The organism is Pseudomonas sp. B3(2017) (genome assembly GCF_002113595.1).
Lineage (GTDB): Bacteria > Pseudomonadota > Gammaproteobacteria > Pseudomonadales > Pseudomonadaceae > Aquipseudomonas > Aquipseudomonas ekonensis.
This window is the reverse complement of sequence record NZ_NEIU01000020.1, coordinates 56520-107613: the sequence shown is the minus strand read 5'-3', so window position 1 is coordinate 107613 and position 51094 is coordinate 56520. Positions and strand designations below refer to the sequence as shown.

52 protein-coding genes, 1 pseudogene and 1 riboswitch (1 of these 54 running past the window's edge) are annotated in these 51094 nt (G+C 67.1%); of the genes and pseudogenes, 24 read left to right on the top strand and 29 right to left on the bottom strand.

Features of this window, described 5'->3' with window-relative positions:
• From CAG33_RS28590 to CAG33_RS23985, 6 genes are all read right to left on the bottom strand, one after another.
• The coding region (locus CAG33_RS28590) for a hypothetical protein (protein WP_170930069.1) at nucleotides 1-123 on the bottom strand (123 nt) is incomplete at its 3' end.
• Between the two features lie 186 nt (nucleotides 124-309).
• Nucleotides 310-1074 (bottom strand): ABC transporter ATP-binding protein, encoded by a 765-nt coding sequence (locus CAG33_RS24005; RefSeq protein WP_085583625.1) that lies wholly within the window; start codon nucleotides 1072-1074, stop codon nucleotides 310-312.
• Between the two features lie 15 nt (nucleotides 1075-1089).
• Nucleotides 1090-1800, bottom strand: a complete 711-nt coding sequence (locus CAG33_RS24000; RefSeq protein WP_085583627.1) for an ABC transporter permease — start codon at nucleotides 1798-1800, stop codon at nucleotides 1090-1092.
• Nucleotides 1797-2525: an ABC transporter permease gene (locus CAG33_RS23995; protein ID WP_085633518.1), complete on the bottom strand. Its 729-nt coding sequence runs from the start codon at nucleotides 2523-2525 to the stop codon at nucleotides 1797-1799. The genes CAG33_RS24000 and CAG33_RS23995 overlap by 4 nt, the downstream gene beginning before the upstream one ends.
• A gap of 356 nt (nucleotides 2526-2881) precedes the next feature.
• Entirely contained in the window at nucleotides 2882-3655 is a 774-nt protein-coding gene (locus tag CAG33_RS23990; RefSeq protein ID WP_085583631.1) for an ABC transporter substrate-binding protein, read from the bottom strand.
• A 101-nt stretch (nucleotides 3656-3756) separates the two neighbouring features.
• Nucleotides 3757-4950, bottom strand: a complete 1194-nt coding sequence (locus CAG33_RS23985) for a M20 aminoacylase family protein (protein WP_085583633.1) — start codon at nucleotides 4948-4950, stop codon at nucleotides 3757-3759.
• A 143-nt stretch (nucleotides 4951-5093) separates the two neighbouring features.
• Between CAG33_RS23985 and CAG33_RS23980 the strand changes: the two genes are divergently transcribed.
• Nucleotides 5094-5987 carry a LysR substrate-binding domain-containing protein gene (locus CAG33_RS23980; protein WP_085633514.1) on the top strand — a complete coding sequence of 298 codons (894 nt, stop codon included), beginning with the start codon at nucleotides 5094-5096 and terminating at the stop codon, nucleotides 5985-5987.
• A 13-nt stretch (nucleotides 5988-6000) separates the two neighbouring features.
• Here CAG33_RS23980 and CAG33_RS23975 read toward each other — a convergent pair whose 3' ends face one another.
• Entirely contained in the window at nucleotides 6001-6657 is a 657-nt protein-coding gene (locus CAG33_RS23975; RefSeq protein ID WP_085640788.1) for an O-methyltransferase, read from the bottom strand.
• Nucleotides 6658-6795: 138 nt separating this feature from the next.
• On the opposite strand from CAG33_RS23975, the gene CAG33_RS23970 reads away from it, so the two are divergent.
• From CAG33_RS23970 to CAG33_RS23955, 4 genes are all read left to right on the top strand, one after another.
• Nucleotides 6796-7431: a TetR family transcriptional regulator gene (locus tag CAG33_RS23970; protein WP_085583639.1), complete on the top strand. Its 636-nt coding sequence runs from the start codon at nucleotides 6796-6798 to the stop codon at nucleotides 7429-7431.
• A 458-nt stretch (nucleotides 7432-7889) separates the two neighbouring features.
• A complete protein-coding gene (locus CAG33_RS23965; RefSeq protein WP_085583641.1) occupies nucleotides 7890-9356 on the top strand; it encodes a tyrosinase family protein in 1467 nt (488 codons plus the stop codon).
• 11 nt (nucleotides 9357-9367) lie between these two features.
• Complete coding sequence (locus CAG33_RS23960) at nucleotides 9368-10144, top strand: DUF2182 domain-containing protein (protein ID WP_085583644.1); 777 nt, start codon at nucleotides 9368-9370, stop codon at nucleotides 10142-10144.
• A complete protein-coding gene (locus CAG33_RS23955) occupies nucleotides 10137-12113 on the top strand; it encodes a caspase family protein (RefSeq protein ID WP_085633507.1) in 1977 nt (658 codons plus the stop codon). Before CAG33_RS23960 ends, CAG33_RS23955 begins: the two co-directional genes overlap by 8 nt.
• 14 nt (nucleotides 12114-12127) lie before the next feature.
• Here CAG33_RS23955 and CAG33_RS23950 read toward each other — a convergent pair whose 3' ends face one another.
• From CAG33_RS23950 to CAG33_RS23940, 3 genes are all read right to left on the bottom strand, one after another.
• The gene (locus CAG33_RS23950) at nucleotides 12128-13378 is read right to left on the bottom strand and encodes a voltage-gated chloride channel family protein (protein WP_085640785.1); all 1251 of its coding nucleotides are present in this window, start codon (nucleotides 13376-13378) and stop codon (nucleotides 12128-12130) included.
• 80 nt (nucleotides 13379-13458) lie between these two features.
• Nucleotides 13459-13527: riboswitch (Fluoride riboswitch) on the bottom strand.
• Nucleotides 13528-13578: 51 nt separating this feature from the next.
• Nucleotides 13579-14607: an AbrB family transcriptional regulator gene (locus CAG33_RS23945; RefSeq protein WP_085583650.1), complete on the bottom strand. Its 1029-nt coding sequence runs from the start codon at nucleotides 14605-14607 to the stop codon at nucleotides 13579-13581.
• Nucleotides 14607-15794 carry an MFS transporter gene (locus CAG33_RS23940; RefSeq protein WP_085640794.1) on the bottom strand — a complete coding sequence of 396 codons (1188 nt, stop codon included), beginning with the start codon at nucleotides 15792-15794 and terminating at the stop codon, nucleotides 14607-14609. Before CAG33_RS23940 ends, CAG33_RS23945 begins: the two co-directional genes overlap by 1 nt.
• A 93-nt stretch (nucleotides 15795-15887) precedes the next feature.
• Between CAG33_RS23940 and CAG33_RS23935 the strand changes: the two genes are divergently transcribed.
• On the top strand, nucleotides 15888-16775 hold the full coding sequence (locus tag CAG33_RS23935) for a LysR family transcriptional regulator (RefSeq protein ID WP_085633503.1): 888 nt from the start codon (nucleotides 15888-15890) through the stop codon (nucleotides 16773-16775).
• Here the strand turns inward: CAG33_RS23935 and CAG33_RS23930 are convergent, their stop codons facing one another.
• Together CAG33_RS23930 and CAG33_RS23925 are read right to left on the bottom strand one after the other, a co-directional pair.
• Entirely contained in the window at nucleotides 16776-17381 is a 606-nt protein-coding gene (locus tag CAG33_RS23930; protein WP_085633501.1) for a glutathione S-transferase, read from the bottom strand.
• 12 nt (nucleotides 17382-17393) lie between these two features.
• The gene (locus tag CAG33_RS23925) at nucleotides 17394-17663 is read right to left on the bottom strand and encodes a hypothetical protein (protein WP_085583656.1); all 270 of its coding nucleotides are present in this window, start codon (nucleotides 17661-17663) and stop codon (nucleotides 17394-17396) included.
• Nucleotides 17664-17769: 106 nt separating this feature from the next.
• On the opposite strand from CAG33_RS23925, the gene CAG33_RS23920 reads away from it, so the two are divergent.
• From CAG33_RS23920 to CAG33_RS23910, 3 genes are all read left to right on the top strand, one after another.
• Nucleotides 17770-18690, top strand: a complete 921-nt coding sequence (locus CAG33_RS23920) for a LysR substrate-binding domain-containing protein (protein WP_085640783.1) — start codon at nucleotides 17770-17772, stop codon at nucleotides 18688-18690.
• A 104-nt stretch (nucleotides 18691-18794) separates the two neighbouring features.
• Complete coding sequence (locus tag CAG33_RS23915; protein WP_085583660.1) at nucleotides 18795-19568, top strand: SDR family oxidoreductase; 774 nt, start codon at nucleotides 18795-18797, stop codon at nucleotides 19566-19568.
• Between the two features lie 93 nt (nucleotides 19569-19661).
• Entirely contained in the window at nucleotides 19662-20597 is a 936-nt protein-coding gene (locus CAG33_RS23910) for a LysR family transcriptional regulator (RefSeq protein WP_085640781.1), read from the top strand.
• Nucleotides 20598-20618: 21 nt separating this feature from the next.
• On the opposite strand, the gene CAG33_RS23905 is transcribed toward CAG33_RS23910, so the two are convergent.
• Entirely contained in the window at nucleotides 20619-21197 is a 579-nt protein-coding gene (locus CAG33_RS23905; RefSeq protein WP_085640779.1) for a GNAT family N-acetyltransferase, read from the bottom strand.
• Nucleotides 21194-21724 (bottom strand): RNA polymerase sigma factor, encoded by a 531-nt coding sequence (locus tag CAG33_RS23900; protein ID WP_225927243.1) that lies wholly within the window; start codon nucleotides 21722-21724, stop codon nucleotides 21194-21196. The genes CAG33_RS23905 and CAG33_RS23900 overlap by 4 nt, the downstream gene beginning before the upstream one ends.
• 293 nt (nucleotides 21725-22017) lie before the next feature.
• On the opposite strand from CAG33_RS23900, the gene sctW reads away from it, so the two are divergent.
• From sctW to CAG33_RS23835, 13 genes are all read left to right on the top strand, one after another.
• Complete coding sequence (sctW, locus tag CAG33_RS23895; protein ID WP_085640777.1) at nucleotides 22018-23118, top strand: type III secretion system gatekeeper subunit SctW; 1101 nt, start codon at nucleotides 22018-22020, stop codon at nucleotides 23116-23118.
• Nucleotides 23115-25208, top strand: a complete 2094-nt coding sequence (gene sctV / locus CAG33_RS23890) for a type III secretion system export apparatus subunit SctV (protein ID WP_085633497.1) — start codon at nucleotides 23115-23117, stop codon at nucleotides 25206-25208. The genes sctW and sctV overlap by 4 nt, the downstream gene beginning before the upstream one ends.
• Nucleotides 25209-25220: 12 nt before the next feature.
• On the top strand, nucleotides 25221-26150 hold the full coding sequence (locus tag CAG33_RS23885) for an FHA domain-containing protein (protein ID WP_170930068.1): 930 nt from the start codon (nucleotides 25221-25223) through the stop codon (nucleotides 26148-26150).
• The gene (locus CAG33_RS23880; RefSeq protein ID WP_170930067.1) at nucleotides 26150-27505 is read left to right on the top strand and encodes a FliI/YscN family ATPase; all 1356 of its coding nucleotides are present in this window, start codon (nucleotides 26150-26152) and stop codon (nucleotides 27503-27505) included. Before CAG33_RS23885 ends, CAG33_RS23880 begins: the two co-directional genes overlap by 1 nt.
• Complete coding sequence (locus CAG33_RS23875) at nucleotides 27492-27944, top strand: type III secretion protein (RefSeq protein WP_085640775.1); 453 nt, start codon at nucleotides 27492-27494, stop codon at nucleotides 27942-27944. Before CAG33_RS23880 ends, CAG33_RS23875 begins: the two co-directional genes overlap by 14 nt.
• Nucleotides 27941-28504 (top strand): type III secretion system HrpP C-terminal domain-containing protein, encoded by a 564-nt coding sequence (locus CAG33_RS23870; protein ID WP_085640773.1) that lies wholly within the window; start codon nucleotides 27941-27943, stop codon nucleotides 28502-28504. The genes CAG33_RS23875 and CAG33_RS23870 overlap by 4 nt, the downstream gene beginning before the upstream one ends.
• Nucleotide 28505: 1 nt before the next feature.
• Complete coding sequence (locus CAG33_RS23865) at nucleotides 28506-29540, top strand: FliM/FliN family flagellar motor switch protein (protein ID WP_085640771.1); 1035 nt, start codon at nucleotides 28506-28508, stop codon at nucleotides 29538-29540.
• Nucleotides 29537-30190, top strand: a complete 654-nt coding sequence (gene sctR, locus CAG33_RS23860) for a type III secretion system export apparatus subunit SctR (protein ID WP_085640769.1) — start codon at nucleotides 29537-29539, stop codon at nucleotides 30188-30190. The genes CAG33_RS23865 and sctR overlap by 4 nt, the downstream gene beginning before the upstream one ends.
• A gap of 7 nt (nucleotides 30191-30197) precedes the next feature.
• Nucleotides 30198-30458, top strand: a complete 261-nt coding sequence (gene sctS, locus CAG33_RS23855) for a type III secretion system export apparatus subunit SctS (protein WP_085583685.1) — start codon at nucleotides 30198-30200, stop codon at nucleotides 30456-30458.
• A 1-nt stretch (nucleotide 30459) separates the two neighbouring features.
• On the top strand, nucleotides 30460-31260 hold the full coding sequence (gene sctT, locus CAG33_RS23850) for a type III secretion system export apparatus subunit SctT (protein ID WP_085640767.1): 801 nt from the start codon (nucleotides 30460-30462) through the stop codon (nucleotides 31258-31260).
• 47 nt (nucleotides 31261-31307) lie between these two features.
• Nucleotides 31308-32399: a type III secretion system export apparatus subunit SctU gene (sctU, locus tag CAG33_RS23845; protein ID WP_085640765.1), complete on the top strand. Its 1092-nt coding sequence runs from the start codon at nucleotides 31308-31310 to the stop codon at nucleotides 32397-32399.
• A gap of 117 nt (nucleotides 32400-32516) precedes the next feature.
• A complete protein-coding gene (locus CAG33_RS23840; RefSeq protein ID WP_085640763.1) occupies nucleotides 32517-37550 on the top strand; it encodes an AvrE-family type 3 secretion system effector in 5034 nt (1677 codons plus the stop codon).
• A gap of 59 nt (nucleotides 37551-37609) precedes the next feature.
• Nucleotides 37610-38221, top strand: coding sequence for an aspartyl/asparaginyl beta-hydroxylase domain-containing protein (locus CAG33_RS23835; RefSeq protein WP_085640761.1), 612 nt, complete (start codon nucleotides 37610-37612; stop codon nucleotides 38219-38221).
• A 71-nt stretch (nucleotides 38222-38292) separates the two neighbouring features.
• On the opposite strand, the gene CAG33_RS23830 is transcribed toward CAG33_RS23835, so the two are convergent.
• From CAG33_RS23830 to CAG33_RS23775, 14 genes and pseudogenes are all read right to left on the bottom strand, one after another.
• The gene (locus CAG33_RS23830) at nucleotides 38293-38691 is read right to left on the bottom strand and encodes a type III secretion system chaperone (protein WP_085583696.1); all 399 of its coding nucleotides are present in this window, start codon (nucleotides 38689-38691) and stop codon (nucleotides 38293-38295) included.
• Nucleotides 38692-38792: 101 nt separating this feature from the next.
• A complete protein-coding gene (locus CAG33_RS23825; protein WP_085583698.1) occupies nucleotides 38793-39143 on the bottom strand; it encodes a negative regulator of hrp expression HrpV in 351 nt (116 codons plus the stop codon).
• 291 nt (nucleotides 39144-39434) lie between these two features.
• A complete protein-coding gene (gene sctC / locus CAG33_RS23820) occupies nucleotides 39435-41456 on the bottom strand; it encodes a type III secretion system outer membrane ring subunit SctC (RefSeq protein ID WP_085583700.1) in 2022 nt (673 codons plus the stop codon).
• Complete coding sequence (locus tag CAG33_RS23815) at nucleotides 41449-41871, bottom strand: type III secretion system chaperone (RefSeq protein WP_085583702.1); 423 nt, start codon at nucleotides 41869-41871, stop codon at nucleotides 41449-41451. The genes sctC and CAG33_RS23815 overlap by 8 nt, the downstream gene beginning before the upstream one ends.
• The gene (locus tag CAG33_RS23810; protein ID WP_085583704.1) at nucleotides 41858-42079 is read right to left on the bottom strand and encodes a serine kinase; all 222 of its coding nucleotides are present in this window, start codon (nucleotides 42077-42079) and stop codon (nucleotides 41858-41860) included. The genes CAG33_RS23815 and CAG33_RS23810 overlap by 14 nt, the downstream gene beginning before the upstream one ends.
• Before the next feature lie 85 nt (nucleotides 42080-42164).
• Nucleotides 42165-42761: a type III secretion system stator protein SctL gene (sctL, locus tag CAG33_RS23805; RefSeq protein ID WP_085583706.1), complete on the bottom strand. Its 597-nt coding sequence runs from the start codon at nucleotides 42759-42761 to the stop codon at nucleotides 42165-42167.
• Complete coding sequence (locus CAG33_RS28380; protein WP_139833041.1) at nucleotides 42712-43293, bottom strand: hypothetical protein; 582 nt, start codon at nucleotides 43291-43293, stop codon at nucleotides 42712-42714. The genes sctL and CAG33_RS28380 overlap by 50 nt, the downstream gene beginning before the upstream one ends.
• A complete protein-coding gene (gene sctJ / locus CAG33_RS23800; protein WP_085633479.1) occupies nucleotides 43290-44084 on the bottom strand; it encodes a type III secretion system inner membrane ring lipoprotein SctJ in 795 nt (264 codons plus the stop codon). The genes CAG33_RS28380 and sctJ overlap by 4 nt, the downstream gene beginning before the upstream one ends.
• A 9-nt stretch (nucleotides 44085-44093) precedes the next feature.
• Nucleotides 44094-44450, bottom strand: a complete 357-nt coding sequence (sctI, locus tag CAG33_RS23795; protein WP_085633477.1) for a type III secretion system inner rod subunit SctI — start codon at nucleotides 44448-44450, stop codon at nucleotides 44094-44096.
• Nucleotides 44451-44482: 32 nt separating this feature from the next.
• A complete protein-coding gene (locus CAG33_RS23790) occupies nucleotides 44483-45466 on the bottom strand; it encodes a DNA-binding protein (protein ID WP_085583715.1) in 984 nt (327 codons plus the stop codon).
• 69 nt (nucleotides 45467-45535) lie between these two features.
• Nucleotides 45536-45796, bottom strand: a pseudogene (locus tag CAG33_RS23785) (hypothetical protein); the annotation flags it as partial.
• Nucleotides 45797-45886: 90 nt separating this feature from the next.
• The gene (locus tag CAG33_RS23780; RefSeq protein ID WP_085583719.1) at nucleotides 45887-46828 is read right to left on the bottom strand and encodes a sigma 54-interacting transcriptional regulator; all 942 of its coding nucleotides are present in this window, start codon (nucleotides 46826-46828) and stop codon (nucleotides 45887-45889) included.
• Nucleotides 46782-47042 (bottom strand): hypothetical protein, encoded by a 261-nt coding sequence (locus CAG33_RS28375; RefSeq protein ID WP_139831397.1) that lies wholly within the window; start codon nucleotides 47040-47042, stop codon nucleotides 46782-46784. Before CAG33_RS28375 ends, CAG33_RS23780 begins: the two co-directional genes overlap by 47 nt.
• Before the next feature lie 130 nt (nucleotides 47043-47172).
• A complete protein-coding gene (locus tag CAG33_RS23775) occupies nucleotides 47173-48096 on the bottom strand; it encodes a LysR family transcriptional regulator (RefSeq protein WP_085583721.1) in 924 nt (307 codons plus the stop codon).
• A 122-nt stretch (nucleotides 48097-48218) separates the two neighbouring features.
• Between CAG33_RS23775 and lysA the strand changes: the two genes are divergently transcribed.
• Entirely contained in the window at nucleotides 48219-49457 is a 1239-nt protein-coding gene (gene lysA, locus CAG33_RS23770; RefSeq protein ID WP_085583723.1) for a diaminopimelate decarboxylase, read from the top strand.
• A gap of 3 nt (nucleotides 49458-49460) precedes the next feature.
• Here the strand turns inward: lysA and CAG33_RS23765 are convergent, their stop codons facing one another.
• Nucleotides 49461-50351 (bottom strand): LysR family transcriptional regulator, encoded by an 891-nt coding sequence (locus CAG33_RS23765; protein ID WP_085583725.1) that lies wholly within the window; start codon nucleotides 50349-50351, stop codon nucleotides 49461-49463.
• Nucleotides 50352-50487: 136 nt separating this feature from the next.
• On the opposite strand from CAG33_RS23765, the gene CAG33_RS23760 reads away from it, so the two are divergent.
• Nucleotides 50488-51094, top strand: partial view of a zinc-dependent alcohol dehydrogenase family protein gene (locus CAG33_RS23760; protein ID WP_085633473.1) — the 5' portion only. Its footprint extends 383 nt past the window's final position; only the first 607 of its 990 coding nucleotides appear in the window; it begins with the start codon at nucleotides 50488-50490; the stop codon falls past the right edge of the window.

The following is a 51094-nucleotide window of genomic DNA, read 5'->3' as shown; positions in this document are numbered from 1 at the left end:
TTGCGGGTCGAGGTTGTTCATCAGCATGCGCAGCGGCGCTTCGGTCAGCCAGCTCTTGGCGGTCAGCTGGTTGCCGCGGGGGGCGCGGATTTCGACGTCACGAAAACGGGTTGGCTTGCTCACCGTGAATCCTCTTGAATCGGCAGTCGTGCCGTTTTGTTGTTGTGGATTGGAGTAAATACAAACATGTATATACAGGCTCAATCAAGCGAAATTTGACGACCTGTGCGTTACTTGTCGCTTAGGGTGAAAGGAATAGGCTAACGATGGAAAACGAGCGGCCGGACGGCCGCTCAAAAGGCTGGAACGTTACTTCAGGTTGCCGCTGAGGAACTGCTGCAGGCGCTCGCTCTTGGGGTTGCCCAGCACATCCTCGGGCGCGCCCTGCTCTTCCACCCGCCCTTGATGCAGGAACAGCACCTGGTTCGATACCTTGCGGGCGAAGCTCATTTCGTGGGTGACCATGATCATGGTGCGCCCCTCCTCGGCCAACCCCTGGATTACCTTGAGCACCTCGCCCACCAGTTCCGGGTCCAGCGCTGAGGTCGGCTCATCGAACAGCATGATCTCCGGTTCCATGCTCAGGGCCCGGGCGATGGCGACCCGCTGCTGCTGGCCGCCCGAGAGAAACGCCGGGTACTGATCCGCGACCCGCGCCGGCAGGCCGACCTTGTCCAGGTAGCGCCGGGCCCGCTCCTCGGCGTCCTTCTTGCTGACGCCCAGCACCCGGCGCGGGGCCAGGGTGATGTTCTCCAGCACCGTCATGTGGCTCCACAGGTTGAAGTGCTGGAACACCATCGCCAAACGCGTGCGCAGGCGTTGCAGTTCGTCGGCGTCGGCCACGCGCATGCCGTGCCGGTCGTGGACCATGCGGATCGGCTGGTTGTCCAGGCTCATGGCGCCGTCGTTGGGCGTTTCCAGGAAGTTGATGCAGCGCAGGAACGTGCTCTTGCCCGAGCCGCTGGCGCCGATCAGGCTGATCACGTCGCCGGTCTTGGCGCTCAGCGAAACGCCCTTCAGGACTTCGTGGTTGCCGTAGCTTTTGTGCAGGTTTTCAACGGTCAGTTTGTACATGGCAAACCTCCTGAATTAATGGGCCGGGCCAAGGAAGGACAACCAGCGCCGTTCCGCCAGGCGGAACAGGCTGACCAGCGAGAACGTGACGGCCAGGTAGATCGCGGCCGCGATGCCGAAGGACTGGAAGGTCAGGAACGTCGCCGAGTTGGCGTCCCGCGCGACCTTGAGGATGTCCGGCACGGTGGCGGTGAACGCCACGGTGGTCGAGTGCAGCATCAGGATCACTTCATTGCTGTAGTACGGCAGCGAGCGGCGCAGGGCCGACGGAATGATCAGGTAGACATACAGCTTCCAGCCGCGCAGGCCGTAGGCCTTGGCGGCCTCGACTTCGCCGTGGTTCATGCTGCGGATCGCCCCGGCGAAGATCTCCGTGGTGTAGGCGCAGGTGTTCAGGGCGAAAGCCAGGATGGTGCAGTTCATCGCGTCGCGAAAGAACGCGTCAAGCATCGGCTGGGCGCGTACCGCCGCGATGCTGTAGATCCCCGTGTAGCAGATCAACAACTGTATATACAGCGGCGTGCCGCGGAACAGGTAGGTGTAGAACTGCACCGGCCAACGCACCAGGGCATTGGACGAGACCCGGGCGATGGACAGCGGCACCGACAGCACGAAACCGATGAAGATCGAGGCGCTGAGCAGCCACAGGGTCATGGCCAGGCCGGTGATGTGGTAGCCGTCGTGGAACAGGAACGGTTTCCAGTATTCCTGAAGGAGCTCGATCATCGTACGGCCTCCCGGGTGCCGGCGGCGTAGAAGATCTCCAGCCGGCGCAAGACATAGTTGGAGACGGTGGTGACCAGCAGGTAGATCAGGGCCGCCAGCAGCAGGAAGAAGAACAGCTGATACGAACTCTTGCCCGCGTCCTGGGCCACCTTGACCAGGTCGGCCAGGCCGATGATCGACACCAGCGCCGTGGCCTTGAGGATGACCATCCAGTTGTTGCCGATGCCCGGCAGAGCGAAACGCATCATCTGCGGGAACACCACCAGGCGAAAGCGCTGCATGCGGGTCAGGCCATAGGCGGTGGCGGCTTCCATCTGCCCGCGGGGCACAGCGAGGATGGCGCCGCGGAAGGTTTCGGTGAAGTACGCCCCGTAGATGAAGCCCAGGGTGATCACACCGGCGCTGAACGGGTCGATCTCGATGTACTCCCAGCCCATCGCTTCGGTCAGGTTGGTCAGCCAGGTCTGCAGGCTGTAGAAGATCAGCAGCATCAGCACAAGGTCCGGCACGCCGCGGATCAGCGTGGTGTAGGCCTGCGCCGGCATGCGCAGCAGGGCCGTGCGCGACAGCTTGGCGCTGGCGCCGATCAGGCCCAGCAGCACGCTCACCAGCAGGCACAGAAAGGACAGTTTGACCGTCATCCAGGCGCCTTCCAGCAGCAACGGGCCGAAGCCTTTCAGGCTGAAGCCCGACAGCCCCAGCAGCTGCAGCAGTTCATCGAACATCGCGCACCTCCAGGGCAGAGGCGCCAGGCACGCAGGGGGCTTGAGGGCAGCGTTGCGGGAAAGGCAGTGGAGCAAGGATCAGAAATGTTTTTTTCATTGTTATTTCCTGAAGACCGACAAGGGCGCTTGCGGCGCACGGGTACTGTTCATGGAACGCAGATGAGGCGATGACACGCAGACACCCCGACCCGGGTCTCGAACCGATCCGTGTGTCGAGGTGTGCGGCCGACTCTAATGCACCTATATTTACTTGTACAGACAGGCTTAAGCATTTGGTCGGTTTGTTCGTCATCCTGTCGGGAACCGTGCAAGGCACCCTCCCCGACAGGCCCGATCGCGACCCGTCTGCCGTCGGATCAGCCGTTGTCGATATCGAAGTCGAAGTACTTCGCCCGGATCTTCTCGTAGGTGCCGTTGCGGCGGATCTCGGCCAGGGCGGCGTTGATGGCCTGCTTCAGCTCGGTGTCATCCTTGCGCAGGCCGATGGACGCGCCGACGCCCAGGGTCTGGGTGTCGTGCACCGCCTCGCCGGCGAAGCCGAAGTCATGGCCTCGATCGGTTTTGAGGAACCCCATGTCCGACTGCACCGTGTCTTGCAGCGCGGCATCCAGTCGCCCCGAGAGCAGGTCCTGATACACCAGGTCCTGATTCTGGTAGGACAACACGTCGACACCGTTCGGCGCCCAGTGGGCCTTGGCGTAGGCCTCCTGGGTCGAGCCCATCTCCACGCCGATGTGCTTGCCTTTGAGCGACTCGATCGCAGGCTTGATGTCCGAGCCTTTGCGGGCCACCAGGCTGGACGGGGTGTGGTAGATCTTGTCCGAGAAGTCGATCTGCTGAAGGCGCTTCTCGGTCACGCTCATCGACGACAGGATGCCGTCGAACTTTTTTGCCTTGAGCCCCGGGATCACGCTGTCCCAAGGGCTTTCGACCCACACGCACTTGGCCTTGAGCTGCTCGCAGATGGCGTTGCCGATGTCGATGTCGAAGCCCACCAGCGTGCCGTCGGGCGCCTTCGATTCGAACGGCGCATAGCTGGGATCGACGCCGAAGCGGATGACGGTCCAGTCTTTGGCGTGGACGCCGCCGGCAGCCAGGAACAGGACGAGCGAGAGGATGATTTTGTTCATGTCGGTCTCCGAGGACACATTCGTTCAAAGCGGGGCTTTGAGGTAAGGCCAGCCTGGGTAGTTGGACTCATTGTCAGAGGCTGGTCGGGGGAAGCATCAGGTCAGGGCTGCGCCAGAAACCGCTCGACCAGGCGCGCCCAATAGGCGGCCCCGACCGGCAGGTTGCTGTCGTTGAAGTCGTAACCGGGGTTGTGCACCATGCAGCCGTCCGCGCCGACGCCGTTGCCCAGGCGCAGGAAGCAGCCAGGACGGGCCTGGAGCATGTAGGCGAAGTCTTCGCTGCCCATCAGCAGGTCGGTGTGCGGCACGACCCGGTCGGTGCCGAGCAGCTCTTGCGCCACCTCAATCGCGAAGTCGGTTTCGCGGTCGCTGTTGATCACCACCGGATAGCCCATGCGGTAGTCGATCTCGACTTCGGCGCCGTAGCTGGCGGCCTGCTGCTGCACCAGTTCGGTGATGCGCGACTTGAGCAAGGCACGCACCTGGGCGCTGAACGAACGCACGCTCAACTCAAGCCGGGCGGTGCCGGGGATGACGTTGTTGGCGGTGCCGGCCTGCAATACGCCGACCGTCACCACCGCAGGTTGGGTGGGCTCGACGTTGCGCGCCACGACGGTCTGCAACGCCATCACGATGCTGGAGGCCACCACCACCGGATCCACCGTCAGATGGGGCCGCGCCGCATGGCCGCCGTTGCCCTTGACGGTGATGTAGACGTTGTCGCCCGCCGCCTGCAGCGGCCCGCGACGGAAAAGCATGGTGCCGGCCGGCGCGCCCGGATGGTTGTGCAGGCCGAACACCGCATCGCAGGGAAAACGCTCGAACAGGCCGTCCTTGATCATGCTCAGCGCGCCGCTGTCGATGCCGTGTTCCTCGGCCGGCTGGAAGTACAGGTGCACGGTGCCGGAGAAGTTGCGCGTCTGCGCCAGGTGACGGGCGGCGCCCAACAGCATGGTGGTGTGGCCGTCATGGCCGCAGGCGTGCATCTTGCCGTGATGCCGGCTGGCGTAGGGCAAGCCGGTCTGCTCCAGGATCGGCAAGGCGTCCATGTCGGCGCGGATGCCGATGCTGCGCGGGCCGTCGCCGACCTTCAGCGTACCGACCACGCCGGTTCTCCCGACGCCGGTGGTCACGGCGTAGCCCCACGCCTCCAGCTTCTTGGCCACCAGCCCGGCCGTCTCCAATTCCTCGTAGGCCAGCTCGGGGTGCTGATGCAGGTGATGGCGTATCGCACGCAGATCGTCGGTCGATTCGGCAAGGTCGGCGACCTCGCAATAACGTCGGGTAGTGTCCATATCGCTTGGCTTCTCTTTGTGATTCCCCCGTCTGACGGGGGTGTGAAGCCACAGTAGAGATTGCCGGGTGCGCTGAGAAGATGTAATTTTTTTGCCGATGATCAGCTTTATTTATCACCAGAAACCCGTGGAAGGCAGTGCCCGTGAAGATCAACCAACTCCAGGTGTTCGTGACCGTCGCCGAAGAAAAGAGCCTGCGCGCCGCCGCCCGCTGCCTGAACCTGACGCAGCCCGCCGTCACCCGCAGCGTGCAGGAACTGGAAAGCGACCTGGGCGTGGTCCTGATGACCCGCAACGTGCAGGGCATCACGCTGACCGAATGCGGCAAGGCGTTGCAGATCCGCGCGCACCAGATCCTTGAGGATGTGCGGCGGGCTCGGGAAGAGCTCGACCAGATCACCCACAACATGCGCGGCAAGGTCACGGTCAGCGCCACCTCCACCATCGCGCTGAGCCTGCTGCCCAAGGCCCTGGAGCAATTCCAGAAGACGGCCCCCGATGCCGAAATGACGTTCATGGAGGTCAAGTTCCCGCTCGCGGCCCAGCACCTGCGCGACGGCTCGCTGGATTTCGTGGTCTCCCACGAACTGCCCGACATGCTCGGGGACGACCTGATCAGCCTGCCGCTGTTCTCGACCGACTTCGTCGTGATGGCGCGGGCCGGGCACCCGTTGGCGAACGCGCGCCACCTGCGCGAACTGACCGACGCGCAATGGCTGAGCACGGTGCCGTCCGGCGGTTTCCAGCACAGCGTGATGGAGACCATGTTCGGCCACGCCGGGCTGCCCCTGCCCCGGCGCATCGTCCATTGCTCATCGTTCGCCATCGCGCTGGGCCTGGTCACCGGCACGGATTCCCTGGTGCTGTTCTCGCGGCTGCTGGCCGACAGCATCGCCAGCTTCGGGCTGCAGCGGATTCCGCTGGAGCAGAAACTGCCGGCGCTGGAGATGAGCATCATCCTGCGCAAGGGCACCCTGCTCACACCGGTGGCCCAGCGCTTCATGGAGTGTTTACGGGCGGTCGTCAAACACCGTTGAGGGCGGCCCCTCTTCAGGCCAAGCGCATCGACACCTCGATGTCATCGGCAAACGGCACCGAAACGTAACCGTTCTGCGGCGAACGCACGTGGGCCACGAACTCGGGGCAGTAATCGGTGTTGTCCGCCACCACCAGCGCGCCCGGCCGCAGGTGTTTCTCCACCAGGCCCAGCACGTCGCCGTACAGCGCCTTGGCGCCGTCGAGCAGCAGCAGGTCGACGGATCCGGGCAGCTTGCTCGCCAGCGTGACCAACGCATCGCCTTCGCGGATCTCCACCAGGTCGCTCACGCCGCCTTCCTCGAAGTGATGCCGCGCCAAAGCGATCTTCGACGGCTCGAATTCGCTGCCGATCAGCACACCGCCGCCGTTGTCCCGCAGGGCCGCCGCCAGGTGCAGGGTGGACAGCCCGAACGAGGTGCCGAACTCGACGATGGCTTTGGCCTTCGTGCTGCGGGCGAGCATGTACAGCAGCTTGCCGGTGTCGCGGGACACCGGCAGCCACAGGTCCTTGAGCATGGCGTAGAGCTGGCGGTACTCGGTCTTGCTGTGCATCAGGCGCTCGCGCTCATCGCGCGACACCGTCTCCAGCACCGGGCTGGTGGCGGTGCTGGCCTGGGTGTAGAGGCGTTCGATCAGGGGCGCCAATGGCGCAGAGGTCAGGGTCGTCATGATTGCTTTCCGTCGGTTGCTTTGTGTGGGTTCGGCGCTAGAGTTGCGAACCAAACGCGAGTGATTCGTCGCATTCAAATGATGCGAGCGATTCGCGCCCGCCGCTATTCGCGTTCTCCACCCACCGTTGGAGCTCTCATGACTAACCGCCAGACCGCCCGTATTTCCTCACGCAAACAGCCGCAGCAGGTGCGCTCCACTGAGCTTGTGGGCGCCATCCTGGAGGCGGCTGTTCAGGTTTTGGCCAAGGAAGGCGCCGCCCGCTTCACCACCGCACGGGTGGCGGAAAAGGCCGGCGTGAGCATCGGCTCGCTGTACCAGTACTTTCCCAACAAGGCGGCGATCCTGTTCCGCCTGCAGAGCGACGAGTGGCAGCAGACCACTCAGATGCTGCAGCGGATCCTGGAAAGCCAGGCGCAGCCGCCGCTGGAGCGCCTGCGCGCCTTGGTGCATGCGTTCATCCGTTCGGAATGCGAGGAAGCGCAGATGCGCGGCGCCCTGAACGACGCCGCCCCGCTCTACCGCGACGCCCCCGAGGCTCAGGAAGTGCGCGCGGCCGGCAAACGGATCTTCGACGCCTTCATGCTGGAGCTGCTGCCCGACGCCGCAGAGGACGTCCGCGCCCAGGCCTGCGACCTGATGCTCAGGACGTTGAGTTCGGTGGGCAAGGACTTTTCCGGCACCCCGCGCAGCGAGGCGGACATCAGCGTGTGCGCCGACGGCATGGCGGACATGTTTTGCGCTTATGTCGGGCTGCTCAGGGCGCCGGCCTGAGCGGCAGGGAGCCGAACACTGCCATTTCGGCATAGCCCTTGTAGCCATCGGTTATCGACCATCGCGCCGGCCATTAGAAACCAGACCGCCGGTGCGAACTGGCCGCCCAATCACCTTGCGCGCAAGGCCGCGGCGACTATGCTCCCCAATGCTGCGCTAATGGCCATTGGCCTTGAAGCGCATGGCCTCCGGTTCCGCTGTCCGGGCACCGCAACGCTGATTGGCAGAGAGCCCTACGCCTGACGACGCAAGCGCGTCCGTGCGGGCGTTCCCCAAGGAGGGAGTCATGCCCGCACCCGGACAGTACCTGTCTGCAGTGCCTGCCTACGAACCCCTCGGCGACCCTCCCCTTGAAGGCTCGCTCTGTCTCCCCTTTATCGCTGAAAACAGAGCAACCCCGCCGGCCGGCGCGCACCCGCGTCCGGCCGGCATCACCCACAGGAACGGAGGGAAACACCATGGCCGCCGTACGCCAGGATGTCGCAAAACTCGGCTCTGGATGGAACAAGGACTTGCTGAACTACGCCCTTGCGATGCAAGCGATGGACGAACTGCCCATCCAGGATCGCAACAGCTGGAAGTTCCTGGGCGCCATGCATGGCTTTCATCCCCAGTTATGGAGAAACGAGCACCTCATCAAAGCGAACGCCCCGATCCCGACGGATCTGACCAACAACACCTTCGGCAACCAGTGCCAGCACGGCAGCTGGTATTTCCTGTCCTGGCACCGGGCCTACCTGTACGCGTTCGAGTCCATCGTCGCCGCCAAAGTGAAACAGCTGACCGGCGACGACTGGGCGCTTCCCTACTGGAACTACCTCGACAGCAGCAACCCGAAAGCGCTGAACCTGCCGGACGCCTTCGTGGCCAAGACGCTGCCCAACGGCAAGCCCAACCCGCTGAGGAAGTACCCGCGCCGCAACGGGATCACGGCGATCCAGGCCAGCCCCTGGCTGAGCCTTGCCGCGATGGAGGAGAACGATTTCCTGGTGGGCAACGACGGATCCCTGGGGTTCGGCGGCGGGATCTCCGATGATTTCGTGCAGTTCGAGGCCATGACCGGCGACCTGGAAAGCAACCCGCACAACACCGTCCACGGTCTGGTCGGCGGCTACATGGGCAACGCCCTGCTGGCCGGGCTCGACCCGATATTCTGGCTGCACCACTGCAACATCGACCGACTCTGGGAAGCGTGGATGAACACGCCGGGCAAGACGATGGTGCGTGACCCACGCTGGCTCAACGGCCCGGCGAACCGCCGGTTCATCATGCCGGTGCCCGGCGATAACGCGCCGGGTGTGACGTTCAGCGGCAAAGACACCCTCAAGGGTGGCAAATATCACCGGACCTACGATGATCTGAGCATCGGCACAGGCGTGAAGCCAGGAGTCCAGGCAGTGGCACGGGTCAACATGGGTTCGCCCACAACACAGAAGGTCCAGCCGATCGGCGCCAACGCCGACGTCGTCAAGGTCGGCGGTGCGCCGGTGCAGACCCGCATCGACCTGGAACCGACCGCCACCGCCAAAGGCATGGCCACCATGGGCGCAACGGCCACAGGCCAGGAAGTGACCCGGCTCTACCTGGCGCTGGATTCCGTGCGCGGTTCGGCGCCGTCTCCGCTCCTGCATGTCTACGTCAACCTGCCGCCGGACGCCGACCCGGCGCAGCACCCCGAACGGCAGGCCGGCAGCCTGACGCTGTTCGGGCTCAACGTTGCCTCGCAGGACGACGGCCCCCATGCGGGTGGCGGCCTGGGCTACACGATCGACATCACGGACCTGGCCCAGCGGCTGACCGACGCCGGCGACTTCGACCCCCAACACCTGCGTGTGACGCTGGTCCCGGGAGAACAGGTCTCCGACGACGAGCCGATCACGGTCGAGCGCATCAGCGTCCTGAAGCGTAGCGGTGTCGTGACTTGAGGATCGGTCCCATGCGGGTCGGCTCGGTTCTGCGCAGTTTCACCTATGCCCCCTGGCCGCTGCTGCTGGCCACGTCGGGGCTCGGCCTGGCCCTTTGCGTCTACAGCGAGGCGACCCGCGAGGGCCCGGCGTTCTGCGCGGCCGTCAACGGGGTGTCGGTGCTCACGCGCTGGCCCGCGGCATTGCAGGCGGAGCTGGCGTTGAACCCGCTCCCGCGGGTTCTGCAGGAATGGTTCCTGATGCTGCTGGCCATGATGCCGCCCCTGCTGGCGATGCCGCTCATGCACGTGTGGCGCTCCAGCCTGCCGCGCAGACGGGTACGGGCGACGGTCGTTTTTCTGCTCGGCTACGGCGCGCTGTGGATGGCGGCAGGCCCTGTGCTGCTGGCCCTGGCGCTGTTGCTGCAGATCGCCGCGCTCAAGGGGGCATTGATCGTGTCGCTGCTGATCGCGTTGCTGTGGAGCATGAGCCCGTGGCACCGGGCGGCGCTCAACCGCAGCCACCGCCGACGGCGCATCGGCCTGTTCGGCTGGGCGGCCGACCGGGACTGCCTGGCCTTCGGCGTGACGCATGGCGCCGGGTGCATCGCGTCGTGCTGGGCGTGGATGCTGGTGCCGCTGGTCAGCGGCGCCTGGCACCTGCCAGTGATGCTGGCCGCTGGCGTCGTCCTGCTGGCCGAACGCCTGTCCCCGCCCGGCCCTGCGCGTTGGCGCTGGAACCCCGGTGCTTCATCCATCCACCTTTTCTCGCTTCTCATCAAGCGCAACACGGAGCGTTCCCATGGATAGGCGTGCGTGTCTGGCAATCGGCGTGAGCACCGTGGTGCCCGTCGACAATCTGGCCCTGAATTTCGCGTACCTGGACGGCGCCGTCTTCGCGGCCCGCTCCCTGGGCGAGTGGGCCCTGAGCGCGGGCTTCGGCGCCGCGAACGTCCGGGTCGTCGACGACGAACCGGTTGACGCAACCCCCAACCCGGTCACCCGCGAGCGGGTACAAAAAGCTGTCGACGAGCTGTTTCCCCCAGGCGCCGCAGTGGTGGACCAGCTGATCCTGGCCTATTGCGGCCATGGGCTGACCGACGCGAACTTCGACTCGGTGTCATGGCTGTTCAGCGATTCGCTGCGCCAGAAGTACCGGGTGGTGGCCAATGCTTTCTATGCCGAACTGCTGCTGCACGGCGTCCGGCGCATCACGCTCATCAGCGATGCCTGCCGCGAGGCGCCCCAGGGCCTGGACCTGATGCGCCTCGACGGCGTGCGCGGAATCGTCGTGCAGGGGACGCAGGTCGACAGCCCGAAATTCGACCGTCTGACGTCCTGCCAGGACGGGCAGCTCGGTTACATGGTCTTCGACCCTGCGGCAGCGGCGCCGGGCAAATGCGTGTTCTCCGGCGTCATAACGGACGCGCTGTGGGGGCTGGAGCCGACGGCCATCGAGAAAGGCGTGATCACCACGACCACGTTGGGCAAGTGCGTGCGCTCCAGAACCACCGAGCGCGCCAGCCAATACCACCTCAGGCTCAATCCGCAATGCCAGGTCGACGTCGAATCGGCGGTGCTCTACGACACCGCCGAACCGCTGCAGGTGCCCGGCGACCTTCAGCCCTGGCCCGCCGGAACCAATGCCGCGGCCCTGGGTGCCTCACCGGCCGCCGAAGCGCCGCAGTCCGCCGACCACATTCTGGAGCGCGTGCACACCGACCCGGCGTTCAGGGACCAAGTGCTCGGCGCGGATTTCGGCCTCAAGCGCTTCAACCTGACCGTCCCCGACAGCCAGGCCATGACCATTCCCGATGACAGCAAGGACTTGCTCCGCGACCTGGTGGAACTGCGCCAACCCGCCACCTGGGTGCTCGGCAAGAAGCAACAGGTCCGGGCACTGGTCGAGCGGATCGAGACCGAGGCGGCCGCCGGAGAGCTGCGCCAGCGCCTCGGGCAGATCGGGGATCCCGGCGGCGCCAACCTATACGCTTGGGGTAACCGAGTGAAGCTGTGGTACGCCCACCCGATCGAGTCCCAGGCCGCCGCTGCGCCGTTCAACAGTTTTCGCATCGACGGCGATGACCGGGGCCTGCCGGTGCTGGTGGAGGTGACGCCGGGGCAGTTCTCGCCGGTCGTTCCCTACCAGGGGCTGTTTGCCGTCATCGCCCCCAACGCCGAAGGCGACATTTTCCAGGCCTACGGAGAACAAGGCTTCGCCGAGCGTTACCAGGAAGCCCTCAAGGCCATCGACGACTTCGCCGCCGGACGGCTCAGGCCGGACAGCCTCGACCGGCTGGCCGCCGACCTGCGCCGGGACAAGCACGCCGATCCGATGCTCGGCGTCATCTGCGCCTACCTCTACCGCGCGACCGCCGACTTCGACAACATCCGGCGCATGGCGTGCTTCTACGCCAAACGAGGCCAGGCGGTGCCCTACGACATCGCGCTGCTGGGCGCCATGCCGGTGACGAAGGCGGCGGACGGCGCCCTCATCGTGCAGGTGCCTGCGGTCAAGGCGCGCCAGTCCCCGGACGGCGGACCCGCCCTCCCCAACTATGCCGCCCAGGCCACGGACGCCGTCACCGCCCGGATCGGCGGGCGATGCCCATGGCTCGGGCTCGGCTGGGACTATGTCCAGGATCCCCGTCCGGAATGGGCCGCGCTCGTCGAGGGCCTGGCCGAGCATGCCGCCGAAGTCCGCCGCAGCGGTTCGACCCTGCTGCCCAAGGCCTCCGCCGATAAGCTCGCGCAGACCTGGGGGCTGACGCCGCGCTGACCGACGAGGAAGGCTCAGCGCAACGCGGCATCCGCCGCCTGCCGGTGATGCTTGGCGCTCACCCGCTGCGCCCGGTAGATGCCGGCATGCCCGGAAAACAGGTACGCCGTCACGCAGCCGACCGCCGCCAACGGCCCGATGCCGGCGCCGAACAGTTCCATCGCCATCAGCGTCGTGGCGATGGGCGTGTTGGCGGCGCCGGCGAACACCGCCACGAAGCCGATGCCCGCCATCAGGGCGAACGGCATGCCCAGCAGCGGCCCCAGCACGTTGCCGAGGGTTGCGCCGATGTAGAACAGCGGCGTCACTTCGCCGCCCTTGAAGCCGCTGCCCAGCGAGGCGACGGTGAAGGCCAGCTTGCCCGCGAAATCGTAGGCCGACATCGGTTCCTGGAACGAGCGGACGATGCCGTCGAGGCCCAGGCCGATGTAGGGCTGAGCGTTCAGGCCCCACACCGCCAGCGCGATGACGGTGCCGCCCAGCAGCGGACGCAGCGGCGCGTAGGCGATCCGCCGTTTCATCAGCGCACCGAGCCGATGGGTGGCGCCGGCGAACAGCATGCCGACCAGACCGAACACCACGCCCGCGATCACGACGGCCATGACGCTGCCGACGCTGACCGGCACCAGGTCGCCGATGGCGTAAGGCGTGTGGTGCACGCCCCAGGCCAGGCAGACCCGGTCCGCCACCAGGCTGGCGGCGATGCAGGGAAACAGCGCGTCGTAGCGCAGGCGCCCGATGGCCAGCACCTCCAGGCCGAACACCGCCCCGGCCAGCGGCGTGCCGAACACCGACGAGAACCCGGCGGCGATGCCGGCCATCAGCAGCACGCGCCGGTCGACGCGATCCAGCTTGAACAGGTGCGTGAGCTGATCGGCCAGCGCCCCGCCCATCTGCACCGCCGTGCCTTCACGGCCCACCGAGGCGCCGAACAGGTGCGAAACCACCGTGCCGCCCAGCACCAGCGGCACCATGCGCAGGGGGATCATGCGTTGGGGATCGTGAATCTCGTCGATGATCAGGTTGTTGCCGGCGTCGACGGCCTTGCCGAACCGGTGATAGATCAGGCCCACCGCGAAACCCGCCAGCGGCAGCAGCCAGATGATCCAGGGATGGCCCTCGCGCCAAGCCGTGGCCTGATCAAGCGAAAGCAGGAAAAACGCCGACACGCTGCCGGCCAGCACCGCCACGGCAGAGGCGATGGCCAGCCACTTGGCCAGGTAAGGCAGCATCCGGAACGGTTCGAAACGATTGAGGATTGGCATGGGTCATGAGCTCGAAAGGATTCGGGCTGACCGACGGAGGGGAACGTGACGCGAACGCCTACAGCCCCGACGTTGGTCAGGTCTCTGTAGGCGTCATCAGCCGCGTGCGATGCGGCGGTTCAAGGAGGAACACCATCTCCTGCGGGCGATGCTAACCGGACCCAGGGGATGAGGCCACGGCTTTTTTGCGCCAGGGCGCCTCAGGTCTGCGGCCGTTCCTGCCACAAGCGCTTGGGCAGCACCGCCGGCGACGCATGGATGATCGACATCCGCACCACGTGGTTGAGCATCACGAAGGCCGGATCGAGCTTGAGCAGCAAGGCCGCCGCCGTCATCACCTCGACCCCGCCGGGCACCCAGGACATGAACAGCGCCAGGAACGGCCGCCCCGTCACCTGGCTGAACGCAGCGGCCACCAGCAGCGTGGCGCAGAACGTCAGGGTGGTGACCGCAAGGCCGGCGCGCACGTAACGCAGCACGTCCTTGAGGGTGATGTCCTTGAGGCGGATGCCGATCAGCCCGCCGAGCAGCACCAGAGCGACCACGGCCAGCGGATCCGGTACATGCAGCGCCGCCTGGGGGAACTCGACGTTGAACGCGGCGGTGTACAGCAGGCCGGTCAGCATGTACGGCGCCGGCATGTCCAGGCGTTCCAGCAGGTAGCCGGTGACGACGGCCGCGGATGCCGGCGCCAGCACCAAGAGGTAATCGTGCAGCGACCCGACCGTGGGCGCCGCGCCGCCGGGGTGCCCGCCGGCGATGAGCGTGACCACCAGCAGCAACGCCAGCAGACGGACGATGTGCACGAACGCAATGCGCCCGGAATCGGTTCCCTGCCCGCCCGTCACCGTCATGACCGCCGCCATGGCGCCGGGCACGGAGCCGAGCAGGCTTTCGACATGCCCCCATTTTTCCGCGCGCCGCAGCCAGTGGTAGCCGACCAGAATCTGCACGCTCATGCAGATGAGCAGACCGCCCAGGATGCTGACGTCGCCCAGTTCGCCGATCATCGAGACCGTGACGATGGAACCGACGCTGATCCCCAGCAGCAATTGCACGACGGCCACGAACGGATGCGGCATGCGCAGCGGCACGCCCAGCTTGCTCACGGCCGTGACGGTGCAGATCGCACCGATCAGCTCGCCGAGGGGCAGCCCGGTCAGGTGGCCGATCCAGGCCCCCAGCGCCGCCACCGGGATGGGCAACAGGCATTCGAACAGTGTTTTCATCAAGACTCCGGCGTATCGGTGGGCAAACGGGATTGAAGAGTGGCGTTGCCGGGCTTCCAGGACCGCTGGGCGATCAGCAGCGGCAACACTTGGAACAGCACGATCACGGCGGCGCATCCGGGCCAGCCCCAGCGCTCCCAGGCCGCGCCCGGCACAAAGGCTCCCAGGCTGCCGCCCAGGTAATAGCAGGTCAGGTACAGCCCCACGGCAGCGGCCTTGTTGTGCCGAGCATTGGCGGTGATGAAGGCATTGGCGGCGGCCTGGGCGAGGAACACCGCGGTGGAGCTCAACGCCAGGCCCGCCACGATCCAGCCCAACGACGGCGACAGGGTCAGGGCCGTGCCCGCCACCCCCAGGCACGCGGCCACTTTCACCAGATCGACCTGGGGCCGGCCCTTGCCCAACCGTCCCGCCAGCGGCACCACCACCAGCGCCAGCAGGAACACCGCATAGATCGATCCGAGCGCTGCGCTGCCCAGCGAAAACGGCGTCCTTCCCAGGTGCAGGCCGATGTAGGTGAACATCGCCGCTTGGGCGAACAGCACACAGAACCCCACCGCGCAGGCGCCCAGCAGCGGTGCGGAAAACAGGCTTGACCGGGCGGCCTGGACCGGCCGCTCCGGGGCTTTCGGGTTGGCGGGCAATAACAAGGCAATCGCCAGCCCGGTCAACAGGCTCAGGCCCGCCAACGAGGCCAGCCCCAGGCGCCAGTCGCCGACTTCCGTCAGCAGCCCGGTCAGGAAACGCCCGAGAAAGCCGCCCAGCACCGTGCCGGCGATGTACACGCTGGTGACCTCGGTGACGGCGCCGCCGCTCCAGCGCCCGCCGATGTAGGCGACGCTGGTGGCGAACACGAACGGAATCAGCAGCCCCTCGACCGAACGCCAGAACAGGAAAGCACCGAAACCGCCGGCCCACGCCGACATCGCCGCCGGCAGCGCCAGCAGCAGCGCGGCCACGACGATCACCTGCCGTTGCGGCCAACGGGCCGTCATCCGCCCTACAAAAGGGGCGCACACCGCCACGGCCAGGGTGGTGGCCGTGATGCTCCAGCTGGCCTGCCGGGCAGAGATCCGGAAAGCGGCCGACAGCTGATCGAGCAGCCCCTGGGTGGCGTACAGGTTGAGGAACGCCGCGCAACCGCAGAGGAACAAGGCGATTTTCGGGCAATGCAGGCGTGGCTTCATGGGAATGTTCGTCAGCGGACCGAACATTTTTATAAGATGGGCCGCCTTCAGGATCCAATACCGATTTCCGACCGATCGATACCAAGGACGAACATGCTCGACCTGCGCCGCCTGCGTTGCTTTCTGGTTGTCAGCGAAGAATTGCACTTCGGCCGCGCCGCGGCGCGCCTGCACCTGTCTCAGCCGCCATTGACCCGGCAGATCTCGGCGCTGGAAGCGGAACTGGGCTTTCGCCTGTTCGACCGCAGCTCGCGCAACGTCACGCTCACCGCCGAAGGCCGGCACTTTCTGCCCTACGCACGGGCGTTGCTGGAACAGGTCGAGCGCACGGCCACCATCGGCCACAAGCTGGCCGCCGGCAGCGTCGGCCATCTGGCCCTGGGCTTCGCCAGTTCCATCGCCCTGTCCGACCTGTTCAGCCAGGCCGTCCGGGATTTCTGCTCGGCCCACCCGCAGGTCCAACTGACGGTCGAGGAAGGCGCGTCCACCGCGCAGTGGTCGCAGATCGCCGAGGGACGCCTAGACGTCGGCCTGGGCCGCCTGCATCCGCCGGCCGACCGCTCGGACATCGAAGTGACGTGCCTGGGCCAGGAACCGCTGATCGCCGCCGTGGCCAGCGACAGCCCCCTCGCCGCGCAGAAACGGGTGTCGCTCAGCGAATTGAGCGAACACCCATTGATCGCATTCCCGACGGACTACGGCTCCGGGCTCAACGAAAGCATCGAAACGCTGTACCGCCGCCACGGGCTCACGCCCCGCCGGGCGCCGACCGGCAAGCAGATCACCTCGCTCATCGCCCTGGTGGCAGCGGGCCGGGGCGTCGCCGTCGTGCCGCAGTGCGTGCAGACCCTGGCGCGGCACGGCGTCACCTACCGCCCCCTGGCGGAAGCCCACGCCACCGTGCCGCTGCTGGCGATGACCCGCCGAGAGGAGCGCAGCCCGCTGGTGCGCGCCTTCGTCGAGATCCTGCGCCGGAACTGATCAGAGCATCGGGTAACGCTTGAACAGCGCGGTCTGCTCCAGGCGCTCGGCATGGGCCTTCAGGGCCGGAAAGTCAGCGGCCTTCACCACTTCCGGCAGCACCAACTGGATGAACGACCACGCCACGGCGCTGGTCAGTGCGGCCTGATCGGGCCGTTCGTGCACCGGCCGCACCGCCAGCCGGCGATCCAGCTCCGCGCAGGCTGCGAGCAACTGCCGGGTGACGCGCTCCACCCACGGCTGATGGCGCTTTTCGGCCGGCCGCAGATTGTCCTCGTACACCCGCTGGACGGCCTTCTCGCAGGCCGCCAGCGCCAGCCCCAACGTGCTCAGCACTTCCACCAGCGCCTGCGGGTTCTGCGGCAGGCACCGGAAGGCCGGCGCCACGAGGGATCTGCCGTACTCGATGATCAGCGTCGAATCCATCAGCACGGTGCCGTCGTCCAGCAGCAGTGTCGGTGCCTTGACCACCGGGTTGACCGCGGAAAACGTCTCGAAGGCTCGGAACACCGACAGCGGCTCATGTTCGAACGGCACCCCCAGCAGGTCCAGGCTGATCGCCACCCGCCGCACGTAAGGCGAGTCCAGCATCCCTATCAGTTTCATGGCGTTCGCTCCCTAGTAGACATTGATTTTCAGTAGCCGCGAACGCCAAGGGCGCCCATGGATCCGGCGCCCCGCCGAACGCAGCTGCAACAGCCCCTCGCCGTCGATCAGGGCAAGCCCGGCCGAGAGCTTCAATTGTTCGCCGGGGCCGATCAGGTAATCGACGCCGTCGGCGCTGATCCAGTGCGTGCCGCTGACCGCCTGGGTGTACAGCGCCCGGTCGGCCTGCACCGACAGCAGTTGAGATTTGGCCAGTGCGACCTGAAGCCATTGCCGTTCCATAGCGTTGTGCCTCCTTAGGGCTGATGGTTTACTGTCCCTTACAGTAGAGAAACCGATGGCGCCAAAACATCGGTATTTATTACCAAAACGCGTAAGAAAAAGTGACATGTCGACCATTCCACCCATCACCTGCCTGCGCAGTTTCGAGGCCGTCGCACGGCTGGGCAGCGTCACGGCGGCCGCCAAGGAGCTGCACGTCACCCATTCGGCGATCAGCCAGCAGATCAAAGTGCTGGAGGAACTGCTCGGCGCCACCCTGCTGGTGCGCGAGGGGCGCGGCGTCAGGGTCAGCGAAGACGGGCGGCTTTACGCGTTGCAGATCCGCGAATCCCTGGGCGGCATCGCCGAGGCCACCCGGCAGATCAAGACCCAGCCCAAGGCTTCCGAGCTGGTGGTGGCGGTGGTGCCGTCATTCGGCTGCCATTGGCTGTTGCCGCGCCTGCCTAGCTTTCGGCAGGCGCACCCGCACGTCAGCGTGCGCCTGCAAGCGAGCCTGGCGGTGTCGAACCTGAACCGGGAATCGGTGGACGTCGGCATCCGCATGGGCAAGGGCGATTGGGAAGGCCTGGACAGCCATCTGCTGTTCCACGACGAAACCGTGGTGGTGGCGGCGCCGCACTTCAACGCGGGCGCCTTGCAGAAATACCCCGAAGAGATCGTCGGCAGCCGGATCATCTTCAACATGGAATCCTGGCAGCCCTGGTGCCAGGCGGCGGGCCTGGACATCGACGTGCCACGCTCGGGCCTGTGCAGCAACGATTCCAACCTGGTGCTGCAAGCGGTGCGCCTGGGCCAAGGCATCGCGCTGGAGCGGCGCAGCCTGGTGCATGACGCGATCCGCCGGGGGGAGCTGGTGCAGCTCAGCGAATACACGGCCCCCTACCCCTTCCCCTACTGGCTGGTGGTGCCGGGCCGCGAGCGCTCGCCGGCCCGGCGGCAGGCGTTCTGCGGGTGGCTTTGCGACGAGGTCGAGGCCTACCTGAACGAGCTGAACCCCGGCGCGGCGGACAGCGAACCTGGCCTGTGATTGTTCGCGATCCCTGGATGCACCATCCAGAAAAGCGGCGCTGATCCGCCCCCCCAAGCCTCCCTATCCTGAGCGCTCTCAACCCAGCCATCAGGAGTACACCCATGCCCAACCACAGCATCCAGGACAAAGTCGTGCTGATCACCGGCGGCGCCAAGAACCTGGGCGGCCTGCTCGCCCGCGATCTCGCCGCCCACGGCGCCCGTGCCGTGGCCATCCACTACAACAGCGACGCCAGCCGGGCGGCCGCCGAAGACACCGTGCAAGCCATCCGCGCCGCCGGCGCCCAGGCTCTGGCGATCCAGGCCGACCTCAGCGGCGCCGCCGCCATGGAAAGGCTGTTCGCCGAGGTGGTCGCCACCTTCGGCCGGCCGGACATCGCCATCAACACCGTGGGCAAGGTGCTGAAGAAGCCGATCGCCGAAGTCAGCGAGGCCGAGTACGACGAGATGGCGGCGGTCAACGCCAAGTCGGCGTTCTTCTTCCTGCGCGAGGCCGGCCGCCAGCTCAACGACAACGGCAAGGTCTGCACCCTCGTCACCTCGTTGCTCGGGGCGTTCACGCCGTTCTATGCGGCCTACGCCGGCACCAAGGCGCCGGTGGAGCACTTCACCCGCGCCGCGGCCAAGGAATTCGGCGAACGCGGGATTTCGGTCACCGCCGTAGGGCCGGGCCCGATGGACACGCCGTTCTTCTACCCCGCCGAAGGCGCCGACGCCGTGGCCTACCACAAGACCGCTGCGGCGCTCTCGGCCCTGTCGAGCACCGGCCTGACCGACATCGGCGACGTCGTGCCCTTCATCCGCCACCTGGTCAGCGACGGCTGGTGGATCACCGGCCAGACGATCCTGATCAACGGCGGCTACACCACCAAGTGATGCCCTCCGGGGCCCGGCGCAACCTGCGCCGGGCCTTTTTCTTTTCTGGCCGCCCTATACTCGGCACCACCGCCACCCCAGGAACGACAGGGTATGGACAAGCTTGAGCGCTACAGAATCTTTGTCCGCGTGGCGGAAATGGGCAGCTTCATCAAGGCCGCCAACCTGCTGGAGTTGCCGCGGGCGACCGTCTCCGCCGCCGTGCAGCGGCTGGAGAGCGAACTCGGCGCCCGCCTGCTGCACCGCACCACGCGCAACGTGCAACTGACCGCCGCCGGCACGCAACTCTTCGAACGGGCCGTGGAACTGCTGGCCAGCGCCGAGGCCATCGACCGGCTGTTCAAGGACCAGCAACGCCAGGTCAAGGGCCGCCTGCACGTCGACCTGCCCAGCCGCATCGCCCGCCGCGTGGTGGCCCCGGCGCTGCCGCAGCTGCTCGGCGAGTACCCCCATCTCCAATTGCTGCTCGGTTCCAGCGACCGCGCCGTGGACCTGGTGCGCGAAGGCATCGATTGCGTGCTGCGGGTCGGCCCGCTCACCGACAGCAGTCTGGCGGCCCGTCCGCTGGGGATGATCGAGCTGATCAACTGCGCCAGCCCCGACTACCTGCAACGCCACGGCACACCCGAAAGCGTGGAAGACCTGGCGCAGGGGCACCGGATGATCGGCTATGCCTCGCCGCTCTCCGGCCGGGAAATGCCCTGGGAACATGTCGATGCCCAGGGCCAGGCACACACGCTCACGTTGCCCAGCCAGGTGACGGTCAACAACGCCGAAAGCTACATCGCCTGTTGCCGGGCGGGCCTGGGGCTGATCCAGATCCCGCGCTACGACGTGCAGCACCTGCTCGATGCCGGCGACCTGTGCGAAGTGCTGACGGACGCGCGCCCGGCGCCGTTGCCGGCCACCCTGCTCTATCCGCACCGGCAGCAGCGTTCGGGGGTGTTGGAGGTGTTCGTGGACTGGTTGCAGGGGGTCTTGGCCCCCTGCTTGGTCAATCGGCAGCCAGGCCGCCGTCCATCGCCGTGAACGGTCGGCCCGGTGGCGGCGTCAGGCGCCGGGCGGGTGGTCGTCGGGTCGCTGGGGCAAGCCTTCGTACAGCGGCAGGCCGTACAGCAGCACGTCGGCCCGCTCCTCGCCGAAGCGCGCGATGTTCGGCAGGCGGGCCCACAGCACCGCGCCGATGGACTGCACGATCTGCTGGCTGGGCCGGTTGGCCGCCATGATCCACGCCACCAGGGTCTCCAGGCCGAACTGGCGGCCGAGGATCACCGTCGCATGGCCCAGGCGCACGCCGATGCCGCTGCCGTGGCGGTCGGCCCGCACGTAGATCGCGGTCTCGCCGGTGTGGCGGCAGGCCTGGGTGCCCCAGCTGAAGCGGTTGATCGACAGCCAGCCCACCACCTCGCCGCCGCGTTCGAGCACGTACACCGGCAGCCCGTCGCGCTTGTAGAGGTTGATGTAGAACGTCACTTCCTCCAGCGTCATCGGCCGGGTCACCGGCGAGTTGGCGCCGGTGCCGGCGGTTTCGTTGAAGATCTCCATCATCGCCGGCAGGTCGGCGTCGCAGGACTCGCGCACGCCGCGCGGCAGGGTCGCGGGCAAGGCCCGGCGGTTGAAACCGTTCATGCGCCGGCCTCCTCTGCAAAGACGCTCATCTTCAGTTGGCCCCGGGCCCGGGCCAGGCGCGAGCGCACCGTGCCGATGGGCACCCCCAGCTGCACGGCGGCGTCCTGATAGCTGATGTCGGAATCCACCAGCAGGTCGATCACCGCGCGCATGTCCACCGACAACCCGTCGATGGCCTCCACCGCGCGGCTGAGCAGGCGCTGGTGTTCGCTGACGTGGCTGGGGTCGTGCCCGTGCTCCAGGCTTTCGATGCCCGACTCTTCCAGCACCGCGCATTGCGGGCGGCTGTACAGGCTCTTGAAATGGTTGCTGACCAGGTTGGAGGCGATGCCGAACAGCCAAGTCTCCGGCCGGGACGCGCCGGCGAACTTGTGCTGGTTGCGCCAAGCCTCCAGGTAAGTCATTTGCATCAGGTCATCGACGTCGGCCTGGTTGAACACCCGCTTATTGATGAAGCAGCGCAGTTTGCGTTCGCTGCTGCGAGCCAGGCCTCCCAGGTCCAGCTTGATCGCGCCAATCACTTTCATGTCCGTTTGAACGGTATTCGAATCCACGCTTGATCCCTCATGTCTCACGCTATGCCGACAGTGGCGAGAGAGACAGAGAGCAGCGAACGTACCAACCTCGACGCATTTTCAAGCCATTGATTTAGAACGATTTAATTTTCGATAAACGCCGATTCGGGCAACTTGTTGCACTTTCGGAAAAATCCCCGTGCCAGTTCTTGCACGCCGTTTTCGGGCCAAGGAACGCCCAGGGAACCGGATGCCGCCGCGCGCCACTCAGAGCTCACCTGCACTGCGGTGGAAAGCGCGCCTCCATGAAAATCAACAGCTACAACGACGTCCTGCCCCTGGACCTGCCGGGCCGGTTTCCCTTCCCCGCCGACACGACCGTGGCCACGGCGAAAAACCCGCTGATCGACTCCATGGAAGAAGTCGCGCTCAAGTTCAGCGAAAGCGTCGAGCGGCACAGCAAGAGCCTGGACGAACGCCTGATCAGCGAATCGACGCGGGGCCAGCGGGTCGAGCGCATCGAGAAGCTCGCCGAGCTCTACCGCTTGCTCGACCACGGCGACCAACCGAGCCTGGAGCAACAGGCCCGGCGCATGCAGATGCAACTGCAGCAGCAACCGTCGCTGCAGACCGCGCTGGGGCTGGCCGAGCAGGATCCGGCGCGGGCCGACATCCTGTTGCAGCAGGCCTTGCGCCTGTCCTTGCAGGAAGGCCGGGAGACCGATGCGCAATCCACCCGCAGCCTGATCGACGAGCTGCGCCAGCTGCACGGCGACCGGATCCGCGCCGGGTTCAACACCGCCGGGGCCATCGCTCTGTTCACCCGCGACCCGCAGCAGCGCGCCGCGATGCGCCAGCTCTACTACAAGGCCATCGTCGGCCAGCAGCCGTTGGCCAACCTGCTCGAAGGGCTGCTCGAACAGTTCAGCGAAGAGCAGTTCGGCCGGGGCCTGCGCACCTTGCAGCGGGCACTGGCCGACGACATCGCCGCCCTGTCGCCGTCCCTGCCCGGTGGCGTGCTGGGCTCGATGCTGCGCGGGCTGGGTTCCTGCGGGCGGCTCAACAGCCTGCTCCAGGCCTGCCAGGCGTTGCTGGAGCGCCTGGGCCAGCGGCACGGCGGCATGACCTCGCTGGGCATGAGCAAACGGCTGCTGCGCTTTTGCGGCAACGGTTTCTTCGCCCGGGACCTGACGCTGCTGGGCGATGACACGTTGGGATCTGCGTCCGACCGTCAGGCGTGGTTCTTCAACGCCCTGTATCCGTTGCTGCAACAGCTGCCGCTGGTGCTGTGGAAAGACCTCAAGACCCGCCAGAACGGCCTGCGCCTGCTGCAGGGCCTGATGGAAGAGATGGCCCGCCAGGAGCGTCAGGCCCTGGGCCTGGACGATGGCCGGAGCCCGCGATGAACCGACTGATCCAAAGCCTCAACCGCCTGGCGCTGGCGGTGATGCGCCGCACCGAGATCGTCGGCGCGGTGATGGTCATGGCCATCGTGTTCATGATGATCCTGCCCTTGCCCACGCCGCTGGTGGACGTGCTGATCGCCCTGAACATCTGCATTTCCTCGCTGCTGATCGTGCTGGCCATGTACCTGCCCCGGCCCCTGGCGTTTTCCACGTTTCCGGCGGTGCTGCTGCTGACCACCATGTTCCGCCTGTCGCTGTCGATCGCCACCACCCGCCTGATCCTGCTGCAGCAGGACGCCGGGCACATCGTCGAGGCGTTCGGCAGCTTCGTGGTCGGCGGCAATCTGGCGGTGGGCCTGGTGATCTTCCTGATCCTGACCATCGTCAACTTCCTGGTGATCACCAAGGGGTCGGAACGGGTGGCCGAAGTGGCGGCGCGCTTCACCCTGGACGCCATGCCCGGCAAGCAGATGTCCATCGACAGCGACCTGCGGGCCAACCTGATCACCGTCCGCGAGGCGCGCCAGCGGCGCGAGCAGCTGTCCAAGGAAAGCCAGCTGTTCGGCGCCATGGACGGGGCCATGAAGTTCGTCAAGGGCGATGCCATCGCCGGCCTGGTGATCGTGTTCATCAACCTGATCGGCGGGTTCTCCATCGGCGTCCTGCAGAACGGCATGGAAGCCGCGGACGCCATGCACCTGTACTCGGTGCTGACCATCGGCGACGGCCTGATCGCGCAGATTCCGGCGCTGCTGATTTCCCTCACCGCCGGCATGATCATCACCCGCGTGGCGCCGGACAGTCAGGCCGGCGACGCCAACATCGGCCACGAAATCGCCGAGCAGCTGACCAGCCAGCCCAAGGCCTGGGTGTTCTCCTCCATCGGCATGCTGGGTTTTGCGGCCATCCCCGGCATGCCGGGCCTGGTGTTCGTCAGCATCAGCCTGGTGTGCCTGTCCGGCGGGCTGTTCCAGCTGTGGCGCATCCGCCGCCGGCAACTGTTGCAGGAACATGCCGGCGCCGCCCGCAACGCCGCGCCCGAGCTCAACGGCCGCGAGGACATCCGCCGCTTCAACCCCTCGCGCCCTTACCTGCTGCAATTTCACCCCGCTCACCAGGGCAGCGCCGAGGTCGAGCGGCTGGTGTCCGGCATCCGTCAGCGGCGCAACACCCTGGTGCACCGGTTTGGCCTGACCCTGCCCTCGTTCGAGCTGGAGTTCACCGAGCGCTGCGCCGAGGACGAATTCTGCTTCTGCGTCTACGAGGTGCCGCTGATCCGCGCCACCTTCGACAGCCGCCGGGTGGCGGTGCCGGTGCATCAGGTGGGCGAACTGCATGACGGCGAACGCGGCTCGGCGGAGCGCGACGAAGGCCAGTGGGTCTGGCTCGAACCGGAACACACGCTGCTGCGCATGACCAGCGTGGAGCCGGCGAGCGCCGAAGAACTGATCCTGGAACGCATGAGCCGCGCCTTCCAGGCCACCGGCCCGCGCTTCATCGGCTTGCAGGAAAGCAAGGCGATCCTCGGCTGGCTGGAAAGCGAACAGCCGGAACTGGCCCAGGAGCTGCAGCGCACCCTGCCGCTGGCCCGCTTCGCGGCGGTGCTGCAACGGCTGTCGGCGGAACTGGTGTCGCTACGCGCCGTGCGGCCGATCGCCGAGACCCTGATCGAGCAGGGCCAGCACGAACGCGACCTGAGCGCCCTCACCGACTACGTGCGCATCGCCCTCAAGGCGCAGATCTGCCATCAGCACGCCGACCAGGGCGCGCTGAACGCCTGGCTGCTGAACCCTGAGACCGAAGTGCTGCTGCGCGACGCCCTGCGCCAGAGTCAGAGCGAAGCCTATTTCGCCCTGGAGCCCGAGCTCGGCGGCGCCCTGCTGGAGCAACTGCGCGACGCGTTCCCGCTGCGGGCCCGGCCGGCCCCGGTGCTGCTGGTGGCCCAGGACCTGCGCAGCCCGCTGCACGGCCTGCTCAACGAGGAATTCAACCACGTCCCGGTGCTGTCCTTCGCCGAACTGCTGTCCAGCGTGCAGGTGCAGGTGCTGGGGCGTATCGATCTGCAAGAGGCACAGGCCATGCTGGCCTGACGGAGTGCGACCATGAAACCCCAGATGCTCTATGAACTGCGCGTGCTCACGGGCCTGCACCGTGGCGCGGCCCTGCCGCTGACCGGCGACGAGTGGAGCATCGGCTCCTCCAACGGCGCCGACCTGGCGCTCTACGATCCCGGCATCAAGGACCGCCATTGCCTGCTGCGGCTGGTGGACGACACCTGGTCGCTGTCGCGCAAGGACGGCGCAGTGACCGACAGCGAAGGGCACAAGGTCGACGCCATCGACACCCTGGAGCCGGGCACGCCCTTCTCGCTCAACGGCGTCTGGCTGTCGGTGGTCAGCGCCAACACCGAATGGCCCGAGGACGAGGAGCCCGTCGCCGACGCCTTCGCGCCCGAGGCCTTGCCCCTGAACGCCGAACCGGATGACGCGCCCCGGCCGCAAGCGGTGGTGCAGTCCCGTCCGCTGCTCGGGCCGCTGCTGTTGCTGGGCGCGTTGGCGCTGTTCCTCGGGGCGCTGATCTGGGGGCTCAGCGCCGAGGATCCGGTGCCGCTGGTGCCGGTTGCGCCGGCCCGCACGCCGCTCAAGGATGCCGCCGCCGTGCGCGGGGTGCTGGAGGACATGCTCAAGGAACGGGAGCTGCAAAGCCGCATCAGCATCGTCGAGGAACAGGGCAAGCTGCTGCTCAAGGGCCGTTTCGAAGAGGACGACCTGCTGCAATCCACCGAACGCATGCTGCTGCGCTTCGAGCAACAGTACCGCAGCCCCCTGCCGGTGCAGAGCGCCCTGCCCCCGGCCACTGATGTCTTGCCGTTCACCGTGGTGCAGATCAGCAACGCGCGGTTGCCCAGCGTGCTGACCAGCGACGGCCGTCGGCTGTTCCTCGGTGACGAGGTCGCCGGGGTGCGGCTGGTGGACATCAGCGACCACACGGTGGTGTTCGAAGGCGACCAACGCGTCGAGCTGAGCTGGTGATGCAGGCCGCGCTCGAACGCCTGGCCCAGTGGCAAGGCCAGCACCAGGCCCGCCTCGGGCACTGCGCGGCGGTGGAGATCCGCGGGCGCATCGTCGGGGTCAGCGGCATCCTGCTGCACAGCCGCATGCCCCGGGCGCGGATCGGCGACCTGTGCCGGATCCGCCGGGCCGACGGCGGCGTGGTGTTGGCCGAGATCGTCGGCTTCGACCGCGACCACACCCTGCTGGCGGCCCTCGGCCCGCTGGACGGCATTGCCGTCGGTGCGCCGGTCACGCCGCTGTTCCAGCCCCATGGCCTGGTGGTCAGCGACCGGCTGCTCGGCACCGTGCTCGACGGCTTCGGCCGCGCCCTCGGTGGCGAAGGCCCGGAAGCCTTCGCACCGGCCGGCACGCCCGGCGCCCTGCCAGTGATCCGCGATGCCCCGGCGGCCACCGAGCGGCCGCGCATCGAGGCCCCGCTGCCCACCGGGCTGCGCGCCATCGACGGCCTGCTCACCCTGGGCGAAGGCCAGCGCGTCGGGGTGTTCGCCGGGGCCGGCTGCGGCAAGACCACCCTGCTCGCCGAACTGGCGCGCAACACACCGTGCCAGGCCATCGTGTTCGGCCTGATCGGCGAACGGGGCCGCGAACTGCGTGAATTCCTCGACCATGAACTGGACGCCGAACTGCGCAGCCGCACCGTGCTGGTCTGCGCCACCTCGGACCGCAGCAGCATGGAGCGGGCCCGTGCCGCCTTCACCGCCACGGCCATCGCCGAGGGGTTCCGCGCACAGGGCCGCTCGACGCTGCTGATCATCGACTCGCTGACCCGCTTCGCCCGGGCCCAGCGTGAGATCGGCCTGGCCAGCGGCGAACCGGCCGGGCGCGGCGGCCTGCCGCCCTCGGTCTACAGCCTGCTGCCGCGCCTGGTGGAACGGGCCGGGCGCACCGGCGACGGGGCGATCACCGCGCTGTACTCGGTGCTGATCGAACAGGACTCGATGAACGACCCGGTGGCCGACGAGGTGCGCTCGCTGCTGGACGGCCACATCGTGCTGTCCCGGCGCCTGGCCGAGCGCGGGCACTACCCGGCGGTGGACGTGCTCGCCAGCCTGAGCCGGACGATGGGCAACGTCACGGGAACCGAACAGCTGCACGGCGCCACACAGTTGCGCCGGCTGATGGCGGCCTACCAGCAAGTGGAGATGCTCCTCAAGCTGGGCGAATACCAGCCGGGCAACGACCCGTTGACCGATTGCGCCGTGGATGCCCGGGCGCGGATCGACGCTTTTCTGCAGCAGTCGCTGCGCGAACCCGTGTCGCTCGACGACACCCTCGACCATCTCTTGCAGGTGACCGCCGATGTCCCACTCTGATTCCGACAACCTTTCGCCGGCCGGCGACGCGCTGCTGCCGACCCTCGACCTGCTGGCCCCGATCCGCCGCCACCGGCTGGCCATGGCCGAACAGGCCTGGCGCCGCCAGCGCGACGTGCTGGCGGCGTTGCAGACGCGCCTGACGCAAATGGCCGACGAGCTGCAACGGCTGCGCCGAAGCCAGCAGCAGGAGCGCCAGGAGCAGCGCGAGCAGCACAGCCACCGCCGCCTGCCGCTGCACGAAATGAACCGCTGGCTGGCCGGCGAGCAGCAGGCGATCCGCCGCATCGAGCGTTTCGAGCAGCACTACAAGGCCTTGCAGCAAGAGCACCGGCAACAGCAGCACTGGACCGACGACAGCCGCCAACAGCTGCGTCGGCGCCAGCGCGACCTGGAAAAGCTCGACTGCCTGCGCGACCTGTCCCGGGAGGCCTCATGAGCGCACGTCCTGCCTTGCTCAAGCCGCCGCCCCGGCCAGCGGAGCCGCCCCGTGCGCGCCAGGAGCCGCAAGCGCCCGGTGCCTGGCCGGCCCGGCACGGCGCCTCCCGTGAACTGCGCGGCGAAACCCACGACGACGGCGACCGCTTCGAACAACTGCTGGCAGGCATTGACGGCCCAAGTCCGGCAGACGTCGGCCAAGGTGCGGTGGCGGACTTCGGCGGCGACCGCCAGCCCTCCGGCCAGGATCCGGAGCGATCCGCCGGCGCCCCCCTGCCCCCCGGGCCGTCGGCGGGCCTTTGGCAAACCCTGTTGGCGCGCCTGGAGGAACGGCTCCAAGCGCTCGACGCAGGACCGCTCGAAGTCCAGTTGCACATGCCGACCCTCGGCACGGTGTCGGCGCGGATCAGCCAACAGGGCGACGCGTTGGAGATCGCCCTGGGTTTCGCCAAGGACAGCGCCCGGCGCTATTGCGACGCCCGGCGCCAGGCCAGCGCCGATTGGCTCGGCCGGCAGTTGGGCCGCCGCGTGCGCCTGACCCTGCACAGTGAGGCGCACTGACATGCCGGCCCATGCCCTGCGCCTGCCTGGCCTGCCCGCCGCCGACGCCCAGGCCCGCCTGCAATTGGGCGCCGGCCTGGACCTGCGGCTCGCCGCGCCGTCCTCCGCCACGTTGACCCTGCGCCTGGCCCCCGAGCCCTTCGTCCGCGCACCGGGCAACGCCCTCGAAACCGCCTGCGGGCGGCTGTGGCTGGACGATGCCCAGCCGTTGCTCAGCCGACTGTCGCAGTGCCCGGCGATCCTGGATCCGGTGCAACCGGCGTCAGACGATAACGACTGGTACTGGCCGCTGTACAACCATTACCTGGCCGCTGAACTGCAGCCGCTGCTCAGTCCGTTGCGGGCGGTGGCGGCCGTGCCGGATGCAGGCATCGATTGCCTGCTGGGGCTGCACGAGGACAGCGCGACCGCCCTCGTCTGCCGTGCGCGGATACCCGCCGCCACGCTGCTGAACCTGCTCCGTGGCGCGCCCTGGCAACGGCTATCGAGCCATGACGCAGCGCCGGACTGGCCGCTGCGCATCCCCCTGCCGCTGGGCCACTGCACGCTGAGCGCTGCGGAGCTGGCCAGCCTGCGGACGGGCGATGTGCTGCTCGCCGAACAGCCGCTGTTCACCCCCGAGGGCCTCGGCCACCTGCAACTCGGCGCCTGTCGCCTGCACCTGCGGCTCCTGCCTGCAACGGACCTGCGTTTTACCCTCACTGAACTGGAAGACCTGCCCATGAACGCCTCCCTTGACGCTTTCGCCCTGGCCGACAGCGAGCCGCTGTACGCCGCGTCCGAATCCTTCGACGCGCTGCCCGACCCGGGCCGTTTCGACGACCTGCCGCTGGCCCTGACCCTGCGCGCCGGCAGCGTGAGCCTGAGCCTGGGCCAGTTGCGTCACCTGAGCGTCGGTTCGGTGCTGGCCTTCAGCGGCTGCGCACCGGGCCAGGCCAGCCTGTTCCAGGGCGAACGCGCGCTGGCCCACGGCGACCTGGTGGACATCGATGGCCGGTTGGGCCTGCAGATCACCCGCCTGGAGCCGCGCCCGTGAACCTGCAGGATGTCGATCCGCTGACGCTCGCGCTGTTTCTCGGGGCGCTGTCGCTGGTGCCCCTGCTGATGATGATCTGCACCGCGTTCCTGAAGATCTCCATGGTGCTGCTGATCACCCGCAACGCCATCGGCGTCCAGCAGGCGCCGCCGAACATGGCGCTGTACGGCATCGCGTTGGCGGCGACGCTGTTCATCATGGCCCCGGTGTTCAGCGACATGGGCCAACGCTTCAGACAACTGCCCCAGCGCATGGCCGACTACCCCGCGATGGAGAGCGCCGCCGGCCAAGTGGCCGAACCGCTGCGCAAGTTCATGTCGCGCAACGTCGACCCGGACATCCAGACCCACCTGCTGGAAAACACCCAGCGCATGTGGCCGGCGGCGATGACGGCCAAGGCCAGCCGCGACGACCTGCTGCTGGTCATCCCGGCGTTCGTGCTCTCGGAGTTGCAGGCGGGTTTCCAGATCGGTTTTCTGATCTACGTGCCGTTCATCGTCATCGACCTGATCGTCTCCAACATCCTGCTGGCCCTGGGCATGCAGATGGTGGCGCCGATGACCATCTCGCTGCCGCTCAAGATCCTGCTGTTCGTGCTGGTGGACGGCTGGACGCGGCTGCTCGACGGCCTGTTCTACAGCTACCTGTGAGGACGCCATGGAAACCTTGACCCTGTTCAAGCAGGCCATGTTGCTGGTGGTGGTGCTGTCGGCGCCGCCGCTGATCGTGGCGGTGATCGTCGGCGTGCTGACCTCGCTGCTTCAGGCGGTGATGCAGCTGCAGGACCAGACCCTGCCGTTCGCCGTGAAACTGGTGGCCGTGGGCATCGCCCTGGCGCTGACCGGGCGCTGGATCGGCGTGGAGCTGATCCAACTGGCGCAACTGGCCTTCGCCATGATCCCGCAGACGAGGGCCTGAGATGTTCCAGGCGGCCTTCAGCGACATCAGCGAATCGATCATCGCCCTGACCGTCGGCATGGCGCGCCTGTACCCGTGCCTGTTCCTGGTGCCGGCGTTCGCCTTCCGGGAGATCAAGGGCGCGCTGCGCCACGCGATCGTCCTGGCGCTGGCCCTGGTGCCGATGCCGGCGATCCGCGCAAGCCTGGCCGGGCGCGACCTCGGCTGGCTCGACCTGAGCGGGCTGATGCTCAAGGAAAGCCTGATCGGCCTGCTGCTGGGGCTGTTGCTGGCGATGCCGTTCTGGCTGTTCGAGTCGGTCGGCTGCCTGTTCGACAACCAGCGCGGCGCCCTGATCGGCGGGCAGATCAACCCGGCGCTGGGGGAAAACACTTCGGAGCTGGGGCACATGTTCAAGCAGGTGCTGATCCTGCTGCTGATCCTGGGCGGCGGCTACGCCAGCCTCACCCAGGTGATCTGGGACAGCTACGGCCTGTGGCCCGCCAGCCAGTGGCTGCCGATGCCCGCCGTGGACGGCTGGGGCCTGTACCTCAAGCTGCTGGCCAGCACCTTTCGCTTCATGGTGCTGTTCGCCGCGCCGCTGGTGGGCCTGTTGCTGTTGATCGAATTCGGCATGGCGATCCTCAGCCTGTACAGCCCGCAGTTGCAGGTCTCGACCCTGGCGATGCCGGCCAAGAGCCTGATCGGCCTGGGCTTCCTGGTTCTCTATCTGCCGATGCTGTGCTGGCTGGGCAACGGCCGGCTGGCGGAACTGGCCGACCTCAGGCACCTGCTGCCCTTGCTGCTGCGCCCTACCCCCTGAGGCCTGCCCCCTGACCTCTCTGCCATGAAACCTGACGAGCACCGCCCGTGAGCGAAAAGACCGAACAGCCCACCCCCAAGAAACTCGCCGACGCCCGCAAGAAAGGCCAGGTCGGCCAGAGTCAGGACGTGCCCAAGCTGCTGATCTTCGCGGCGCTGCTGGAACTGATCCTGGGCCTGGCCGGCGGTGGCATCGGTAAGCTCGAAGGTCTGGTGATGCTGCCGCTGCGCCAACTGGACCGGCCCTTCGCCGCGGCGGTCGGCGAAGTGCTGACCAAGGCCGGCTGGGACCTGCTGCTGTTCATGCTGCCGGTGCTGGGCATCGCCGTGGCCATGCGCCTGGCCGGCGGCTGGGTGCAGTTCGGCCCGCTGTTCGCCACCGAGAGCCTGAAGCTCGATTTTGAGCGGCTCAACCCGCTGAACCAGTTCAAGCAGATGTTCTCCTCGCGCCAACTGTTCAACCTGCTCAACAGCCTGTGCAAGGCCCTGCTGATCGGTGCGGTGCTGTATTGGGTGCTGCCGCCGGCCCTCAACGACCTGATCGGCTTGGCCAACACCGACCTGGACACCTACTGGCAGGCGATGATCGCCCTGTTCAGCCGGCTGTCGCGCACCTGCCTGGGCGTGCTGCTGGTGCTGGCGGTGGCCGACTTCGCCTTGCAGAAGTACTTCTTCATCAAGGGCCAGCGCATGAGCCACGAGGACGTGCGCAAGGAATACAAGGAGATGGAGGGCGACCCGCACATGAAGTCGCACCGCAAGTCCCTGGCCCGCGAACTCACCCAGCAGCCGGCCGGCGCCGCGCCGGCCAAGGCGCCGGTGGAAGACGCCGACCTGCTGCTGGTGAACCCGACCCACTACGCGGTCGCGCTGTTCTACCGCCCGCAGCAGACGCCGTTACCGCGGATCATCTGCAAAGGGCACGACGCCGAGGCCCGGGCGCTGATCGAGCGCGCCCGCCAGGCCGGCGTGCCGGTGATCCGCTTCGTCTGGCTGGCCCGCACGCTGTACCGCAGCGAGGTGGGTCACTTCGTCCCGCGCGAGACCTTGCAGGCGGTGGCCCAGGTCTATCGCCTGCTGCGCGAACTGGACGACGCCGCCCACGGCGAACTGATCGAGATGCCCGGCGTGCCGTACTGACGCCCCAGAGCTGGAACCAGGCCGCGAGCGCTGCCACTCAGGGCAAAGGAATCTTTCCTGAACGCCCCCGGCGAGCCTAACGAACTCGCCCTGTCAGTCCATGACACGGAGAACAGCATGCCGTCACCGGTTCACGCCAACTTCAGCGCGGTCACTACCCCGATCACCGCTCCAGTCACCGCCCCCGCCGGGCAAAACCCCCAGGGCCTGGAACAGCGCCCCCAGGAGCCGACCCAACGCAGCGCCCATTCCTTGCGCCACATGGGCCAGCGGCTGATGCGCAACATCGGCCAACTGACCCAGGACCTGCGGGCCCTGCCGCGCCCCTGGGGGCGCAGCCAGAACACGGCCCCGACGGGCAACCTGGCCCCGGCCACCGGCGCACCGCTACAGCGCGGGGCGGCGCCGGCGAGCGGGACGATCGAACTGCAGGAACACCCCGGCGAGGCCGCCGAGGCGTCCGGCTCCACCCCGCGCCTGAACCGCAGCAACGCCGGGCGCTTCGACAGCCACAGCGAACGCATCCAGCGCCAACCCACGCCCGAACCGCCCTCGGCGGGTATCCGCCTCGACGCCAAGGGCAAGCCCGAGTTCCAGCACTTCCAGCCGTCGGCGGTGGGCGACCTGCTGCAAAACGCATTGGGCCAGTCCGGCCAACGCTATCAGGCGCAACACAGCGCCGGCGACGGTCGGAACCATTTGCTGCTGGACCGCCAAGGCCACTTGCTGCACGTGAAACAGACCCCGACAGCCTTGGTCACGGTGCGCAGCAGCCGGGCCGAAGGGCCGGTGGCGGACAAAGCGGCGGCCGCGCCGGGCCTGACGCTTGAGGGCAACGCCGCCAAGGTCGGCGACGGCGCGCCGCTGCCCACCCTCGGGCGGGCGCAGTTGGGGCACCTCACCGGCATCCACGAGGACGACGCAGGCCAGACGCTGCGCCTGCACGACGGCAAACTGTATGAGCTCGACCGCGCCAGCGCGACCTGGCAGCAGCCGGCCACGGAGGCCGAGCCGGCGACGTTCAGCCAGCTCTCCCGGCAGGGCAACGGCCATCTCTACGGCCAGAGCGGCGACAACCTGGTGAACCTGACCGACCACGATGCCGTACCGCTCACGGTGGCGGACCTCAAGGCCTTCTCCGTGAACATCGAGGGCATCGCCGCCAGCCTGAGCGGCGAAAAGAGCCAGACCCTGCAGTTCACGCAACTCGCGGACCACACCGCCAAGTCCATGACCCTGGAGCTGAACGGCGGCTCGGCCGAACCCAAGCACATCGGCCTGACAGAGGACCGGCTGTTCGTCAGCGACACCGAAGGCCGGCTGTACAGCGTCGGGCGCGAAGAGATCGACGACGACGCGACCACCCTCAAGCTCCAGCCCGACCGCCGCTTCCAGCCGCCGGGCGAACCCCTGGGCGGCAGCCGTCAGGTCAGCGGTTTCCTCCCTGGCGACGACGGCAGCCTGCATGTGCTGGTCGGCGACAAGGCCGGGCACGCCCATTCCCATCCCCTGGACGAGCAACACCCTGCGCTGGAGCACGGCTGGAACCTCAGCGACGCACTGGTGCTGGACAACCGCCGCGGCCTGCCCGGCGCCGAGGCGCCGACACCGGCCGCCACGTTCGACCTGGAGCGTTCGGGCCGGATCGGCCTGAGCGACGGCCGCGTGCAGAGCTGGGATTCAGCCCGCCAGGACTGGAAGGACACCGGCATCAAGGACGTCACGCAGCTGCAACGGGGCACCGACAGCAAGGCCTACCTGCTGCAGGACGGCAAGCTGCACAAGCTGGACGTCAGCGCCAAGTTCGAGTCGGTGGCGGTCAGCGACGGCCATGCGCTCAACCGGCCGCCGCGCAGCACCGACGTGGCCCTGGGCGATGCGCTGCCGGGCCTGACCGACCGCCACATCACCGCATTCGCCATGCTCAACGACAAGCAGTTCGTGGCGCTGGACGACCACAACCGCTTCACCGCCCACCACAAGAACGGCGAAACCAGCGAACTCAGCCGCCTGGATCTCGAAGGCACGGTGGCCTCGCTGGCGCTCGACGAGAACCACAACCTGCATGCCCTGACCACCGAAGGCAAACTGTTCACCCTGGCCAAGGACGACTGGCAGGCGCCCCCGGACAACCCGCGTCCGCAGGCCAAATGGAAACCCGTGGCGCTGCCCGAGGGCAAGACGCTGGCCAGCATCCGCACCTCCGACGACAACCGCTTGAGCGCCACCCTGCACGGCAGCCAGGATCACTCGCAGGTACAGCTCAAGGGCAACGCCTGGCAACCGCTGACGCCGCGCCCCGCCGACCACAACGCCCTGGACAATCTGTTCGACCGGCTCAAGGGCGGCGTCAAGACCGCGAAGATCCCCGGCACCGGCCTCACGGCCCGGTTCAACTACAACCTGATGGGCCGCGGCGCGATGGAAACGGGCAACCAGGCCAGCGTCGGCGACTACTTCCGCGCGCACATCTTCAAGCCGACCCTGGAAATGCCGCGGCCGCTGAAGAACGTCGGCTATCACCTCCAGCACCGCTATCAGGGGCGCGAAGGCCTGAGGCCGCTCTACGCCTCCGAAGGCCGCGAGTTCAAGCGCCTGGAACTGCTGAGCGAGAAACCGCCGCGGACCGGCGCCGGCCAGGATCTGCAGTCGCGCATCGCCGCGCTGGGCTCCCGCCCCGGCCTGCAGGGCACCGGACTGGTCGAGGCGCTGGAAGCGTTCCGCAAGGAGCTGGAAGACAACAGCCTGCGCGCCACCCAGCACCTGGGCCGGCACGCCGGCAAGTCAACGCTGCTGCAGCAGAAGGAAGGCCTGCTCAACGTCCACGGCGAGCTGTCGGCGCCCTCCAAGCGCAGTCAGTTGAGCCTGAAGCTGGACCGGCTTTCGCAGAACTTCAACTTCGCCAGCTCCGGCCACGATTTCCTCAAGGAACTGAACGGCGCCCTCGCGCATCTGGCGCCCTCGGCGCAGAACCGCACCGGCGCCCTGCTCACGGAACTGCGCAACAACGGCTTGCGGGTGTCCCACCAGAAAGCCGACATCCCCCTCGGCCAACAGCGCGACGCCAGCGACAGCCTGGGCCTGATCAAAGCCCGTCTGGCGCTGGACGTGGGCACGATGGAAGAGTTCGACCAGGTGCTCAAAGGCGCCGAGAAACTGGCCGGGGCCTCCAACACCGAGGCCGGGGTCGAGGCCTTGAAAAAGGAACTGGGCGAACTGAAGGACAAGAAATACGGCGAGCATCCGCTCAAGCAGATCACCGACATGGGCTTCGCCGACCACGCCAGCCTGGAAGGCGCCTACGACGGCATCAAGGGCTTCCTCAACGGCTTCAAGAAGGAAGACCACGCCACCAGCGTCAGCCTGCGCGCCGCCACCGGCAGCAAGACCCAGCCGGAGATGGCGCAGACCCTCAAAGAGGCGCTCAAGCAACTGCATCACCCCGACGACGAGATCGCCGTGCAGCGCGGCTACGGCATGAGCGTGAGCACGCCGTTCGTGTCCCTGGCCAACAAGGGCCTGGGGCCGTGGCCCAGCGGCGCCGTCAGCGGCGCACGCAACTACAGCTTCAGCGCCGAACGCGGCGAGAAAGGCGTGACTGTCTACCTGCAGCGCGAAGGCTCGGGCACCGCCAGCGGGGGCGTCGGCGGCGGCAAAGACTATTGGCCGGGGTTCTTCAGGGGCGAAGACGCCGACCGTTTCACCAAAGTCGACATCGGCAACGACCGCCGCCTGACCCCGGCCCTGCGCCTGGGGGCGGACGTCACCGGCACCGCCGCCACCACCTGGCGAGACGGCGTGGTGTTCACGTTGCCCGACGAGGAAATCGATCCGTTCATCGACAAGCTGGTCGACGGCAAGCTCGATCCGCTGGAACTGATGAAGAAAGGCGTCGACCACGAAGCCCAGAAGAGCCTGCGCTTCAACTTCGACCTCAATGCCAGCGCCACCGCGGAATTCCGGGTGGGGTTCGGCCTGACCGACAAGGACAGCACGCCGCTGTCGGCGGCGGCGCGGGTCGGCGTGGGCGGCACGGTCAACGTCAACCTGCTCAACTACAGCAACTATTCGCTCGAGCAGCACAGCAACAAGGGCGAACTGCAGGAAAGCAGCCGCAACCGGCCCCGCCTGCTCAACAACTTCGGCGTGTCGGGATTCGCCCGTGCCCAGTTCGCCGGCAGCCGCACCCCGGCCTCGGACGCCGCGACGCCCGCCAACCAGGGCATCACCGCCCCGCTGGGCGTCAGCGCCGGCGTTTCGGTGGACAACAAGACCAGCAAGCGGATCAAGTTCACCTTCAAGGAGGCAGAACCGCTGACCGCCGAGAACCTGGACAAGCTCGGCAAAAGCCTGGGCAAGGCGTTCAAGGATCCGGAATCGGAGCGGGTGCTGGGCCGCCTGGCCGACGCCGACGACGCGCAGTACGCAGGCCTGGACGCCACAGAGCGGCTGCAGCGCCACCTGGAGGGCTTGCAGGCGCACTTCGCCAGCAAGCCCAAGGACAACGACGAGCAATACGCCGCCCTGCGCGCCCTCACCCGCGCCGGCGTCCAGCACCAGGCGGCCGAGGCCCGGCACAGCCTGCTCGACAGCGGCCGGTTCGAATCGACCTACACCAACCTCTCGCGCATCGACGGCAAAAGCGCGGTCGCCAGTGTCATGGCGAAAATCAATCCCCACCATTCGCCGAGCAACGCCGAACGCATCACCGCGCTGATCGAGCGGGATCCGGACCTCAAGGCCTTGGTCAAGCAACTGCAAGCCACCCCCGGCACCCAGGCGCGGGTGCGCCTGGAACTGAAGGACGATGTGCAGGACCTCATCGACCAGCGCAGCCGCGACGGCACCCTCTCGCAGAAGGAACTCGGCGCGCTGCTGTCGGACCGCAACAACATGCGGATCAAGGCGATCACCGTGTCCCACAGCGTCAACCAACCGGAAAACTTCACCTCGCCGCTGCCGGTGCTGAGCTACAGCAGCAACGCGTCGGTCAACCTCAGCAAGGCGTTGGGCAAGATCAACTTCAGCTACGGCCAGGATCAGGACACGCCCAAGAGCTACTTCCTCGACGGCATGATCGCCAAGCCGGGCGAAGCGTTGAAGGCCACGCTCGGCGCGCTGAAACAGGAGGGCCTGCAACTCAAGGGCTGATGCCCGCCCCACGGCCCCGTCCGCCCGGACGGGGCCTTTACCCCCGACAAGGAGTTCACATGGATCCTGCCTTCTACCCGCTCGACACCTTCCCGGCCCTGGCCGCCCTGGCCGACCGCTGGACGGTGATGCGCCAGGAACTGCTGGCGCTGCACGCGCCGCTGCTGGACATCGACCGCACCGACAAGCCCCATCAGGAGGTGCACGACGAAGTCAGCGCCCATCTGCGACAGGGCGGCGCCTACGGCTGGCTCAAGGGCTGGGGCGAATCGGGCGGCAACCGTGACTGGCTGCAATACCCGCTGCTGTTCCGGGATGAGCCCATCGCCCCGGCGCTGGCGGCCCTGCCCCAGACCCTGGCCATGCTCGGCGAAGTCGGCGGGCTCAAGGTCGCGGCGCTCGCACGGTTGGCGTCCCAGGCGTTCCTGCCTCGCCACCGGCACCCGGAGATCCGCGCCGAAGGCCTGTTGCAGATGCACTTGACCCTCGATGCCGCGCACGAGCGCAACGACGCCTACCTGAACGTGGCCGGCGAATTCCATCGGCACCGCTGCGGTGCGGCGGCGGTGTTCGACGGCTCGCTGGATCATTTCGTGGTCAACGCCAGCGAGGCGCCGCGCACCCTGCTCTATCTGGAGTTCGACCGGGCGCGCCTCGCACGCCCGACGTGAGGCGCGCCGCCGATACACAAAAAGAAACGGGCGCATGATGCATGCGCCCGTTTTTTATTTGTCCGGGTATGTCAGTGCAAGACCCGACCCAGCCCCGAGCGGGTCTCGCGTACCTGGGCGACGAAGCCGCCGACCACGTCGCTGAAGCTGTCCTCGTCCAGCCGGGCCAGTTCGCGCTGGGTGCACAGCCGCACATCGCCCTTGTCCAGGGCCAGCCAGCAACCGCGCAAGGCCGCGATGTCGAAGTTCATGGTCAGCAGGCGTTGCAGGTTGTCCGGGCCTGGCCGCAAGGCGCCGAGCCGACAGTGGATGATCACGTTTTCGCTGTGTTCGGGCCATTCGATGACGGCGGCCTGGATCTGTTCGCGGTCGTACAGCGCGCAGACGCCGTTCTGCCAGGTCAGGGGGGTGCCCAACCGATCGGCCAGATGGGCGATGAAACGCTGGATGGCCGGTGTGGAGTTCGCCATTTGTTTTTCCTCTTAAGTTGAATGGCCTTGGGGTTGGCCGTTTCGCAACTTGAGTGGAAAAACAATGGCGAATAGTTCCAGCCGGAACAAATATTCCGGACTCAGTGCTTCAATCCCGCCAACGACAGGAGTTGTCCGAGCAAGGCCTGTAGTTGTTCGCCCTGATCGTCGTTGTGCAGTTCATGCCAGACCACGAAAGTGTGCTGGCTATCGAGACATATGTAGTAACCCTCATAGGATTCGACATTGTCGAAACGCCGCTTGAGAGTCTCGGAAAACAGATCCGGGCGCTGGGCCTGGCGCTGGATGTTCAGGGAAAGTCCCCAGCCCAGGCTCTCCTGGCGGCAGACGAATTCGACGCCCGGAGCCCACTGCCAGACGCTTGCCCGCTTCTGGGCGATGCGCTGGAGGAAGTCCTGCTGATCGGTGCTTTGAAAAATCGTTTCAGTCATTCAGAGGCACCGTACCGTATTGGCCACCGCCGTCACGCAGTGCCGGGGACCACCAGACGTTCAACTCGGAGTTGTTGGCGTCAAGTTGCTGACAATTCCCTATGTGACAGGAAGTTTCAGGTACTGACGTACAAGCGCTCAATATAAGTAAACACAACCACGCAATACCGGCACGACACCACTTCATCTCTTCACCTTCCTTGTCGGACTCTACAGATTATCGCCTCAAAGCCTAGCTGCTTAAGGGCACCGCGACAGGCAAAAGCCATGTCCAGATGATTGAGTCTTCTCTTATAACCCGCGCGAAAGCGGGGGCAACATCGATACCCGTGCCGGCGCCGCCGCAGGCGACGCTGTCGCTGCGGGCCGCAAGGCCACGAACACCTCCGTTGATTCACCAGGTTGCAACAGGAACCGCGGTGCGGCCGTCACTGCCAATGTCGCGCCGCCGGAACAGGCCTCGGGGTTGAAACGCTGCGGTTTGACACCGACGTTCTTGACCACGCCGACCGCCACCGAGTAGTCCGTTGCGCTGAACCACTGCATCCGCCCGCGGTCCAGCGCGAACGGGCCGTCCACTTTACACAGGTCGCCCAAGGCCACACCAGATGATGTTCGTTTGATATCACCGGGTATCCGCCCGCGCACCAGCTCGGCGAAGGTAGCGCCGATCGATGCCCGCAACACCGCAGGCCCCCCCGGTTGGCGGCCGGACGCCAGGGCCTGGCCCAGCTGCGCGCGGTTTTCGCTGGCCACGTAGCGGGCCGGGTCGACCTGATCGCCGATCAGGCGCGGGGTCAGGATGAACAGGCGCTCGCGGCGCGACAGCTCGCGGCGGGTCGAGGAAAACATCGGCCCGACCCACGGCAGCTTGCCCAGCACCGGCACGCGGTCGCTCTGGTCGCCCTGCTCGTCCACGTGGAAACCGCCGATCACCAGCGAACGGTTTTCGCTGATCACCGCCTGGGTGCTGACCGTGCCGCGCTTGACCGTCGGCGTCTGCTGGTCACGCTGCTGCTCCAGCTGGCCGTCCTCGATGTCGACGATCAACTGGAAGCGGTTGTTCGGCCCGCCCCCGATGGTGCGCGGCACTACTTGCAGGCTGGTGCCGGCGGTGACCGGCTGGATCGTCGCCACCCGCTCGCCCGTGGCGGTGATGAACTGGGTGCGGCTGAAGTCGATCACCGCCGGCTGGTTCTCCAGGGTCAGCACCGAGGGCCGGGCGATCATCGAGGCCATGCCCTGCCCCTCCAGCGCCTGGATCTCGGCGAAGAACCGCTCGAAGTCGCTGATGAACAGCGTCGATGAACCGCTGTTGAGCAACGAACTGCCGAAGCCGACCTTGCCCGCCCTCGCCGACCAGCGCGACTCCAGGTTGGCCAGTTGGCTGCGGTCGATGTCGAGGATGATCGCGTCGATCTCCACCAGATTGCCCGGCAGGTCCAACTGCTCGATCAGTTGCTGGTAGGTGGCGCGCTTGTCCGGGTTGTCGTAGATCAGCACGGCGTTGTTGCGCACGTCGGCCGCCACGCGGCGCTGGCCCGCGGCGGACTGGGGCCGGTGGCCGCTGCGCCCGGCGGTGCGTTCGCTGGCCAAGTTGAGGATCTTGCCCCGGGCCATGTCCGCCATGCCTTGCAGGGCGTCGATGTTGGCCTTGGGATCCTGGGGCGACGGCTGCGTCGGGCGCTGGCTGTCGAGCATGTCCTCCAGGATGCTGGCCACGCCGGGGATGCGCAGGCTCTGGTCGCGGTAATTGACCTGCCGGTCGGCCACCGCCGCGTAGCGCAGGGGGAACATCATCACCTGCTGCTTTTCGTCGGGCTTGGCCTTCTCCTTGCTGAACCCGCGGATCAGCTCGACGTAGCGCACAGGACCGCTGACCAGCACCACGCCTTCGTCGGGCAGCTCGCCCCAGCCGAAACGCTTGTCCAGCAGGCCGATGTCGGTCAACGCCTGCTTCAGGTCCGGCGCGGCGTCGGCGGACACCTCCAGCCGCTGCGAGACCTGGGCCGACTGCGGACTGACGTACAGCTTGCCGTTGTAGACGAACCACTGGAACTGATGCTCCAGCGCCAAGCGGTCGAGGAATTCCTCGGCCGTCGCCGCCCGCAGCTTGGCGTCCACCGTGCCGCTGACGCCGCTCAGGCTCAGGCCCACACCATAGGCGTTGGCGAAATCCTTGAGCACGGTCTCCAGCGGCGTGCGCGAGGCCTCGTAGGCGTAGGCCGATTGCCGCCAGTCATCGGGCACCACGGCCAGCGCCGGGCAGGACGCGGCCAACAGCAGGGTCAGGCCGCACAGTCGCTTAAACATAGGTTCTTCCCAGAGGCAGAGGACGGTTCACAGGGCGGGGCAAAGAACGGGAAACCGCGGCGCTGCGTTCAAGCATCGCCTCCCACACGTCCCGTTGGTTGGCCAGCGATTCGATGGCGGCGATCAGCGCCGGGATGCCCTGCAACGGCAGGTAGCGCATCAGGCACAGGCGACGCTCGGCCGGATCCAGCGCCAGCGCCCCGCCGAATCGCCCGAGGCTGGGGCCGGACAGGCGCAGCGCCGCTTCAAGGCTGGCGTCGTCGCCGCGCCAGGCTGCGCTGAGCATGGCCAGGCACAGCACGCCGCCGGGCCGCCGTTGCAGGCGCAGCGGCGCGCCGTCGATCAGCAGCCCCAGTTCGCCGTCGCCGCCGTCCAGCCAGCGTTGCGCGGCGAGCGCCAGTTCAGCGGATTTCATTGATGATCGCCTTGGCCAGGTTGTGCTTGACCACGATTTCCTGGTTCGCCGCCCAGCTGGCGGTGGAGGACTGGCGGATCGCCGAGTTGAAGGCATGCCAGTCGTCCGGGGAAAACGCATCCATGTCCAGCGCCGCGGCGTCCAGATCCTGTTGCGCGTTTTCGAAGTTGTTGTCCAGGCGGCGGCGCAGTGCATCGGGAGAAAGCATGGTGAGGCTCCAGGTCGATAACTGCCCATTGAGTGGCACGTTCCCGACGTTGGTTCCCTGCCCGCCTGCGCTCATTGCGCCAGCTTCATGGCTGCGCGCTGTCCGGCAGCGGCCCGAGCGCGCTGCCCAGGGCCTGCCAGTCGATCGCGAAGTCGCCGTGCTCGGTGCGCAGGCACAGGCTGTCCGGCGCCTGCTGCGGATCGGCGCGCAGGCTCCACACGGCCTGGGCCTGCTGCAGGTGGTTCGCGGCCAGGTCCAGCCGGTCAGGGTGGCAATGCAACACGCCGGGTTCGTCCGCCGGCCGGGCAGCGCTCAGTTGCCGGCACAGGGCGGCGATCCGTGCCGCATCGCCCTGCTCGCCCAGCAGTCGCTGCCAGGCTTGGCCCAACAGCGATTCGGCGCTCTGGAGAATGGCGTCCCACATCTGTTGGCGTTGCGCCTGCCATTGGGCGAGCAGCGCATCGGCCTGCTGCCAGACCTCGGCCAAGGCTTGTTCCTGCGCCGCTTGGCGCAGGCGCTCGGCCTCCTCGCGGGCGTCGGCCAGCAACGTGTCGGCCTGGGCGCGGGCATGCGCCAGCAGTTGCCCGGCCAGCAGGCTGTCTTCGAAGACTTCTCGGCGCAGGACGGGGCCGTCAGGCAACGCCTGGGGATGGCTCAGGCTCAGTCGGCGACGGGTCAGCATGGGGAGATCCTTGTGTAGTGAACGTGAGGGCGTACCAGCCGACCGCCTGCCAGAGTGAGGCCAGCCGTGCGTGGGGCAACCCCTGGAGCGGCGCGTCTTCGATGGATGTGCAGGCGAACTCCAGGCGCAGGCGTTGCCACACCGGTTCGCCGACCCAGGCCCGCAGCAGCCTCAGGCCTTGGCTCTGCGTGTCGCCCTCACGCCAGCGGGCCGGCAGCCAATGGCCCGGCTGCAGCGCCCGGCCCAGGCGGCGGCACCAGCGCAGCCCCGCGTCATCGAGCCCCGGCGGCGGTTCGCCCTGGCTGCCGGCGCAGACCGCCACCGCCAGGCTCAGCACCTGCGCCCACTGCTGCGCGTCCAGCACCAGCAACGGCAACAGTCCGCCGTTGGGCGGCGCGGGCCGCGTGGCGCCCATGCCCGCATGACGGGCCCGCCACTCAGCCGGCCATGGGGTGTTCGATGGCGGAGCGGCGTCGGCCCACCAGCGCACCCAGGCAAGCGCCTGCGGCGGCGTGACCTCCTGGGGCTTCATGCCGGCCCGGACGGCGCGTTCTTGCCGCCGCCTGCCGCGTTGCCCAGGCGTTGGCGCCAGTGCGGATTGAGGGCGAACAGGCCGGCGACCAGCAGCACGCCGGCCACCGCGCACAGCCCCAGCAGCCATTGCCAGAACCGCCAGCGCTCGCGGGTCAGGGTGAACGGACCGACCGTCACCGTCTCCACGGTCTCGTGGTAACCCTGGGCCGGCACGAACACCACCGCGAGCTTCTTGTCGTCGGCGCCGCCGATCCCCGGAATGCTGCTGGCCACCATGCGTCGGATGCGCGGCAGCACGCTGTCCGGATCCAGCTCGGCGCGGTGCTTGATGAACACCGCCGCCGACGCCGGCTGCACCGGCTCGCCCGGCGCGATGCGTTCGGGCAGCACCACGTGCACCCGCGCCACCACCACGCCGTCGATCTGCGACAGGGTCTGCTCAAGTTCCTGGGACAGCGCATAGAGATAGCGCGCCCGTTCTTCCAGGGGCGATGAGATCACCCCTTCCTTGCGGAACACCTCGCCCAGGCTCGAACGCGAGCGCCGGGGCAAACCCACCGCCTCCAGCGCCCGCACCGCCCGGGAAATGTCGCGGTTGGCCACCAGCACCGCCACGCCGTTCTTGTCCAGACGCTTCTGCGCGTCGATGTCCTTGCCGGCCAGTTCCGCCAGCACTTCGTTGGCGTCCTGTTCAGAGAGGTCGCGGTGCAGTTCCATGCGCTCGCCGCAACCGGCCAGCAGCAGAACCGTCAGCACCGCCGCGAGCGGCCCGAATACCTTGGGATGCATGGCTGCGCCTCATTGAAGACTGGTGAGTTTTTCCACGCTCTGGGCGGCCTTGCTCACCAGTTTGGCGCTGAGCAGGCTTTGCAGATAAAACGACGACAGCGACCGGTTGGCCTGCAGCGCCTGCTGCGGGTCCACCGAGCGCGCGGCGCGCTGCAGTTCGCGGGTCGCCTTGTCGGCGTCTTTGTGCAACGCCGTCGAGGCCTGGGAAATCGCCGACACCGACGGTTCGTTGCCGGCGGCGCGCGTCGCCGCCTGCTGCATCTGCGCATTGAACCAGGCGATGTCCGCCTCGGCAGGCGGCCTGGCCGGCAATGCCTCGGGCGCGGCTGCACCCGAATGCCCGGTTGTTACCCCTGTAATCGCCATTCACGCTCTCCTGCCAGGACGAAGGTTTACATTCAGCCGAAGAGGCTGCCGGTGCTTTGCTGCGTCAGCACCGAGAGCACGTTGCCGGCGGTGATCCGGGCATCGGTCTGCAGCGTGTTGCCGGCGCCGCCGTTGAGGAAGTTCTGCTCGGCGTTGGGGAACAGTCCGCCCATCGAATGGCCCTGGGCACTGCCCTTGACCTCGCCCTTGATCATGTCGATCGCCTTCTGGAACTGCTTGCTCTCATCGCGGGACATGTATTGATCGCCCTCGGACAGCTCGCCCATCCAGTCCTTGGACTTGCCGTCCGGCTTGCCGAACTCTTCAGGGTGCATGTCCATGAAGCGTGCGATTTCCTTGAGCACGTCCTTGTCATCGTTGGAGAACGCCATCTCGCCGCGGGCATCGCGGGCCGGGTTGCCGGTGGGCTTGAGCAGGTTGTCGAGCTTCTCCTCGCCCAGGCTGCCCAGCAGCGACGACAGCAGGTCCTGCACGCCGCCACCGCCGCCGATGCCGCCGGGCATGGGGTTCCAGCCGCCCCCGCCGTTTCCGCCCGGCATCGGGTTCCAGCCTCCGCCGCCGTTGCCGCCCGGCATCGGGTTCCAGCCGCCGCCGTTGCCGCCGCCGAACTGGCCGCCGTTCTGCAGGCCGCCGCCCAGCATGTCCTTGATCATGCCTTCGAGGCCTTTGGTGAACGCGGCCTTCTCTTCGCTGTTGAGGTAGTTGTCCTCGGTCAGCTCGTCGCGCCAGCTGCGCACCTTGCCGTTGGCGTCGTCGGGCTTGCCGAACTTGCCGGGGTTCTTGTCCATGTAGTCGGCGATCATGCCCAGCAGCGGGTTTTTCGCGTCGCGGATGTTGGCGCCGCTGCCGGATTTCTCGAACAGCGCCTGGCTCAACAGCTCGGCGATCTGCCCGGCGCTGTTGCCCGAGCCGCCCTGGGACCCGCCCATGCCCGGCAGGCTGAAGCCGCCCTGGAACGAGCCGCCTGGAGGGAGTGTCAACGCAGTGGAAAACATAAGGTGCTCCTTGCCTGGATTGCCCAAGTCACGGCCCTTCCGGCCAAGGCCGGAAGGGCCTGTGACCACTTAGTAGTTGATCGCCTTGCCGGTCTGCTGGGCGGCGTTCTGCGCCTTGGTGGCGGAGTCCTGGTAGGCGCTGGCGATACCGTTGACGGTATCGGTCATCATCTTGTTGGACTGAGCCTGGGCGTTCATGGTGGTGGTGGCTGCTGCAGTGGCGTCCATTTGTTGCATGGCAGCCATCGAAGCGCCAAGGGATGCGGTACCGGCCATAGTGTCTACTCCTGATAATCGATTGTTGTTTGAGCACCGGATGGTGTTCGAACAATGAGTGGTCGATTCTCGGCAGCGGTTCCATGGCGAACGCGAATTGGCCGGTGCGGCAGGTTCCGGGCGTCGGGGGACGGACCGCGGGCGTCAGAGTTCCGGGGAGTCGATGCTCAGGCTTTTCATGCGGTGATAGAGGGTTCGGCGCGGAATGCCCAGCTCGCTGACCACCGAGTCGATGCATTTGGCGTGGCGCGACAGGCAATCCATGATCAGGGTCTTTTCGAACAGGCGCAGGTGGCTCTTGAGCGGTGCGGCCTGCCGGCACGGGGGCGAAGGATCGTCGGTCTGCAAGGCCGGCATGCCCAGCACGAAGCGCTCGGCGGCGCACTTGAGTTCACGGATGTTGCCCGGCCAGCGGTGGTTGAGCAGGCACTTGAGCAGGTGCGGGTCAGGGGCCGGCATCGGCTGGCGGTGGCGTTCGGCGGCCTCGCAGACGAAGCGCTGGAACAGCGGCTGGATGTTTTGCAGGCGCGAACGCAGGGTCGGCAGCTGGATCTTGATCACATTGAGGCGAAAGAACAGGTCGCGGCGGAACTTGCCCTCGTCCACCAGTTTCTCCAGCGGCGTCTGGGTGGCGACGATCACCCGCAGGTCCAGCGGCACGAAACGGGTCGAGCCCAGGCGTTCGATGCCGCGCATCTCCAGCACCCGCAGCAGCTTGGCCTGCAGCAGCAAGGGCATGCTGTCGATCTCATCGAGGTAGAGGGTGCCGCGGTCGGACGCTTCGATGTAGCCGGCCCGGGACTTGGAGGCGCCGGTGTAGGCCCCGGCCATGACCCCGAACAGTTCGCTCTCGGCCAGCTGTTCCGGCACCGCCGCGCAGTTGAGGGCCACCAACTGACCTTCGCGTCCGGACAGTTCGTGGATGCGCCGGGCCAGGGTGTCCTTGCCGGTGCCGGTCTCCCCCTCCAGCACCATGTCGACCTTCAACGGTGCGGCCTTTCTGATAAACGCTTGCAAGGTGCCCACTGTGTCGAGAACTTCATGTTCCCATTGCACGGAGTGGTTGTTCGAAAAGCCCCCAGTCATCTTGTTCCCTCACGATGATGATCACTTCTGTCGGGATCGAGGAATACAGAAACGCCGCGCCTTCTTTCAATCCGAGCATCGGAAGGTCGATGGACGTCAGAAACTCAAGCGTATGCCTGCGACACCATTGTTTTTGTTCAGGGCGATATTGATAGCAGCAGATTTCCATCACCAGCCTGCGTTCATTCCCCCGATGGTTCAGTGCGATTTCCAAGGCCGGACGCCGCTGCGGGTGCGCCGGCCGCTCTCCTGCGGCAAGGCCGCAGTCTAGCGTCGCACAGGTGCGGGGCGAAATTGAAATTCGCCGCAAAGGCCATAGAAACGCTCAATTCCGGAACCGCGCCTCATGGCCGTCGCAAGGCGGCCCTCACCCCCTCGGCCATCGACTGCGCCTCTTCGCGCAGCGCCTGGCAGAACGCATCGGCGCTGACCGACGCCGGTCGGTGCTCCGGCCGGATCAGCATGACCCGGTACGGCAGCGACACCGCCAGCGGACGCATCACCAGGTCGCGCCCCGCCTCCGTCAATGCGGTCAGCGGGTTGATGATCGCCACCCCCAGGCCCTGCCTGACCATGGCGCAGACCGATGCGGCGTTGTCCGTTTCGATCACCGTGCGCCGGTCGACCTGCGCCTGGCGGAAACACTCGTCCAGGCGCTGGCGGTAAACGTCCAGGCTGGACAGGTTGATGAAGTCGACCCGGTGAAAGTCCGCCAGCGACAGCACCGGTTTGGCCAAAAGCGGATGCCCCGGCGCCAGGACGCAAATCATGTCTGCGCTGAACAGCGGCTCGCCCCGGGTGCCGCGCGGCACTTGCTCGACTTCGGTCAGGCCCAGATCGTGCTGCTGGGTGACCAGCGACTCTTCGAGCATCGGCGACTCCTGCGCCACGATGCTCACGCTGACGCCCGGTCGGGAGCGGTAGAAGCGCCGGCACACCCGGGGCAGCAGGGTCTGGGAAAACAGCGGCAAACAGGTCAGGGCCAGCCGGCCGTGCTCGAAATTGCGGATCGACTGCGCGCAGCGCTCGATGCGCTCAAGCCCTACATAACTGCGCTCGACCTCATCGAACAGCATCAGGGCCTGGTCCGTCGGCAGCAGGCGCCCGCCGGCGCGCTCGAACAGGCGCAGTCCGGAGACCTGTTCGAGCCGGGCCAGTTCGCGGCTGACCGTCGGCTGCGAGGTGAACAGCAACCGCGCCGCGCCCGTGACGCTGCCGGCCTGCATGATGGAACGGAACACTTCGATCTGACGCAGCGAGATCTTCACTGGGATTTTCCGGTGACAACAAGAAGGCCATATCAGATATGAATGGGTAGCGAATAAAAAGCTATTTTTTTTGATGAGCGAGGCACGGCATGCTGCGCCGATCCTTTCGATGAGCATGCGCCATGTCCCCTACGCTTCCCTTCACCCTGTTGGCCGACAGCGCCCGTACCCACGGCACCCCGCTATGGAGCTACGACGCCGCGACAATCCTTGAGCGCATCGGGCGCCTGCGCGCGTTCGACACCGTCCGCTACGCGCAGAAGGCCTGCTCCAACCTGCACATCCTGCGCCTGATGCGCGAGCACGGCCTGCACGTGGATGCCGTCTCCCTGGGTGAGATCGAACGCGCCCTGCTCGCCGGTTTCCAGGTCGGCGGCGCGCCGGCGGGCATCGTGTTCACCTGCGACCTGTTCGACCGCAAGACCCTTGAGCGCGTGGTCGAGCTGGGGGTGGAGGTCAACGCCGGTTCCATCGACATGCTGCGCCAACTGGGCGAGCGTTCGCCGGGGCACCGCGTATGGCTGCGGATCAACCCCGGTTTCGGTCACGGCCACAGCCGCAAGACCAACACCGGCGGCGAGAACAGCAAGCACGGCATCTGGCACGAAGACCTGCACGAGGCCCTGGCGGTGATCCGTGAGTTCGGCCTGAAACTGGTGGGCGTGCACATGCACATCGGCTCCGGCGTGGACTACTCGCACCTGGAAGAGGTGGCGCGGTCGATGGTGCAACTGATCGCTGGCCTGGGCCAGGACATCGAAGCCTTCTCCATCGGCGGCGGCCTCTCCACGCCCTACCGTCCGGGCGAGGCCGCCGTGGACGTCGAGCGCTATGCGCGCACCTGGGCGGTGGCCAGGAAGGAAATCGAAGCGCTGCTGGGCCATCCGGTGCACATGGAGATCGAACCGGGCCGCTTCCTGATGGCCGAGTCGGGCCGGCTGGTGAGCGAAGTGCGGGCAGTCAAGCGCATGGGCAACCGCCGCTACGTGCTGGTCGACGCCGGCTTCAACGACCTGATGCGCCCGGCCATGTACGGTGCCTACCACCACATGACGCTGCTGGACGCCGAAGGCCGCCCGGTGGACCGGCCGCTGGTGGACACCGTCGTCGGCGGCCCGTTGTGCGAGTCCGGCGACATCTTCACCCAGGACGACCAGGAACTGCGCCCGCAACCGCTGCCTGAAGCCAAGGTCGGCGACTTGCTGGTGTTCCATGACACCGGCGCCTACGGCGCGTCAATGTCGTCCAACTACAACAGCCGGCCGCTGCTGCCGGAGGTGCTGTTCAGCGACGGCCAGGCCCGCTTGATCCGCCGCCGGCAGACCCTGGACGCCCTGTTCGAGCAAGAACAGGAGCTCTGAGCCTCACGCACCCGGACCGAACGCGGCCCTGACGAACTCCATGAAGCTTTGCAGCTTGGGCGTCAGCCGCCGGTCCGGGGCGTACAGCAGGTTCATCGGCGAGACCGGCACCTTGTACTGCGGCAACAGCCGCACCAGCGTGCCTGCGCGCAAGGCGTCCTTGACCAGCTCCAGCGGCAGCATCACCACCCCCAGCCCGGCCACGGCGGCGGCCAGCAACGGGTCGCCCTGGTTGATCGTCAGCCGGCTCTTGATCGGCACATCGACGACGCCTTCCGGTCCCTCAAGGCGAATGTGCGAACGTCCGTCCGAATAGGCGAACGCCAGGCACTCATGGGCCTGCAGGTCCTGCGGCGTCGCGATGGCCGGGCGCCGGGCCAGGTACGCCGGCGCGGCGCACAGCACCATGGGGTACGGCTTGAGCGGCAAGGCCTTCATGCCGCTGTCGGCCAGTTCGCCGATTCGAAACACGGCGTCATAGCCGCCCTCCACCAGATCCACCAGTTCGTTCGACAGGGTCAGGTCCACCGACACCTGCGGAAAACGCACCATGTACTCCAGCAGGCGCGGCGACAATGTGCTCACGCCGAAGGTCACCGGCGCGTTGATCCGCAGCCGCCCGCTGGGCACGCCACGGGTGACGGCGGCCATTTCCTCGGCGGCGTCCACGTCGGCCAGGATCAGCTTGGCCCGCTCGTAGAAGGTGCGGCCGAAGTCGGTCAGGCTTTGCTTGCGGGTGGTGCGGTTGAGCAAGGAAACGCCCAAATGCTGTTCGAGCATTTTTACCTGCTTGCCGACCAGTTGCGGCGACAGGTTGAGCTCGTCGGCCACGGCGCTGAACGAACCCAGCTCCACCGAACGGACGAAAGTGGCCATCAACGTGAGGCGATCCATTGGAAACCCTGTGTTTCTAGTGTCGCGCCATCGTAGGGCTTTATCCGGCCCAGGCCAAAGACTAAATTGGGCGCCACGACACGCACGCACCGGGACTGCCCCGGTGCGTCGCTCCATTGATACAGCAGAGGTGCACATGGCCCGGATTGTCAGGATTCACGAATACGGCGACGCAAGCGTCTTGAAACTGGAAGCGGTGGACGTGCCCGCCCCCGCGCCCGGCGAGGTGCAGATCCAGGTCAAGGCCTTCGGCCTGAACCGCGCGGAAGTGATGTTCCGCAACCACGCCTACCTGCAGGAAGCCGAATTCCCCAGCCGTCTGGGCTACGAAGCGGCCGGCGTGGTGGCGGCGGTCGGCGAAGGCGTCAGCGGCTTCAATGTCGGCGACGCGGTCAGCCTGATCCCGCCGCTGGACATCGCCCGCTGGGGCACCTACGGCGAAGTGGCGAACGTGCCCGCTCACCTCACCGTCAAGCACCCGGCCAACCTGTCCTTCGAACAGGCCGCCGCGTCCTGGATGCAGTACGTCACCGCGTGGGGCGCGCTGATCGAGCAGGCGAAACTGACCCAGGGCGACGTGGTGCTGATCACCGCCGCCTCCAGCAGCGTCGGCCTGGCCGCGTTCCAGATCGCCCGCAGCGTTGGCGCGGTGCCGGTGGCCATCACCCGCACCCAGGCGAAAAAGCAGGCCCTGCTGGACGCCGGCGCCGCCCATGTGATCGTCAGCGACGAAGAAGACATCG

Bases quoted from the DNA above. Each gene is read 5' to 3' on its own strand.
- CAG33_RS24005 (WP_085583625.1), bottom strand. From the start codon at position 1,074: ATGTACAAACTGACCGTTGAAAACCTGCACAAAAGCTACGGCAACCAC.
- CAG33_RS23880 (WP_170930067.1), top strand. From the start codon at position 26,150: ATGCAGGCCGCGCTCGAACGCCTGGCCCAGTGGCAAGGCCAGCACCAG.
- CAG33_RS23830 (WP_085583696.1), bottom strand. From the start codon at position 38,691: ATGGCGAACTCCACACCGGCCATCCAGCGTTTCATCGCCCATCTGGCC.
- CAG33_RS23970 (WP_085583639.1), top strand. From the start codon at position 6,796: ATGACTAACCGCCAGACCGCCCGTATTTCCTCACGCAAACAGCCGCAG.
- CAG33_RS23990 (WP_085583631.1), bottom strand. From the start codon at position 3,655: ATGAACAAAATCATCCTCTCGCTCGTCCTGTTCCTGGCTGCCGGCGGC.
- CAG33_RS23840 (WP_085640763.1), top strand. From the start codon at position 32,517: ATGCCGTCACCGGTTCACGCCAACTTCAGCGCGGTCACTACCCCGATC.
- sctC (WP_085583700.1), bottom strand. From the start codon at position 41,456: ATGTTTAAGCGACTGTGCGGCCTGACCCTGCTGTTGGCCGCGTCCTGC.
- CAG33_RS23780 (WP_085583719.1), bottom strand. From the start codon at position 46,828: ATGACTGGGGGCTTTTCGAACAACCACTCCGTGCAATGGGAACATGAA.
- sctJ (WP_085633479.1), bottom strand. From the start codon at position 44,084: ATGCATCCCAAGGTATTCGGGCCGCTCGCGGCGGTGCTGACGGTTCTG.
- CAG33_RS23955 (WP_085633507.1), top strand. From the start codon at position 10,137: ATGGATAGGCGTGCGTGTCTGGCAATCGGCGTGAGCACCGTGGTGCCC.
- sctV (WP_085633497.1), top strand. From the start codon at position 23,115: ATGAACCGACTGATCCAAAGCCTCAACCGCCTGGCGCTGGCGGTGATG.
- CAG33_RS23865 (WP_085640771.1), top strand. From the start codon at position 28,506: ATGCCGGCCCATGCCCTGCGCCTGCCTGGCCTGCCCGCCGCCGACGCC.
- CAG33_RS23875 (WP_085640775.1), top strand. From the start codon at position 27,492: ATGTCCCACTCTGATTCCGACAACCTTTCGCCGGCCGGCGACGCGCTG.
- CAG33_RS23960 (WP_085583644.1), top strand. From the start codon at position 9,368: ATGCGGGTCGGCTCGGTTCTGCGCAGTTTCACCTATGCCCCCTGGCCG.
- sctT (WP_085640767.1), top strand. From the start codon at position 30,460: ATGTTCCAGGCGGCCTTCAGCGACATCAGCGAATCGATCATCGCCCTG.
- CAG33_RS23835 (WP_085640761.1), top strand. From the start codon at position 37,610: ATGGATCCTGCCTTCTACCCGCTCGACACCTTCCCGGCCCTGGCCGCC.
- CAG33_RS23945 (WP_085583650.1), bottom strand. From the start codon at position 14,607: ATGAAAACACTGTTCGAATGCCTGTTGCCCATCCCGGTGGCGGCGCTG.
- CAG33_RS23950 (WP_085640785.1), bottom strand. From the start codon at position 13,378: ATGCCAATCCTCAATCGTTTCGAACCGTTCCGGATGCTGCCTTACCTG.
- CAG33_RS23925 (WP_085583656.1), bottom strand. From the start codon at position 17,663: ATGGAACGGCAATGGCTTCAGGTCGCACTGGCCAAATCTCAACTGCTG.
- CAG33_RS28380 (WP_139833041.1), bottom strand. From the start codon at position 43,293: ATGAAGCCCCAGGAGGTCACGCCGCCGCAGGCGCTTGCCTGGGTGCGC.
- CAG33_RS23985 (WP_085583633.1), bottom strand. From the start codon at position 4,950: ATGGACACTACCCGACGTTATTGCGAGGTCGCCGACCTTGCCGAATCG.
- sctI (WP_085633477.1), bottom strand. From the start codon at position 44,450: ATGGCGATTACAGGGGTAACAACCGGGCATTCGGGTGCAGCCGCGCCC.
- CAG33_RS23790 (WP_085583715.1), bottom strand. From the start codon at position 45,466: ATGTTTTCCACTGCGTTGACACTCCCTCCAGGCGGCTCGTTCCAGGGC.
- CAG33_RS23905 (WP_085640779.1), bottom strand. From the start codon at position 21,197: ATGAACGGTTTCAACCGCCGGGCCTTGCCCGCGACCCTGCCGCGCGGC.
- CAG33_RS23815 (WP_085583702.1), bottom strand. From the start codon at position 41,871: ATGAAATCCGCTGAACTGGCGCTCGCCGCGCAACGCTGGCTGGACGGC.
- CAG33_RS23885 (WP_170930068.1), top strand. From the start codon at position 25,221: ATGAAACCCCAGATGCTCTATGAACTGCGCGTGCTCACGGGCCTGCAC.
- CAG33_RS23910 (WP_085640781.1), top strand. From the start codon at position 19,662: ATGGACAAGCTTGAGCGCTACAGAATCTTTGTCCGCGTGGCGGAAATG.
- CAG33_RS24000 (WP_085583627.1), bottom strand. From the start codon at position 1,800: ATGATCGAGCTCCTTCAGGAATACTGGAAACCGTTCCTGTTCCACGAC.
- lysA (WP_085583723.1), top strand. From the start codon at position 48,219: ATGTCCCCTACGCTTCCCTTCACCCTGTTGGCCGACAGCGCCCGTACC.
- CAG33_RS23930 (WP_085633501.1), bottom strand. From the start codon at position 17,381: ATGAAACTGATAGGGATGCTGGACTCGCCTTACGTGCGGCGGGTGGCG.
- CAG33_RS23965 (WP_085583641.1), top strand. From the start codon at position 7,890: ATGGCCGCCGTACGCCAGGATGTCGCAAAACTCGGCTCTGGATGGAAC.
- CAG33_RS23935 (WP_085633503.1), top strand. From the start codon at position 15,888: ATGCTCGACCTGCGCCGCCTGCGTTGCTTTCTGGTTGTCAGCGAAGAA.
- sctS (WP_085583685.1), top strand. From the start codon at position 30,198: ATGGAAACCTTGACCCTGTTCAAGCAGGCCATGTTGCTGGTGGTGGTG.
- CAG33_RS23870 (WP_085640773.1), top strand. From the start codon at position 27,941: ATGAGCGCACGTCCTGCCTTGCTCAAGCCGCCGCCCCGGCCAGCGGAG.
- CAG33_RS23825 (WP_085583698.1), bottom strand. From the start codon at position 39,143: ATGACTGAAACGATTTTTCAAAGCACCGATCAGCAGGACTTCCTCCAG.
- CAG33_RS23915 (WP_085583660.1), top strand. From the start codon at position 18,795: ATGCCCAACCACAGCATCCAGGACAAAGTCGTGCTGATCACCGGCGGC.
- sctW (WP_085640777.1), top strand. From the start codon at position 22,018: ATGAAAATCAACAGCTACAACGACGTCCTGCCCCTGGACCTGCCGGGC.
- CAG33_RS23975 (WP_085640788.1), bottom strand. From the start codon at position 6,657: ATGACGACCCTGACCTCTGCGCCATTGGCGCCCCTGATCGAACGCCTC.
- CAG33_RS23765 (WP_085583725.1), bottom strand. From the start codon at position 50,351: ATGGATCGCCTCACGTTGATGGCCACTTTCGTCCGTTCGGTGGAGCTG.
- CAG33_RS23940 (WP_085640794.1), bottom strand. From the start codon at position 15,794: ATGAAGCCACGCCTGCATTGCCCGAAAATCGCCTTGTTCCTCTGCGGT.
- CAG33_RS23920 (WP_085640783.1), top strand. From the start codon at position 17,770: ATGTCGACCATTCCACCCATCACCTGCCTGCGCAGTTTCGAGGCCGTC.
- sctL (WP_085583706.1), bottom strand. From the start codon at position 42,761: ATGCTGACCCGTCGCCGACTGAGCCTGAGCCATCCCCAGGCGTTGCCT.
- CAG33_RS23900 (WP_225927243.1), bottom strand. From the start codon at position 21,724: ATGAAAGTGATTGGCGCGATCAAGCTGGACCTGGGAGGCCTGGCTCGC.
- CAG33_RS23995 (WP_085633518.1), bottom strand. From the start codon at position 2,525: ATGTTCGATGAACTGCTGCAGCTGCTGGGGCTGTCGGGCTTCAGCCTG.
- CAG33_RS23810 (WP_085583704.1), bottom strand. From the start codon at position 42,079: ATGCTTTCTCCCGATGCACTGCGCCGCCGCCTGGACAACAACTTCGAA.